We start from the raw sequence: 57,671 nt of genomic DNA on the forward strand, positions 1-57,671 counted from the left end.
ATGGCGCAGGCGCATGAACGTGACGGCGATCTGGATCTGGCCGGCGAACGGCTGGCGCTGGCGGTGCAGGTGTCGCACAGTGCGCCGGATGAAACCCTGCGCTATGTCGCCTTTCTGACGCAGCGCGCACAGACTGCTGCAGCAATCACCATGCTCGAAGATGCCCGCCGCCGCGCGCCTGCGCATATCGGTGTGCTGACCACGCTGGCGGATCTTTATCTGCAAGGCCGCGACTGGACGCTGGCGCAGCGCGTTGTGGATGATCTGCGCCGTATCAACGACCCCGCCGCCCGCTCTGCCGCGCCGGTGGTGCAGGCCGCGATCCTGCAAGGGCAGAACCGCACTGCCGACAGTCTAAGCCTGCTGGAATCGCAGATCGATCCCGCCGGCCCGATCACCGACCGCAACAATATCCGCGCCGTCGCGCAGATCCTGCAAACCCGCATCCGCACCGGAGAGCTGGAGGGCGCGCGCAGCTATCTGGCAGGGCTGCTGGAACAGGCACCCGATGATGCGGACCTGCTGATGCTGGATGCCAGTCTGTCGTCGCTGGCGGGGGATTTCGCCGGGGCGCAGGACGAATACAACGCGCTGGCGCTGCGCTTTCCAGACAGCACGCTGCCGGTGCGCTATCTGGTCGGCGTGCTGCTGGCGCAGGGCGATGCAGCGCAGGCCGCTGCCGTCATCGAGGCCGCCTTGCCGCAGGTTGACCAGCCCGCGCCGCTGTTGATGATCAAGGCCAGCCTGCTGGAACAGGACGGCCAGATCGACGCCGCCATCGCCGTGCACGAAAAGGTTTATGCCGCCGACAGCAGTGACATCATCGTCGCCAACAATCTGGCCAGTCTGCTGGCCAGCTACCGCGATGACGATGCCAGCCTGGCCCGGGCCGCCACCATTGCGCGGCGCCTGCGGGGCACGACCGTGCCCGCCTTTGCCGATACCTATGGCTGGATCGCCTACCGCCGCGGCGATGTGGCAGAGGCGCTGCCGTATCTGCAACGCGCCGCCAAGGGCCTGCCTGATGATGCCATGGTGCAGTTTCACCTTGGCATGGCGCTGGCCGCGCAAATGCAGATCAACCCCGCACTGGCGGATCAGGCCCGCGACGCCCTGACCCTGGCGGTTGACCTTGGTGCCGGCAGCCCGCTGCCTCAGTTCGCGCAGGCGGCGCAGATCCTGCAAGACCTGCCCCATCAGGCAGCCCCCGCGCTGTAACCCCGCAAAAGGGACCGGATTGTTGCACGCTCGGCACGCTGGCGGGCTTATCGCGGCTGCATGCGGGCAGCGCCGGCTTTTTCATTGGCATGGGGGCTAACCCCTCCTTAGAAAAGGATAACAGCCATAGAAGCTGTCCCCCGCAACCGGGAGGAGATTGAGGTGACCGAGATGAAATTGATGTTTACAACCATGGCGCGACGCGCTGCCGGTATGCTCGCTGCGACGTGCCTGCTGGTCCTGGCAACCCTGACCCCGGCGGCGGCCCAGCAGACCTATGGCCTGAAAGCCGGCGATACCCTGCGGGTCGAGGTGCTGGACGATCCCAGCATGAACCGCACCGTGCTGATTGCCCCCGACGGGCGCATCAGCTTTCCCCAGGCCGGCACCATGCGCGTGGCCGGCACCACGGTCGATGCGGTGCAGTCGGAACTGATCACGCGCCTGACCCCCAGCTTTGCCGCGCCGCCGACGGTCTTTGTCTCGCTTGAGCGGTTGGCAGACAAGGTTATCCGCCCCATCGTGCAGGCCCCGCCATCCGCCCCGATCCCCGATCCGGTGATTTCGGTCTTTGTCGTCGGAGAGGCGAACAAGCTGGGCCAGCTTGACGTGGCCCCCGGCACCACGGCGATGCAGATGTTTGCGGTCATGGGCGGGTTCACCAAATTCGCCGCCACCAAACGGGTGCAGCTGCGCCGCACCGATGCCAGCGGGGTCGAACAGGTCTATACCCTGAACTACCGTGATATTCAGCGCGGGTTGGTGAATACCGGCCAGACGCAACTGGCCGACGGCGATGTCATCGTGGTGCCCCAGCGCCGCCTGTTTGAATGACGCTCTTGTGCGACGCCCACGCGGCGCTGCGCGGGGCCGGGTTGGCAGCCTGGCTAACAGCCCTGCCGCTGGCCGGTCAGGCGCAGGCCTATAAAACCGGCGGCATCCAGCTAAGCTTTGGCAATGCCGTCAGCTTTTTCGCCACCGACAACGAAGGCCCGCGCACGACAGATGGCACGCCCAATCTGACCGCGCTTTATACGCCGACGTTCAACCTGCTGACCGAAACGCCCCACTCTTCCTTGGGGTTGGAGGCGGCGGGCAACCTGCGTTACGGCACGGCCAGCGGCAATGTCGGTGTCACCGCGCCGCGATTGAACGGGCAATACCGGACCTCCTCTGCCAATGCGGGGCTGGAACTTGCGGGCCAGTTTCGCCAAAGGGATTTGGGCGAGGAAAAATTCGCGATCCGCGATACCGCGGACCGGACGGATTTCGTAAATGGCACGGCCACGCGGCAAAACACGGCGCTGGAGGCGAATGTCGACTGGGGCCGCGCATCGCTGGCCGCTTTCGGCCTGTCGGCGCGTCTGAACCAGACCACCTATTACAGCGGCGATGCCAGCGGTCTGAATGGCAGCAGCCTGTCCGACAACAAACGCCTGACCCTTGGGGCCAGCACCCAGCTGGACCTGACCCAGACCCTGCAACTGCACGGCGCGCTTGGCTACAGCCAGTTCGAGGATGAGCTGTCGGACGATGACAGCGAAACCTATACCATCAGCACCGGCGTCACGCTGGACCGCCCGCTGGGCGCGCTCAGCACCGAAGTCATCGTCACCGATTCAGCCGGCGGGCAACGCTATGGCTGGACCGCGGGGCGCACGCTGGAACTGCCCTTGGGGCCGGTCAGCGCCCAACTGGGCGCCGTGGCGCTGCCGCAGGATGAAACTGTGGTGATCGGATCGCTCAGCACGCTGCGCACCTTTTCCGCCAGCGCGCTGAACTTCGAGCTGTCGCGCGATGTTTCTTCGCTGAACGAGGAAAACGCCGAACGGCTGACAACGCAAGTGCTGCTTGGCTATACCCGTGCACTGACACGCGATACCGATTTCCACATCAGCCTGGACGCGGTGCATGGCCGCGATATCGCAACGGATGCGGAATCCTTTGATGCGACCTTTGATGCGATCTACAGCCGGGCGCTGACCCCCGACTGGACCGGCGATATGGGCTACAGCTATCGCTACCTAGAGGACACGCCAGGGAAATCGGCGCAGGCCAATACGATCTATGTCAGCCTGCGCCGCAGGTTTGTCACCAGCTATTAGGCGGCCGCGGGCGCAGGCACCGGACGGCGCATCTTGGCATAGATGCGGTCGTAAGCGGCCAGCAATTGCGGTTCTGTATGGGCCCAAGACAGATCGTTCAGCACCCGGGCGCGGCCCAAAGCGCCCATGCGCGCGCGCCCGTCCGGATCGGCCATCAGATCCGCGATCCTGGCGGCGAAATCCGCCGGATCATTGGCGGCGGCATAAAGCCCGGCAGCCCCTGCGGACACGCGCCCTTCGGTCAGGTCGAACTGCACCAGCGGCTTTTCCAGCGTCATATATTCCATGACCTTGTTCATGGTGGATATGTCGTTCATCGCGTTCTTGGGGTCGGGGGCCACGCCGATATCGATCGCATTCAGCGCCGCCAGCAGGTCATCGCCATAAAGCGCGCCGGTAAAGGTGAAATAGTCCTGCAAACCATGCGCCGCGACATCGCGCTGCACCTCTGCCAGATGGGGGCCGAAGCCGACGATCAGGAAATGCACGTCGCTTTGGCCCAGTTTGTGGATCAGGTGGTCGGCGGCCAGCACCAGCAGGTCCATCCCCTCTTGCTGGCCGATTACGCCGACATAGCCCATCACCGTGCCCGCGCCCTTGCGCATGGCAATATCGCCGGGGCCGGGGATAAAGGTGTCGATGCGCGGGGCAGAGCGGACGACAAAGACGTCATCGGGGTCCATCTTGCCGCGCCGCACCGCGATATCGCGAAAACTGCCGTTGGTCGCCATCGACACCGACGCGGTGGCAAAGGTCATCCGTTCCCACAGCAGCATAAAGCGGTACAGCAGACCCTTCTTGCCGAACTTCGCCTCGAACAGTTCCGGGCAGACATCGTGGTGGTCGAACATATAGGCGACGCCCCACAGCCGGTACCACAGCGCCAGCAAAAAGATCAGATCGGGCGGATTGCAGCCTTGAATGACGTCAAAGCGCCGCCGCGCCCAGACAGTGCGGGCCAGACGGAACCAGTGCCGGATCGCGTGGCCGTATTCGCGGGCATAGGCAATGGCGCCGGAATGCGCCTCTGGCGGGGCGGGGTGGCGGTAGATGTGCACGCCTTCGATCACCTCGTAATCGGCGTCCCAGCCGCGGCCCATCGGGCTGATCACGGACACATCATAGCCTGCCTGTTTCAGCGTCGTGGCTTCCAGCCAGACGCGGCGGTCCAGCGGCACGGGCAGGTTTTCGACGACAATCAGAATGTGGCGATCATTCGGGGCGGCAGTATCGGTCATGGTCATCCACAAGGGTAAAGGGGCGTATTCCCATCAGCTTATGCGAAAGGGGCGGTGAAATTAGGGCCATGGCAGGGCAATTGCAGAACCGCCATCACAAGGCTGCCTTAGTGATCGCCCTGATCCGGCCCCTGCGCCTGCATCTTGAGGGCGATCAACAGGGTGATGGCAAAGCTGACCGTGCCGCCAAGCATATAAAGCCCGATCAGACCAAGCACGCCCACACCGCACCACATCCCCGTCAGAACGGATGCGATGGCACCGGCTATGCCGCCAAGGGTGGTTGTGATGATCATCAGGCCGGCTCACTCGCGCTAGAGGTGTTCGTGGATGTTAACACCTCTGCGTTGATTGATCGAAGGAATATGGCAGAAATAAGGCAAATGGATTTGCAGGGCGGGGCGAATAAATCACAGTTTACGGGGTCTGCCCGCCAGTCCCGGGCGTCAGCTGCCAGCGCAGTGGCGAGCGCACAGCGCTTGCGTTAAGAGCGCGGGAAGGCTGGACCAAGGGGGCACCGGGGCATGGCAAACGGATATCTTGCGCTGAAGTTTCGCCAGTGGAAGCACCGCAGGCGCAGTGCGCGGGCGATGCGCGAATATGCCCAAAGGGTCGCGCGCGGCGAACGGCCCGTGCGGCCTCACGGTCTGCCGCGCCCGCTGGTGGTGTCGCTGACCAGCTTTGCGCCGCGCTTTGGCGTGCTGGAAAAGACGCTGAACTGTTTGCTGCTGCAAAGCGTGCGGCCCGATCATGTGGTGCTGTGGCTGGGTCATGACGATGTCGCCAGGCTGCCCGAAGCGATCCTGGCCCTGCGCGATCAGGGGCTGGATATCCGCGCCACGGAAGACCTGCGATCCTTTACCAAGATCATTCCCGCGCTGCAGGCCTTTCCCGATGCCTTTGTCGTCACGGCTGATGACGATGTCTATTACTGGCCAACCTGGCTGGAGGAGCTGACGCAGGCCCAGATACGCACCGGCGATCCGGTGATCTGCCACCGCGCCCATAAAATCCGCATGAACGGCGATCTGCCCGCGCCTTACAACAGCTGGCACCGGGGCATCCGGCGCGATATGGCCGCGCCCCTGCTGTTTCCGACGGGGGTGATGGGCGTGCTTTATGATCCGCGCGTCTTTCACGCAGACGTCACGCGCCGCGATCTGTTTCAGCAGCTGTGCCCCCATGCCGATGATGTCTGGCTGTATTGGATGCACCGGATGGGCGGCAGCGTGCCGCGGATGCTGGCCTGCCCACACCGTGTGCTGGAATGGCCCGGCGGGCAGGACCAGAACCTGCGCAGCACCAACGTGGGCCTGTCGGGCAATGACACGGCGATTACGGCGATGATCGATCGCTATGGCTGGCCCGAATAGCGGCGCTTACTGCGGAATATAACGGGGCAGCCGGGGCAGCATCTGGCCCATGAAATCCTGCAGCCGCGCATCGGCGGCGGCGATATCCTCGCCTTCGCCAATGGCCGTGACCAGCCGGACCAGCGCGCCATCGGTGCGTCCGGTGGTCAGGCTGTCATAGACCACGTCGATCTTGGCCAGATAATCGTTGGTCATCCGGGTGCCGCGCTGTTCGAACCAGTAATAGACCAGCTGCCGCGACAACCCCTTTTCGATGATGGCCCGGTTCAGGGTGAATGTGCCGTGCACAGTGTCCGGGAATGACACCTCCTCGCCATCAATCGAGAAGATTTCCCAGCCGCCCACGGGCAGGCAGACTTCGGGGGAATGGATGCCTGCACCTTCGGTCTGGCGGTCGTAATAGGCGGAAAACAGGCTGACGCTTTGCCCCGGATGGGCCGGATGGGCATAGACCGCATTAAGCGTGTCAGACGCGTTGAGCACCGCCTCCACCTGCGGCTCCAGCGGGATGGTGTAGCCTTGCCAGCCGGCAAATTCGCGCGGGAATAGGGCAAAGCGGTCGCGATCCGGCGTGATGCGCGCGGGCGGCGGGGTCAGCACAAAGGCGGCGGCGATTAGTATGCTCAGGCCCGCCGCGATCATCACGCCGCGGGACGGTGCCACGGACAGGATGCGCCGGGCCTGCGCGCCCAGACCGTCGGTATCCATGTCAATCGTCTCGCGCAGGCTCAGCGGATTGGCGGTGGTGCGTTGCAGCAGGACGGCCATACCGAACAGTATCGCGATACAGGTGCCAAAGATCACCCAGCCTTCAAAGAAGTGCAAAAACCCTTCGGCCTGCCCGATACCATAGCGATCCACCAGCACGCCGATCATCCCGATGCGAAAGGCGTTCATGCAGACCGTCAGCGGCGCCGCCATCGCGAACATGACCGCCTTGTGCCAGAACGGGCCGCGATACAGGATCGCGAAAAGATAAGAAAACGACAGGATCGGGAACAGGTAGCGCAGGCCAGAACAGGCCTCTGCCACTTGCAGTTTATAGACGCCCAGATCGATGACATTGCCGTCTAGGAACACGGGAATGCCCGCCATCTGGATAAACCAGACGCCCATTTCGGACGACACCAGCTGCAGGAAAATCGTCAGCTTCCAATAGATGAACTGCGGCAGCGGCAGCATGAACACCAGATGCAGCACCGGCAGTTGATGGCGCCGTCCCTGCGCCCAGCCAAAGCCGGTCAGCACGACGCCCGCCACCCAGATGATAAAGGCGTAGGTGACGATATCGGGGATCTGCACCAGATTGCCAAAGATGCCGCCCACCAGCCCCAGCGCGATGATCGCAATACCGGGGGCGCGGCTGACGCGCGCACCAATGGGCGCGGGGGGCGCATAGCGCAATTCGCGCAGAAACAGATAAAGAGAGATCAGCGGGATCAGCGGGCCGTGGCTATATTCCGGCGTCATCCACGCTTGGCCAAGGGACACAAACCCCAGCCAGAACACCGGCACAGCCGCCAGTGCAAGCAGCACCAGCCACAGCATGCCAACAGGCAGACGCCCAAAGACGCCAAAGGTAGAAGGGTGGGCGCTGTCTGACATCACATCTTTCGTGGCTGCGGTGGGTCGTTACACTTTGCAATATAGCGCAACGCATGGCCGGAATTCATGCCAGATGGGGGCATCATCAGGGCCTTTGTGTGTTCACCCAAGTGCTCGGTGGCAGCGGCGCATAGCGCAGGGCCGCCTGCCAGCCTGCGATCAATGCCAGCGATCCGGCGATCCCGGCCAGCGCCACAGGGACGGTCCCCGGCTCTGCGATGCCCGCCCGGTCTGCCAAAGACAGCACCAGCGGATGCACCAGATAGACGCCCATCGCCGCCTCTGCCGCCCACCGGGATAGGGGCGTTGCAGGGCGGGGATAGGCAGTGCACAGGGCAAAGACTGTGCCCGCGACGGCGATCTGCAACACGCCGCCCGGCCCGCTGATCAGCATCGCAGCCCCGACCAGCCCTGCCACCACCAGCGCCACCGCAGGGGCCTGCTGCATGGTCCGCGTGCCCAGCAGGGCAAAGATGCTACCAAGGCAGACCGCAGGGCCAGCAAAGACCCATTGCGCCACCGGCACAGGCAATCCGCCGCGTTGATGCAAGCTGAGCAGCGCGAGCGCCGCCAGCAACAGCGCTGCGCAAAGCGTCTGCACCGGCACGGGCAGCACCTGGCGCAGGCGGGCAAGGCCGTATACCCAAAGCGAGGCGGCAAAGGCGAAGGGCAGGAACCACAAATGCAGCGCAGGTCCGGTCAGGATCATGGATGCGTCGAATTCCGCGCGCAGCGGCGCGCCGGTCACCGCAACCTCTGCCAGTTTCAGGGCGGCATAGATGGCCGACCAGATCAGCCAGGGCCGCAGCAGGCGCCGCGCGCGCAGGGCGGCGAAATCCGTAAATGACATGCACTGCGCCGCAGGCAGGGCCAGCAGCACCAGCAGGATCAGAAAGAACGGCAGCCCCGCATAACCGATGGCCGCGCCGGGGCTACCTGCATGGAACACCACGATGCCAAAGGCCGCCAGCAGCCGTGCATGATCAAATGTCCCGTTCCGTTCCATGCGCTGCTCCTGCCTCATGTTTCGGCCATCATGGGCAGGTTATGCTTAACGTGGCGTTAACGCATCAGCTGGGCAAAGCTGTAAAAGCAGGGCAGCGTTAGCAGGATATGTGGAATGTATTACAAAATTCGTTTTAGGATAATTCAGGCATCCGGAACCTGCCCGGGGCATTGATGCCGCAGGTCGCCTGAAACACGCAGCCCCGCCCGATTGCGCATGGCGCTGGCGCGAAACCGGCCCTAGGTTTTGACAGTGTTCTGATGCCCTTACGAAGTTGAAACGATCCCATGCCTGACATCGCTTCCCTGACCGGTTCCCGACATGGCGCGGATGCGATCGCCGTGGTGATCCCGCATCTGAACCAGCCGGATTTTCTGGCGCGGTGTCTGGAATCCCTGGCGCGGATGACGCGGCAGCCCGATGACATCGTGGTGGTCGATAACGGATCGCGGCAGATGCCCGATGCCGTCTGCGCCGCATATCCCAATGTGCGGCTGGTGCAGGAACGCACACCGGGGCCGGGGCCTGCGCGTAACCTTGGCGCGTCGCTGACCACCGCGCCGATCTTGGCCTTTATCGACGCCGATTGTCTGGCGGACGAAAGCTGGCTGGAACAGGCCGCCGCCGCCATGGCCGACCCCGTGGCCAACATTCTTGGCGGCGATGTGCGCATTGCCCGGGCCCACCCCGACCGCCTCACCATGCTGGAAGCGTACGAGAGTATCTATGCTTACCGCATGGATCGCTACATCGCCCGCGAAGGCTTTACCGGGACCGGCAATCTGGTGGTGCGCCGCGAGACTCTGGACCGCGTCGGCCCCTTTGGCGGCCTTGATGTGGCAGAGGATCGCGACTGGGGCCAGCGCGCCACCAAAATGGGCGAAGTCATCCGTTATGTTCCGGGCATGAAGGTCTATCACCCCGCGCGGCAGCAGTTTTCGCAGCTGGTGCAGAAATGGGACCGCCACATGAGCCACGACATCACCCGCGCCCGCACGCGGCCCCTGTGGCGCCTGCGCTGGGGGGCCAAGACGCTGGCGATGGGGGCCTCTCCCCTTGCGGAACTGCCGCGGATCATCGCCTCTGACCGCGTCACCGGGCTGCGCAGCCGCGCCTTGGCCTTTGCCGGGCTGGTGCGCATCAGGGCCTACCGCGCGCGGCGGATGACGGGGTTGCTGGTTGGCACCACCGATGCGCAGACGCTGGCAGGGCGCTGGAACCGGGGCTAGGCCTTGCGCTTGTCCCGCTGCGCGATCAGCACATTGCGCAGGGCATCCTCGTAGACCTGCAGCTTGCGCAGACCTTCGCTCAGGGCCGCCCGCGCCTCTGCCGCCAGTACATCGCGGGCGTCATATCCGGCAAAGATCGCCGCCTTGATGTCATCCGCCCCTTGCGTCGTGCAATCGACGGTGCGGTCGTAGCCGAGCGTGCCGAAAAGGCCGGCGAACTTGCGGCTATAGGCCATGGGCACCACCGGCACGCCGCTGGAAAAGGCCGCGATACAGGCATGCATCCGCGCGCCCATAAAGAAATCAAGGCCGGCGATGTAGCTCTTTGCCTCTGACGGGGTCTGAAACGCCGGGGCCAGCACGGTGCCGGGGAATTCTGCCGCAAGGGCCGCGCTGGCGCGGTGATCATCCTCTCCGCTCAGGCGCCCGCTGGGGACGATGACATGGGGAACCAGATGCACCTCGCAGCCGTCGGGGTGGCTTTGGAAATGGCGGATCAGATCGCGGATCAGGGCGGGGTAATCCATGGTCAGCCCGAATTCGTTCCGCCCCGTATACCCGCCGCCCATCAGCAGGCCAGAAACGTTGATGCCCACCTTGACCGGCCCGCCGCTGCGCGGGGCAGGGGGCGTATAGGGCAGGCGCAGGGCGACATCGGACGCCTCGATCACGCCCCGCACCCCCAGATCGCGGGCGGCCTGCGTCGACATGGCGTCGCGGCTGGCGACCACAGCGCAGCGTTTGAGCGAAGCGGCGGCAAGGCGGCGGGAACTGGTGCGACTGAACGGCCCCACGGTCTGCGGCGCCATGACCAGCGGCGTGCCTGCCAGATGGGTCAGGTATTTCAGCAAGAACATCCGGTTCAGCCGCCGGCTGCCATAGATATCGGCAAAGCTGTCGCCGCCGCCAATGTCGATCACCAGATCGGACTGGCGGGCGATGGCGAAATAGCCGCGGGGGTTCACCATCACCCGCCCGTCCAGATCGCGCACCGTCACGTCCGGCCCGGTCACATACGGCGCGCGGGGGTCTTTCCAGTCCATCACTGTGATCGCGATGGGGGTGTCGATCTGGCGGGATATATCGCGCAGGATTTCCACCTCTGACACGGTCAGGGCACCGACGCCCAGATTGTCGGAACGGGTCGAGTGCATGATCAGACAGATGCGAAGCGGCGCGTGGGTCATGGTAATCCTGATGCTGTGGTCAGGCACGCGGGCGCAGGGCGCGCCGCAGGGTGCCAAGGAAATTGCGGATGTTGCGCCGCAGCGGGTTCTGCCGCGCGGCGGCCAGGATCTGCAATCCGGTATAGCGCGGCACGGGCCGCCCCAGCAGGCGCAGGGCGGTCAGGCGGGCCAGCAAGGCGCGGCGGCGTTCGCGCTGCCCGGGCTGGATCGCGGCAAGGGTATTGATGTCAAAAGGCTGCGTTTCAATTCGCCCTGCGGCGCGCGCGGCGGCGATAACCTCTGCCCCCAGCGCGGTGCGGGCAACGATCAGGCTGATGCCGTCAGCCTCGGCAAAGACAGGATAACCTGCGGCGTCACTCTCCCAGGCGTCGGCGCAGACGATATCCGCGGCGGTGCCTGTGCCATCGGCGCAGATTTTGCAGCGGTGCTGGACGTGCTTGGACAGGATTTTGCCCCAACTGTCATGATAGCTCATCGCGCGGGTTTCCCCTGTGTGATCCGTGGCTGTGGCCTGCCCCGGCCAGCCGTTGCCGCGAAACCGAAAGCGGGCGGTCTGGTCCAGATCGGTGCCAAGCGCCGCCAGCACGGCCCGCCCGCCCGCATGGGATGGCACGCCCGCGCAAAAGAACGACAGCACCACCGGAAAGGCGGCCGCGATGGCCGGATCACGCGCCATCATCGCCCGCAGCGCCACCACATCGCAAGGCTTGCCGACAAAGGCGAAGCGTTTGCCCGACGCTGCCTGCGCCGCCAAATCCGCCAGCGGGGCGGATGGCGCATAGCGCGAGCCTGCGGCGGCGATGATGGCCGCGTCAGAGGCGGTGATCGTCGTCGCATTGCCGATCGCCAGATGGGGTGCCGCGCCCGTTTGCACCGCTGCATCCACCGTGCCGCTGGCGATCAGATGCATCAGGATCGCCGACAGCGCCCCGCCCGACGATCCGGCAAAGCGGACCTGCGGGTCCGCCGCCCAGCCGGTCATCACATCGGTATAAGGCCCCCAAAGCACCGGATCGGCGCGGCCCGCGGCCCTTACGTCCTGCCCAAGGCCTGGGCAGACGGCAGCAATCGCCGCATCCTGGCCTGCGTCCAGCGGCGCAAGCTGGCGCGGGCGCAGATAGCCGGGGGCGACGGTTTCCATCGCGATCCGCCCCGGTGCCAAGGCCGCGCAGGCACCGCAGCCGGCACACAGATCACCGCGTGCCACACGGGCAAGCGCCGGGCTGGCGGGGATGATCGGTGCGCTGGCCATGAAAAATCGCGGTCCCGTAGATAAAATGTCGCAAAGCTGGGCTGGTCTTGCCCCATTGCTGTGCGATTGCATAGCCTTGTCGCCGCGCTTGTTGACGCAAGCATGGCAAAAGCGGGACAAACCCCGGACTGTTTTCCCTGAAAGGGCCCGCCACTGATGTTCCGATCCGCCATGCTGATCCTGTCGGGCAATGCCGCCGCGGCCTTGCTGCTGCTGGCGCGCAACCTGATCGTAGCGCGGATGATCCCCGTGGCCGATTACGGCGTCGCTGCGACCTTTGCGATAGCGATGGCGGTGGTGGAAATGGCCTCTGCCCTTGGGTTGCAGCAACAGATTGTGCAGGCGCGCAGCGGCGATGACCCGCGGTTTCAGGCGGCGCTGCAGGGGTTCCAGGTGCTGCGCGGCGTGATCGCGGGCGCGGTGCTGTTCGTCTGCGCCGGGCTGATCGCGGATGCGCTGAATGTGCCGCAGGCGGCCTGGGCCTACCGCGTGATGGCGCTGGTGCCGGTGCTGAATGCGCTGGTCCATTTCGACATCCACCGACTGAACCGCGCATTGGTATTCTGGCCGGTGATCCTGACCGGCGCGGTCCCGGCCTTGTTGTCCGTGCTGGCGGTCTGGCCGCTGGCGACGCATTTCGGCGATTACCGCGTGATGCTTTATGCCATCGTGGTGCAGGCGGTGGCGGCCGTGCTCATCTCTCACCTCGTGGCGCAGCGCCCTTACCGTTTGGTGCTGGACCGGGCGGTCATGGCCCAATCCCTGCGTTTTGGCTGGCCGCTGCTGGTGAACGGCATTTTGCTGTTCGGCGTCTTTCACGGCGACAAGCTGATCGTGGGGCGGGAACTGGGGATGCAGGTGCTTGCCATCTTTGCCATGGGCGCGACCCTGACCCTGACGCCGACGCTGGTCATGGCGAAATCGGCGCAGAACTTCTTTTTGCCGCAGCTGTCGGCGCTGGACCGTGCCGCACCTGAAGGCGGCGCGCGGTTCATCCATCTGGCGATGTGCGTCCTGCAGGGCATTTTGCTGATGGGCATGGCACTGGTCATCGGCGTGGCCCTGTGCGGCGGCCCTGTCGTGACGGTGCTGCTGGGGGACAAATACGCGGCCCTGCTGCCCTATCTGACCCCGCTGGCGATGATGCAGGCGCTGCGTATGGCCAAGGCCGGACCGGCCATCGTCGCACTGGCGGGCGGGCAGACGGGCAATGCCATGGTGGCCAATCTGCTGCGCATCGCTACCTTGCCTTTGTGCTGGTACATCGCCGTCACCACCGGCAACCTTTACACCATCATCGCCACCGGCATCGCAGGAGAGGCACTTGGCCTGACCGCCGCCCTTGCGCTGGTCCACTGGCGATCCGCCCTGCCGCTGCGGGCCGCTGGCGCACCGCTGGCCGTGATGTTGCTGACCGGGCTTGCAGCGTTCTTTATTCCGCAGCAAACCGCAGCCCAGATCGCCGCCTTCGCTGTGCTGGGGGCCTTGATGCTCTGGTCCTGCAGTGACCTGCGCCGCTACGTCAAAGGAAAACACATGAGCCCTGCGCTATGAGCACGCCCCAAAATGGCCCCCTGACCCTACACATCGGCTATCACAAGACCGCCACAACCTGGATGCAGCGCAAGCTGTTTGTGGCAGAGCACGGCTATGCGCAGATCGCGGATCATGACGACGTCTTTGCCCATATCGTGCAGCCGCACGGGCTGGATTTCGATCCCGCACCGATGCGCGATCTGATCGCCGCCCGCCGCGCCACGATGCCGGCGGGGACCCCGGTCATTTCCTCTGAAATCCTGTCAGGCAATCCGCTCTTCGGTGGCAGGGAAAGCGAGGCCTATGCCGCCCGTCTGGCCCAGATCGCCCCGGGTGCGCGGATCGTGATCTCGATCCGCAACCAGCAGCGCATCCTGCCGTCGGTCTATATGCAATACCTGCTGCGCGGCGGCACGATGACCCCGGCGCAGTTCTTTGCGGGCACGGATGAGTTCGGCTATTTCGGATTTGCGCCGCAGCATTTCGCCTATGACCGGCTGGTGGCCCTGTATCAGAGCCTGTTTGGCATCCAAAACGTCTATGTCATGACGCAGGAAAGCCTGCAGCGCGATATGGACGGCGCGGCGCTGGCGCTGGCGGATTTTACGCAGAACGACGCTTTTGCGGGGCTGAACACTGCCGCGCGGCACACCTATGCCGCCAGTTATCCCGAATACGCCAGCCCCGTCCTGCGGCGGATCAACCATGTGCAGCGCAGCACGCTTAATCCTGCGCCCATCGTCAGCTTTGGCCGCACGCCGCTGGGGCTGTACCGTCTGGCCGGATATGCGTTGAAAAGCCCGCCTTTGGCGGGGCTGCTGTCCGGGCGCAAGCCGGTATCGGACCACGTCCGGACAGCGTTCAAAGGGGCGTTTGCGACCAGCAACCAAAGACTGGCACAGATCGCGGCTTACCCCCTTGATTTGCGCGGCTATGACGGGTTCGAAAGCCCCGCCGCCACGCCGTAAGCGGGCGTATCACCGCCTGTGACGCGCACCTGCGCCCCCAGCACGCCGGGGTGGGTGCTGTCGCCGGCGTAATAGGCCTGATCCGCCGCCGCATCGGAGGTCGCAAAACGCTGTGCGCCGTTATGTGCGATCAGATCGGTGGACACAGTGCTGACCCGTCCGGCAAAAGGCCCGCCTGCCTGCGCGCCCGTATCGCTGAGGAACTGGGCTGACCGCAGCGCGCTGCGCTGCGCCTCGATCTGGGGCATCAGGGCAGGGGATGATGCGATATTCGCCATGGCCCGCACGGACCAGCCACGCTGCAACACCCCGGTGCCGGCGGTGTTCAGATAACCCACGACGCTGCTGTAAAGCGCCGCCGCACTGACGCCCGCAGGCCAGTCGTTGCGCCCGATTTCAAAGGCCATGACGTTCTGCCCCGGCAAAAGCTGCGCCGCCCAGCCATTGGCCGCATCACGCTTGGCGACCAGATCGGCGACCTTGTTGCCGGATGTGCCAAGGTTGCACACCCGCCAGCCCGGCGGCACGTGGTTTGTCCCCGGCTCTGTCAGCACCGCTGCGCAGGACAGCGCCTCGGTCACATCGCCGGTGCCTTGGGTGATACTATCGCCTTCCAGCACCAACTGGCTGGTGACGGGCACGATGTCATGGGCCTGCATCAGGGCCTCTGACACGGCCTGGGCCTCTGCCTCGGTCAGGGTGCGGTCATAGACCACCATATCATACAGATCGAACACACCCCAACTGCCTGCAGCCCCCGGCGACCAGGCATAGCGGCCGATTTCAGCGCCCGCGACGCCGGTCACATTCAGCCCCGCCGCGACAGAGACGCGGCGCTCGTTCAAGGACAACCGCGTGCCTGTGCCGCCGCAGGTCGCAGCGATGACCTGCTTTTGTGCCCCCGTCACCAGCCATTCCGCCCCCGACGCCGCCGAGGATGCCATTTTGCCAAAGCTTTGCACGAAACTGGCGCTGCGGTTGGTGGTCCGGCTTTCCAGCGGGCCGCCATTGGTATTGGCCTGACTGCCTTGGCCCTGCGCGCCCAGCGAAAAGTAGCGGTTGTAAGACGCCGGATGCCGCGGCACCCGCACCACCATAAAGACCGAGATCGCCCGCGCGCTGCAGACCAGACCGGCTGCAACCTCTAGTGCCTGACCTCCGGCAAAACGCCAGAAGGCGCGGCCTTGCCCGTCACGCAGCGCCTGCGGCCCAAGGCCCGCGCTAACGGCGGTAACATCCGCCAGCCCCTGCAGATCGGTTGCGGCCGCGACACGCCCGTCCTGCAGCGTGACCTGCGAAAACCCCGGATGCCAGCGCGTGGCAGGGGGGGCCGGCAGGGCGGCCAGCACGGGGGCCGGATCAGGTGTCGGATCAGGTGTCGGATCGGGGTCCGGCGCAGGATCTGGCGCAGGATCGGGGTCCGGAACGGGATCGGGCACCGGATCAGGATCGGGCGGGGGCGGCGCAATCGCACCACCTGCACCGGCCTGTGCCGTGATCGCGCCCAAGCCAAGGCCAAGCCAGATCATCAGTGGCACCCAATGATCAGCGTCGCCGAGGTCCCCGTCGCCAGAACGCGGCGCACCCGCACCGGATGCCAGCCCGGCGCAAGGGCGGCAAATGTCACGGTGGCCCCGTCCGCCATGACGACCCGCAAATCGCCGCCGCCCCCGACATAAAGCGCGCGCGTCACATGGGTCAGATCGGCGCTGTCGTGCGGCGTTACGGCAAAGGCATGGGACACCGGGCTTTCGGGGCTGGCGGCGTAATATTTGAAACGGTCGAATGCGGACATAAAGATAACCTTTCTGCAAGAGAGGCCCCAGTGGCAGGGCAGCGCGGGACACTACCACGCCGGCGCACAGGGTTGCCGCGGGCGCGGTCCTGCCGTGCGCAGGGGTTAAGGACACCTTGGACACGCTGCCGGTCTGGCGGCCAATCCGGCAATCCGCGCCGCCCTTGCAAAATGTCACAATTGTTCTGCCCAAACGGCCATAATTGTGCTTGATTTGGAAACGATCTGTCAGGCCAGAGTTTGACCTTCCGCAGGAACGCACCGCCCGTGACCATCGCCCACCATATGCCGCGCCAACCTGCAAATCTGTCTGGGGGTCTGTCTGGGGGCCAATCCGCGGGCCGCGCCAAGGCCGCAGCCTTTGTGGCAAGCACCGGCAGGTTGCCGCCGTTGGTCTGGCTTTATCTGCTGGCCGTGATCCTTCCGGCGGGGTTCAACGTCGGCCCGCTGGCGATGACGGGCCTGCGCGTGATGCTACTGGTCATGACCGTGCCGCTGCTGGTGCGGCTGGTCATGGGCCACTACGGCAAGGTGATGATCATCGATATGCTGTTCATCGTCCATATCATCTGGGCGACGCTGGCCATGGCGGTGAACAACCCCGACCGCGTGATCGAAAACATCGGTGCCGCCGCGATCGAATTTCTGGGCGGCTATGTCGTTGGCCGCGCCTATATCCGCAACATGGAAGATTTCCGCGCCCTATGCCGCGCGCTGATGATCCTTGTGCTTTTCTCTGCCCCCTTTGCCTTGGTCGAAACGCTGACCGGGCGCCCCATCCTGCTGGAGGCGCTGCGCAAACTGCCCGGGATCAACACCGTGGCTTTCAATACCCAGGACAAGCGCTTTAACCTTGAACGGGTCCAGTTCGGCTTTGCCCACCCGATCCATTACGGGCTGTTCTGCTCTGTCGCGTTTTCCATGGTCTATGTCGGGCTAAAGGACTGGATCGGCAATGCATGGCGCATCATCGCCAGCATCGTCATCGCAGGCTGCGGCTTTCTGGCGCTGTCCAGCGGCGCATTGCTCGCGATTTTCCTGCAGATCGGCCTGATCGCCTGGGCCACGATCTTTACCCCCGGCAAGGCGCGCTGGTGGCTGTTGGTGGGCCTGTTCGCGCTGGCCTATGTCGTCATCGACATCCTGTCGAACCGCACGCCGCTACAAATCTTTATGAGCTATGCGACCTTTTCCGCCCATACGGCCTACTGGCGCAGCATCATCTTTGAATGGGGCGTGGCCAATGTCATCGGCAGCACGGAAAAAGGCATCATCGGCAGCCCGCTGTTCGGCATTGGCCTGAAGGAATGGATCCGGCCCTATTACATGTATTCGGGCAGTATGGATAACTTCTGGCTGGTCATGGCCGTGCGCTATGGCATCCCCGGTTTCGCTACCGTCACGCTGGGCTATATCCTTGGCGTGGCCCGGATCATGCGCCGCGATTTTGACGGCAACAGTGCCCTGACCCAGTTCCGGCTGGCTTGGGTGTTCACCTTCCTTGGCCTCAGCTTTACTCTGTGCACCGTGCATGTCTGGACCAGCATCTATTCGTTCGTGTTCTTCTTTTTCGGCGCGGGCATGTGGTTCATCACCGTCGATGCCAAAGCACCAAAGGATACCGACGAACCCGCCGCCTCTGATCCCGCTGCTTCTGGTCGTATCCGCTATACCCGCTTTGCGCAAAAGCCGGGTCCGACTGTGCCGCAAAGCCGGCGCAGCGTCAGGCGGACCCCTATCTAGGCGGCTGTCGTCACCGTCAGCGGCTTGCCGTTCTTGCCATGCCGCCCGACCAGCGTTCTGGCCCGTTTGCCCTTGGCAAAATGCCGCGCTGCGGGTGGGGTGCGCTGCATCAGATCCGCCGCCGCGGTGCCCATGATGACCTCGATCTCGCGCAGCCCCTCTGGCGGGATCGACCTGAGCGTTTGCGCCCCCAGATACAGGCTCTCGGTCGGCAGACCTTCGGCGTAAAGCACCTGATGCTGGTCCAGCATCACATGGTAATAGGTGATCGCCGTATCCGGGCAGATGATGTCGACGCCGGGCAGGGCGGTCAGATGTTTGGCCGCGATCAGCACGTCACCGCCATACATCCGCGCCGCAATCGGACCCTGCACCAAAATCCGGTGCTGCTGCGACACCAGCAGATCGCGCTGTGGCAACCCGTGGCCCAGGCTGCCCTGCCCAATCCGCACCGGCGCGATATTTGCATTCTGCGCCATGTCCTGCGCCGTCCATGTCTTGGCAAAGACCCAAGTGACCGCCTGCGCGCCGTGATCCAGCGTGACCAGCAGATCGCCGGCACGCAGCGCCTCGACCTGCACTGCGCCATCGGGGGCGGCCAATGCTGTGCCTGCCACAAAACAGACATTCGACACGCCCGGTGTCGGTGTGTCCGCCACGAAAACATCCGACCCGTCAGGCGCCCGCTGCACCGATACACCGGGGCTGCTGGTGCCAAAGTCCTCTCCTGCGCCGACGCGTGTCGCGGTGGCTGGAAAGCGGCTATAACCGCCGCCGCCTGCAACCGGATCATCCGGTGCCGCGCCGCCGAACCTAGCCGAGACGTATTCATTCGCAACCGGATCATAAAGCGTGACGTTGTCACCGCCGTTGTTGATGACGGCGGAACCGCGCCCGGCGCTAAAGAACAGATCATCCGCGCCGCCTGCGGGCAGAGTGCCGCCGGATGACACATTGGTCACGACCAGCGCATGGGCACCCGGCTGCAATACCGATCCCGCGGGAAAGGTAAAATAGTTGCCAACGCCTGCATCCCACAACTGCAAGCCAGAGATATCGATCGCCGTGCCAGAGGTGTTTACCAGCTCGATATATTCGTCCGTCGCGCTGACCGCGCCATTGCCGTCAGTATCATAACCAGACCCCGAGCCGGGGTTGGCAAGGATTTCATTGATCGCAATACCGCCGCGCAAAAGATCAGCCATAACGCTGCCCTATATGTCTTTTCTGGAACATACCTTAGCATGTACCGCCTTGGCGGGGTCCATGATTGACCCGGCCTTTGGCTATTTTGCACGGCACTGTGGCAAAATATGGGTGGTAAAAACGCTGTGCCGCCCGCCCGATAAAATCCCGCGACGGAGCCGCGCGCCCCCTGCGTTGAACCTGCATATCCCGGCCAGACGGCCCGGTCCCACGCTCTGGAGCCTTCAGATGATCCGCCATTCCCTGACCGCACTGGTTGCCGTCGCAGTCCTTTTGTCCCCTATCGCTGCCGCGGCAAAGCAGGCGCCGCAGCCATCGCAGCACCGACAACTTGCGCAGCAGCATCAGCCCGCCCGCGCCGCAGCCCCGCGCCATGTGCCTGCCCCTGCGCCTGTTCCCAAGGTGGCACCGCACCAGACCCCGAACCAGAACGCGAAAGCGGATGTTCTGGTGCCCGCCGCGCTGGCGGTTCTGCTGGCAGGCGCATTGGCGCAGAATTGACTTAGAAAGGGCAACAAAAGCCGCCTGCGCAAACCTGCAGGCGGCGGCGGGGTCAGCTTTCCAGCCCGCCCTGCCATTCGGCGCGGCGATCCCAGACGCTGCGCCATTCGCCGGCCTTTTCGCGCCAATCCGCCCGCCCGGTCAGCCGCCCTGCCACGCCCAAGGCAACCGCCCGCGATAACGGCCAGAGCCGGAACAGCTGCCGCCCCAGCCAGCGGCTGCGGGCGGGAAAGTGGCGCTTGATCAGCTCGACCTTGGCGCGCAGCAGGCGCACCATCTTGTCCGGGCGCACGGTATCGGATGCCGCGCCATAATGGACGATCACCGCATCCGGCGTCACCCGCGGCTGCAGACCCGCCGCCTTGGCGCGCATGCACAGGTCCACCTCTTCGCCGTACATGACAAAGGCCGGATCAAAGCCGCCCAGCCGGTCCCATGTCGCCCGCTGCAGCAGGAACAGACAGCCCGTGACAATATCCACGTCGCGTTCCGTATCACGCAGCCAGCGCCCCAAGGCTTCGGAGTTCATCACGCTCGAGGCCGGGAACAACCCCGACAGCCCGCTGGTCCGGCAAAAGGTCGACCACAGCGTCATGCGCCCCCAGCAGGACGAGGGATTGAGCGTGCCATCCGCGAACACCGTGCGCCCGCCCCAGATCCCCGCATCCGGCATGCGTTTGGCAAAATCCAGCAATTTGTCCAGCGCCCCGTCCAGCACCACCGTGTCCGGGTTCAGCAGCAACAGCCAGGGCGCGGATGTCAGTGGCACGGCGATGTCATGGGCGGGGGCGAAACCATGGTTTGTGCGCTCGGCCACTAGCCGCGCTTGCGGAAAATCCCGCGCAATCGCCTCAGCAGAGCCGTCGGTCGAGGCATTATCGACCACCACCACCTCTATGGCGGTTTGTGTCTGGGCATAGACAGAGGCAAGGCAGGCCAGCGTCATCTCGCGCGTGTTATAGCTGACGATGACAATCGCCAGTTCCGCCGCATCCTGATCGCCCATCTGCATATCCTTTGCCCCGCGCCCATCTGTATCACGCCCCGCATAGCCCGCCACAAGGGACGACAATGGGGCGCATCCATGGCCCAATTGGGTAAAGCGGAGCGATATCTGCGTGTCTTGGCAACAGCTTGCAGTCTTTTGGACCCACTTTGGCCGGTTCTTGTGGCCAAGCTGGTCCGCCGCATTTACCACAGGGGCAAAACCGCCCGCGACCAAGAGGCCCCCATGCTCGAGCCGACCCCACTTTCCGGTGTCCAGATTATCACTCCCCGCGTGTTTTCCGACAACCGGGGCAGCTTTTGCGAGACCTATAATCAGGACACGCTGGCATCCTTCGGCATCGACACCGCCTTTGTGCAGGACAACCAAAGCTGGAGCCGTGACGCCGGCACCATCCGCGGCCTGCATTTTCAGGCGCCGCCCGCAGCGCAGGCCAAGCTGGTGCGCGTGCTGGTGGGGGAAATCTGGGATGTTGCCGTGGATATCCGCGCAGGCTCGCCGACCTATGGCCAGTGGACCGGCGTGACCCTGTCGGCCGCGAATAGCCGCCAGTTGTTGATTCCGGCAGGGTTCCTGCACGGGTTTGTCACGCGGGTGCCGGACTGCCTTGTCGCCTACAAATGCTCGAACGTTTATGCGCCTGGCTGCGAAGGTGCCGTGCGGTTTGACGATCCTGATCTGGCTATCGACTGGGGCATCCCCGCTGCGGGTGCCGTGCTGTCGGACAAGGACGCCGCTGCCGGATCATTCGCCGAGCTGCAGACACCGTTTACCTATGAGGCCAGCGCATGAAGATCCTTGTCACCGGCGGCACCGGGTTCATCGGCTCTGCGGTCGTGCTGCAAGCGATCCGGGACGGGCACCAGATCATCAATGTCGACTGCCTGACCTATGCCGCCGCCACCGCCAGCCTTGATGCGGTGGCAGATCATCCGGCCTATGCGTTCGCGCAGGTCGATATCCGCGATCGCGCCGCATTAGACACTGTTTTTGTCGATCACCAGCCGGATGCCGTAATGCATCTGGCAGCGGAAAGCCACGTTGACCGGTCCATCGACGGGCCTGCTGCATTTGTGGAAACCAATGTGATCGGCACCTTTCACATGCTGGAAGCTGCCCGCGCCTATTGGCTGGCCCGCGGCAAGCCGGCGGCGTTTCGCTTTCACCACATCTCGACCGATGAAGTCTTCGGCTCGCTGGGCGAGACGGGGATGTTCAACGAGGATACGCGCTACGATCCCCGCTCGCCTTATTCCGCCAGCAAGGCAGGTTCCGATCATCTGGTCCGTGCCTGGGGCGAAACTTATGGCCTCCCGATCCTGCTGACGAATTGTTCGAACAACTACGGCCCGCGCCAGTTTCCGGAAAAGCTGATCCCGGTCACGATCCTGAACGCGCTGGCAGGCAAGCCTCTGCCGATCTACGGCGCGGGGCTGAACGTGCGCGACTGGCTTTATGTCGAGGATCACGCCGATGCCTTGTTGTGCGTGCTGACGCAGGCCGCCCCCGGCGCGACCTATGCCATCGGCGGCGAAAACGAGGCGCGCAACATCGATATCGTGCAGGCGATCTGCAAGATCCTTGACGCCCGCAGGCCGGACCATGCGCCCCATGCAGATCTGATCACCCATGTCACCGACCGCCCCGGTCATGATGCGCGCTATGCCATCGACCCCGCCCGCATCCGCGCCGATCTGAACTGGCAGCCGTCGCTAGAGCTGCAAGAAGGGCTGGAGCGCACCGTGGACTGGTATCTGGACAATGAGGATTGGTGGAAACCCCTGCAGACCCGCGCCGGTGTCGGCGTGCGCCTTGGCACGGATAAAAGCGCGTCATGAAGGTTCTTGTTTTTGGCGAAACAGGCCAGGTCGCCCGCGCCCTGATCCTTGCCGGCCCCGCACGCGGTATCACGGTTCAGACCCTGAACCGGGGCAAAGCCGACCTGTCCGACCCTCCCGCCTGCGCCGCTGCCATCATGGCGACTGACGCTGACGCCGTGATCAACGCCGCTGCCTGGACCGCCGTTGATGCGGCAGAGGATCAGGAAGACGCAGCCCATGTGATCAACGCCGCCGCCCCCGGCGCGATGGCGCAGGCCTGCGCCGCGCGGGGGCTGCCGTTTGTGCAGATCTCGACCGATTACGTCTTTGACGGCAGCGCGGGCGATCCCTGGACGCCGGACGGTGCCACCGCCCCGCTGGGCGCCTATGGCCGCACCAAGCTGGCGGGCGAACGCGCGGTGCTGGACAGCGGCGCGCTGGCCGTGGTGTTGCGCACGGCTTGGGTCTTTGACGGAGTGGGCCGCAACTTTGTCACCACCATGCTGCGCCTGTCGGAAACCCGCGATGCGCTGAGCGTTGTTGCCGACCAGATCGGCGGGCCGACCCCGGCGGATGCGATTGCGGACGCCTGCCTGACCGTTGCGCAAAAGCTGGTGGATGGGACCGCGCAAACCGGCATCCACCACTTCAGCGGTGCCCCCGATGTCAGCTGGGCCACCTTCGCCCGCGCGATTTTTGCGACCGCAGGCCGCGCCGTGACCGTTACCGACATCACGACCGCAGACTACCCCACGCCCGCCGCGCGCCCCGCCAATTCCCGGCTGGACTGCACCAGCCTGAAAGACGCCTTTGGCATCCCGCGCCCCGACTGGCAGGCGGCCCTGACCCGCATCATCAAGGAGGTAACGCCATGACCAACCGCAAGGGTCTGATCCTCGCCGGTGGCACCGGATCGCGGCTTTGGCCGATCACCCAAGGGATCAGCAAGCAGCTGATGCCGATCTATGACAAGCCGATGATCTATTATCCGCTGTCGGTGCTGATGCTGGCGGGTATCCGCGAGATTGGGATCATCACCACGCCTGCCGATCAGGTGCAGTTCCAGAACCTGCTGGGGGACGGATCGCAATGGGGCCTGTCGATCACATGGCTGGTGCAGCCAAAGCCAGAGGGCCTCGCGCAGGCTTACCTTGTGGGCGAGGCATTTCTTGACGGCGCCCCGTCCGCCATGGTGCTGGGCGATAATATCTTCTTTGGCCACGGCCTGCCGGAAATGCTTTCTGCTGCGGATGCCAAAACGCAGGGCGGCACGGTCTTTGGTTACCGCGTGTCCGATCCCGAACGCTACGGCGTTGTCGGCATGGATGCAGATGGCAAGGTCACCCAGATCATCGAAAAGCCCGCGGTGCCGCCGTCGCCCTATGCGGTCACCGGGCTTTATTTCCTTGATGGCAGCGCACCTGCGCGCGCGCGCAGCATTACGCCCTCCGCCCGCGGAGAGCTGGAGATTACTGCCCTGCTGGAAACCTATCTGGCCGATGGCAGCCTGACGGTGGAACGCATGGGGCGCGGTTATGCCTGGCTTGATACCGGCACCCACGGCAGCCTGCTGGACGCAGGCAACTTCGTGCGCACGCTGCAATCGCGCCAGGGCATGCAGACCGGCTGCCCCGAAGAGGTCGCCTATCTGCAAGGCTGGATCGACGATACCGCCCTGCTTGATCTGGCAGACCGCTACGCGAAAACCGAATACGGGGCTTACTTACGCGGACTGCAAGGCACGCGGGGGATGTAGGCGGGGCGCATTAGGGGTTCTTTAACCACTTTGCGCGACACAAAGGCAGGCGGCCTTTCGCTGCTGTCCTGAACGGTCGTGCCATGCTTCCTCGTGTCCTCAGCCTGCTGATCTCTGCCCTGCTTGGGGCCATCACCGGCATCTTGATTGCCGGGGCCTTTCCGGCCTTTGCGGCCACGACGACCCAGATCGATCTGCCCGTGGCCAAATCTTATGCGCAGGTATGCGGCGGGGCAGGCGGCAGCTTTGCCCCGGTCACATCGGCCCGGGTGCCGGGCCTGTGCTTGCCAAGCCCTTGCGCCGCGCAATTAAGCCGGGCGCAGTTCGGGGCGCTGATCCTTGGCCGGGCCGCGGATGGTGCCGCATGGGACAGCTACGCCAGCCGCTATGCCGAAACCTGCCGCGCCGAAGCGGTCGCACCCGGTTTGGTGCCGCGCGCAGCGACAACGGCAGAGTTTTGGGAACCTTTGATCGATCTTGGCACGGCCAGGCTTTGGCCTGTCCTGACGCCGCTTGTGGCCGGGGGCGATCGCAGCGTGACCGCATTTTATGCCGGCCCCTTGGGCAAAGGCACCTGGGACGGCCCGCAGGCGGCCAGCCCGCAACGCCTGCTGCAGGGCGCGGCCCCGGCATCCGGCGCGCGCACGGCCACTGCCAGCGCTGTCGCCACCGGCTTTACCCTGGCTGGTGCAGAGGAGCCTTTTGTCTTTGCCGGTGCCCGCGCCCTGCGCAGCACCGCAGCAGCCGCCGCAATGCCGCTAAAGGTACAACTGGTTTTGTCAGGACAGGCAGAGGCTGTTGGCCCCTGCCTGCCCCGGTCTGGCTTTTGCTGACGGGCGTGCTGGCTCTGCGCTATGCAGGAACAGCCGCAAATCCGCTGCTTTTGCGCCGGCGCAATGCGCCGACACCGACCAGTGCACCGATCAGCAACAGACCCGTCGCCGGCAACGGCACCGTTGGCACGACAGGGCCGGGGTTCACGATGTTATAGCCCATCGACAGGATGGTGAAATTGTCGTTACGCCCAAGCGCACCAATCCCGAAAAACGATCCCGTAATCGGTGTCGTAAAGGTAAAGGTCTGCTGCGACGCACCTGCCGAAATCGTATAGGCCGCCTGCGCCACCTGATCAGAAATGATGTCGAAGGTATCGCCGTCATTCACATAGTTGAACGTGATGCTGGTCAGGTCGATCGTATCCAGCCCGAAGTTGAGGTAGACCGCTTCCTTGGCACTGTTGTTGCCCGGCCCGCCGTCGATCAGAAAGCTGTCGCCGATGCCGAAAACCGTGCCGCAGCCACCTTCGCCCAGGACATTGAAGCCGCTGGTACAGACACCAAGGCCGCCGTTCGTCCCCGCATAGCTGGCGATCAGCGCAGTGCCGCCCGTCGGCACGCGGCTACCGATGACAGACACCGTCTCGCTGCCATTGGTGAAGCTAAGCGCGCCCGTCTGCGGCGCGTTGTTTTGCGCAAAACTGATTGTGGCGGCCCCCGCAGGGGCAGCAACAGCACAGACAAGCGCGAAAGCGCATATGCCGTGTTTGAGGATATTCATAACGTATCACATTCCTTTCGCGTCTGAATTCAACCTAAATTAATAATGTGTTAATAAGGCAGAACCGTGGTGCCTGTGTGGCGGTGCAACCTTCAATTGCGGCTCTGCGCCCGTCAGGGCACAGGCACCGGTGATCGCACGGCGCCCCGTTGATCGCCTCTGGCACCTTGGGGGCAGGGCGCATTAAGGTTGCGCCAAACGGACCAAAGGGCCTCCCTCACATGAAAATCACGGTTTACGGTATCGGCTATGTTGGCCTGTCGAATGCAATCCTGCTGTCGCAGCATCACAGCGTCACGGCGGTTGATCGCAATCCGGACCGCGTCGCGCAGCTGAACGCCCGGCAAAGCCCGATCGAGGATGCAGAGGTCGCGGACTACCTTGCGACTCGCACCCTTGACCTGACCGCCACAACCGACGGTGATACGGCCGCGCGGGATGCGGATTTTGTCATTGTCGCAACGCCCACCGATTACGACCCTGCCACCAATGCCTTCAACACCAGCACGGTTGAGGCGGTCATCGCTCAGGTCATCGCGGTCAACCCCGGCGCCACCATCGTCGTCAAATCGACGGTGCCTGTGGGCTTTGTCACCCGTATCCGGGCCGCGCTGAACACGGCCCAGGTCATTTTCAGCCCTGAATTCCTGCGCGAAGGCCGCGCGCTTTACGACAATCTGCACCCCAGCCGGATCATCGTCGGCGAACGCTCAACCCGCGCCCGCGTCTTTGCTGATCTGCTGCTGGAAGGGGCCATCGCCACGGACGTGCCCGTCCTGTTCACCGACCCGGACGAGGCCGAGGCGATCAAGCTTTTCGCCAATACCTACCTTGCCATGCGCGTCGCTTACTTCAACGAGCTCGACAGCTATGCCCTAGCCGGCGGCATGAACACGCGCCAGATCATCGAGGGCGTCTCTCTCGATCCGCGTATCGGCAGCCATTACAACAACCCGTCCTTTGGCTACGGCGGCTATTGCCTGCCCAAGGATACCAAGCAGTTGCTGGCGAACTACGCCGCCGTGCCGCAGAACATGATGCAGGCCATCGTCGACGCCAACCGCACCCGCAAGGATTTCCTGGCCGAAGAGATCCTGCGCCGCAAACCGCAGACCGTGGGCATCTACCGGCTGGTGATGAAGGCCGGGTCCGACAATTTCCGCCAATCCTCTGTTCAGGGCATCATGAAGCGGATCAAGGCCAAGGGCGTCAATGTCGTGGTCTTTGAGCCGGCCCTTGATACGCCCGACTTCTTTCATTCCGAAGTCATCAAGGACCTGAGCGCCTTCAAGTCCCGCTGCGATATCATCATCGCCAACCGCCGCACCGCCGATCTGGACGATGTGGCCGACAAGGTCTTTACCCGAGATCTGTTCGGCGGGGATTAAACCATGTCGTATCAGGCCAAAGGCTTGCGTCTGCGCCTCTGGTCCAAAGGTGACATCGCTTTGATCGTCATGCAAACCAACACTCTGGCGACACCTCATGCCCCTTCCTGATCTTGACCTTTGGCAATACCGGCTTGGCGATACGCCCGGTGCAGACAGCATTGCCATCGGCGATCTGTGGCTTGATGTGGGCGCGGACCTGCCGGTTTGGCCTGTCACGGATGCGGATGGCAAAGCTGCCGGCGTTCTGCTGGGCTTTGCCATCGACCTGCAGGCGCGAAGGATTATCGACGCAGGCTGGCAGGTGCCCGCCCGGCTGGGCGCTGATATCGATGCCTTTGCGCAGGCGGGGTTGATGGCCCTGGGCGGGCGGTTCTTGTGGATCCTTGATGTGCCGGGGGCCGCGCGGATCTATCCCGATTGTTCGGCGCAGGTGCCTTGCGTCTTTGATCCCGCAGCACATATCGCCGCATCCACGGCCCATGCCATGCTGGACGATACCGCCTATCAGGCCCGCTTTGATCCGGACCTGTTCAACGCCCTTGGCGTCGACGGCGAGGGTTGGTTTCCCGCCGGGCTGACCGCCCATCATGGCCTGCACCGCCTGCTGCCGAACCACTATCTGGACCTGCACAGCTGGTCGGTGCAGCGGTTCTGGTCTGGCCCTGCGGCGCAGGCCAGCGATCCTGACGCGGTGGTGGCGCAGATCGTGGATATCGTCCAGGCCCAGATCGAAGCTTTGATCGCCGGCCCCGACCGCGTCGCCATCGCCCTGACCGCAGGACGAGAGACGCGGATGCTGCTGGCCTGCGCGCAGCCCTATATCGACCGCGTGGATTTCGTCACCGTCACCGGCAGTGACCGGCACCAGCTGGATACAGTGATGGCCAGCCGGATTGCCGCCAAGGTTGGCCTGAACCACCGCACCCTGATGCGCACCGCCGCCACACAGGCGCAGCGCGATCTGTTCATCCGCCGGGGCGGGCATTGCAACGCGGATTCAAACGCGCAGTTTCATCCCAGCGTCTGGCCCATCGCCGGCAGCCACGTGATGGTCAGCGGCAATGGCGGGGAAATCGCGCGGGCATTTTTCTGGCGCGCGGCCGACACGCCGCAAACCGCCATCACCCCCGCCATGCTGACGGCGCGGTTCGGGCTGAAAAGCACCCCCGCGCTGCAGGATGCGCTGACGCTCTGGCTGGACGGCCTGCAAGGCGTGGACAGCCTGACCGTTCTGGATCTGGCCTACCAGGAACACCGGGACGGCGCCTGGTATGCGGCGCAGTTCTGCAGCGATCCGGGGCTGGTGCGGCAGGCCCCCTTGCTGACGATGCGCAGCGCCGATCTGATGATGCAGCTGCCCCCCGATTGGAAACGCAGCCACCGGCTGTCGCAGGCCGTGGTCGCCCGGCAATGGCCCGCGCTGGAACAGTTTCCCTATAATTCGCTGGGTTATCTGCGCGACCGGATCATGAAACTGCGCCGCGTTATGGCCGATCCGCAGATCGTCCTGAAGAAACTGCGCAAACTGCGAGGCTGACCCGGTGCAAGACGACAAGAGGATCACATGCTGACGCGCCGCCCTTTTCTGGCCGGTCTGGCAGGCCTGTGGGCCGGATCGGCTCTGGCCCGCCCCGCCCGGGCTGACACAGCCGCCGAAGGGCTGGATATTCACTATGGCTGGGACCCCGATATCGCAGGGCCGCGGACGGCCGATGTGCATGTCGCCCTGCACGGCCATGACGGGGCCAGCGGCAGCCTTGATGATCCGCTGCGCACGATCGGGCGCGGCGTGGCGGTCCTTGCGGCGCGGGGAAGCGGCAGCCTTGCGATCCATGCCGGCACCTACCGCGAGGAAATCTCGCTTGATGCGCTGCGCGGCACGGCGGCGCGGCCTTACCGCATCCACCGTTTCGGGCAGGACCGGGTGACGATCACCGCCGCAGAGCCGCTGACAGGCTGGGCCCCATGCCCCGCACCAGAGGCGCAGGCACTGAGGCTACCCGCCGGTGTCCTTGTCGCCCGCCTGCCTGCCAGCCAGATCCGCCACGGCGCCCCCCATGCGCTGAACCTGCACGAGGCGGGGCAGTGGCGCAGTATCGCTGTGGACCGCGCCGACCCTTCTGATCCCGAAGCCGCAGGCGATCCGGCGACCTATCATTCCGCCACATTCCACACCGACGCCCAAGACCGCATTCTGGCGGTGCAGGACCCGCGCCTGATCGGCCTGCCCGTGGCCGCGGTGCAGGGGGCAGAGCTGCTGGTCTATCACCACCCCAATATGGTCAGCGCCGTTCCTACGGGCGACTTTGACCCTGCCACTGGCCAGATCACCCTGGCAGAACCCGGCCCCGCCCTGCAGCGCACGAACAAACAGCCCGTCATGCGCTATGCCCTGCGCGGTTCCCCCTGGGCACTGCGCAAAGGCACATGGATTGCCCGCGAAACCGCCCCGGGCACGGTATCCGTCTATTTTTGGCCCACCGATCCCGCCACGCTTGTCAGCGGCATAGAGGTATCGCTGCGGGCCGGCTGCATCGATTTCGGCCAGGCCCGCCATGTCGAACTGTTCGGGCTGGAGGTCTTGCGCGCCGCGGGGGCCGATACCCGGTCCAGCAGCTGCATCCACGCCCGCGCCTTTGACACTGCCGCCGGCGCAGGGCAGGGGCTGCGACTGGTGCATTGCCGGGTGGGCGAAACCCTGTCGCTGGTGCGCGGTTACGGTGCGCTGTATCTGCGCGGGGCGGCGGATCTGACGATCCGGAACCTGAGCATTGCATCCGCCCGCGGCAATTTCGGCCTGTTTCTGGCCGCCTGCACCCGTGTCGATGCGCGGTTCATGCATATCACCAACACCTCTAATTCACCCGCCCGGTTTTTCACCCTGCGGCAATCCGTGCTGGCGTTTTCCCTGCTAGAGGACAGCGCCCGCGATGCCCATGCCAACAAGTTCAACTTCTACGAAGGCTCTGACGCTGTGCTGGTTTACGGGCTGCGCTGCCGCAATGTCGGCGGCTATGCCACCTATCAGGAAGCCAGCCGTATCCATTTTGCCTTCTGCGAAATCCCTTGCGATCCCGCCGCGCAAAACCGCGCGCTTGTCTCGCAGAACCGCGCGCCTGGCGCAGGGCAGGGCGGCCCGGACGGCAGCGGCGATCCTGTGCCGGGCACCACGTTCTATTACTGGAATAACACCCTTCTTGCAGACCCCGCCCATGCGCAAAAGCCGAACGCGCTGCAACTGGGCCCCGCCGGCAGCAGCCAGAGCCATGCGCTGTTCAACACCGTTTTGCACGGCGGCGGGCTGGCGCAGATCTATACCAAGGGGGCCGATCCCGCCCGCGAAGAGCGCAGCCATAACCGCTATACCGGGCTGGCCTATTGGCAATCGGGCAAATACGGCTGGCAGCTTGCCCCGTCAGAGGCCGTCATCCGCCCCGGCCAGCCCGCACGCGGCCCCGGCCGCGATATGCGCCCCGTCATCACCGCCCATATCGCCCCACTGTTTCCCGGCTTTACCCACTGGGCCGTCGATATCGACGGCCGCCCCGTCGACTGGGAAGCGGCACCGATTGGTTGTCAGACGAATGGATGAATGCGCTTTGAAACGGCCTTACCAAAGGCTGTCTCAACCGCTTTTGCGATGCTTGGGGTGTATCTAGTTTTCGTTCAAAATCTTGGCGTGAAACCGCTGCAACAACAAAAGGCCGGGCACCATCGTCAGCAATGCAAAGAATATCACATAGGTAGGTGATGCGTAATCGGCGTTATACATTGGATAGATCCCCCGGCGCATGATGCCAATGACATGGACCAAGGGATTGAACCACAAAATGGATTGTACGAAACGCGGCAAGTCTTCGAATACGAACAAGATGCCCGATGCCAGAAACAGCGGCCGTGAAATGATCGACCAGATCACATCCCACAAGGGAATAAGGCCGATCAGTGCACAGTTCAAAACACCGACACCAAGACCGACAAGGGCCGCCAGCGCCATTGCTTCGACAATAGGGCGAAGATCCAGCACGATTTGTGTGTCAGTAAACAGCAGCACACCTGTCAGCAGAATATAAGCCACCATCAAACTGGTTAAGGTATTGAGGATAAATCGGGCGATGATGGCATCTACCCATGTGACGGATGGATAGAACAAAAGCGGTTTCGAAAAACTCAATGCGCGGGCCACGAAAACAGAATCGGATTGATACAATATGAAAGGCAGATAGCCCGTCGTATAGAACAAGACGAAACTGGTCCCCAGTGCCGGTGCGCGCAACAACAAATTGAACGCAACAGCCAAGATCAAAATCAGCCCCAGCGGCTCCAGCACAGCCCAAATAAACCCGCCGGCGGTTTTGCCATAGCGGGTCGACATCTCTCTTAGCATCAACGCAGCGATCGTGCGGGCTGTTGCATAAGGCCGGTCAGGCTTATGCACCGATGCAAGCGCCCTGGGGGCGGATTTGGGATGTTGCGCAGGCAGCTGCGGGTCAGATGGCGAGGACCTTGATGGCATGAAAGGATAACGCCTGCTACGCTGGTAATCAGATCAAAAATTATATAGAAAAGCAGAGTATTTAAAAGCCCCCGAGATTGCACATGACTGACATGCAACCACCAGGCACAACGCCTGATCCTGCGGGCAAAAAAGCCACAAAGCCAAAAGGCGAAAAACGTCCGCCGCGCCCGACGGTCAAGATCATGCCGATCGCGCCGCGCGCCAAGCTGCACAACCGGCATTACCGCCTGATGTTCAGCTTTGGTGTTCTGGTTCTGCTGCCGCTTGCCGCCGTGATCTTTTATTTGTGGTTTTTCGCAAAAGACCAATACGCCTCGACCACAGGCTTTACGGTCCGCCGCGAAGAGGGAGGGACATCTGCGGATATTCTGGGAAACCTGTCCCAGATCACCGGAGGCAGCGGCGCCGCCTCTGACAGCGATATTCTCTATGAATTCATCCAAAGTCAGGAAATGGTTCTTGCGATAGATGCAGAGCATGATCTGCGCGCGATCTATTCCCAATACCGTGATGAAGACCCTTTGTTCTCGATTGCGCCGGATGCACCAATCGAAAAGCTGCTCGCCCATTGGCAGCGCATGGTCCAGATCTCATACGATCAAAGCGCCGGACTTATCGAGTTGCGCGTGCTGGCTTTTGATCCCGAAACAGCACAGGATATCGGCCTGAGTATCGTGAGCGAAAGCCAGCGCATGATCAACGATCTTAATGCGACCAGCAGGGCCGACACGATGCGCTATGCCAACAGCGATCTGGCCGACGCGACCGCACGGCTTCGCCTGGCGCGCGAACAGATGACCCAGTTTCGCACCCGCACACAGATCGTCGATCCCAATGCAGATCTGCAAAGTCAGATGGGCGTTATCAACAATCTGCAACAGCAATTGGCCGAAGCCCTGATCGATTATGATGAAACCGTAGAGTCCGTGACCGCCGATCCGCGCCTGCCAAGCCTGCGGCGGCGCATCGACATCATTCGGTCGCGGATCGGGCAGGAACGTCAGGGGTTTGCCAATGATGATGTGCCGGGCGTGAACGCGGATTATCCGACCTTGATGTCAGAATACGAAGGCCTGCTGGCTGACCGCGAATACGCAGAAGAAGCATATCGCGCAGCGCGGGCCGCGGTGGATACGGCACGCTCGCAAAGCCTGCGCCAAACCCGGTATCTGGCAACCTATATTCCTGTCAGCCTCCCTCAAAGCCCTGAATATCCGCAGCGCTTTTTGCTCAGCGGCCTTGCGGGCCTGTTTTTACTACTGGCTTGGTCAGTCATGGCGCTTGTTTACTATAGCCTGCGCGACAGGCGGTAACCGGCCGTGATCGTTTTCCGGGATCTGACCAAAAGTTTCGTTGTGCGCGGTGTACGTAAGGTAGTGGTCAACAATTTGAACATGACGCTTTCATCAGGTCAGTCACTTGCACTTCTGGGGCGCAATGGCGCAGGCAAATCCACGCTGCTGCAAATGATTGCGGGCACGTTGCGCCCCGATAGCGGTGATATCCTGTCTGATGGCACAATTTCCTGGCCGGTCGGCTTTCGCGGTGCATTCCACCGGGATCTGACGGGTGCGCAGAACACCCGTTTTATTGCGCGGATCTATGGCGTCGATTCAGATCGCCTGCGCATTTTCGTCGAGGATTTCGCCGAAATCGGGGCCTATTTTCACATGCCCGTTCGCAGTTATTCATCTGGTATGCGCTCTCGGCTGGCTTTCGGCATCTCCATGGGGATCAAATTCGATACCTACCTCGTTGATGAGGTGACAGCCGTTGGCGATGCCTCTTTCAAGCGTAAAAGCCGTGCCGTCTTCCGAGAGCGCGTCAAGGACTCCAGCGCGATTTTGGTCAGCCACGATATGAAACAAGTACGAGAGTTCTGTGAGGCGGGCATTTTGCTACATGATGGACACCTGAAATATTACGAAGACCTGGACGAAGCGATTGCGCACCACCAAGCCTTATTGGCGGATTGAGCGATCATGGCCAGTATTATCACACGACTTCGGTTCAGCCTCCTACGTTGGTTACGTCAGCCGCATACAGCGCCCGTGCGCCTTGCGCTTGCAGGGGGGGCGTGGCTGGTCGTGCTTGTTCTAAGCGGCCGCCTGGTCCTGGCACAGGATGCAGCCCGTCTGTTCAAAATGGATGAATTCAAGACAGGCGCGCACCGGATCGTCTGGTATCTACACTATGGCTGGACCGGCAGGTTTCTGACATCGCCGCGTCCGATGTTTGATCCGACGACATCCATGTCCCCCGGTGCGATGACCGTGCTGGATCAGTGGCTTGGCAGTCGGAATACCCCCCAACACAAGCTGGCGCTTTTGAATATTCGCGCCAAAGACATCATGACCGCTGACACCGCAGCGCAGCGGACTCGCGCACTGCGCGCGTTTACTTTGATTGCAAACGATCTGGTTTCGGCGCTGCAGCCCCCGCGCGCCGATGCCCAAAGGCTGGCAGAGCGCGTGCCGGAGTTCAGCATCACACAGGCCCAAGCCGCGCTGCAGGCTTTGAACGCGATCAAGATGCCATGGTTCATCGTATCAGGCACCTTTCTGGGGGCCGTCCGAGAAGGCAACTTTCTGCCCCATGACTATGATATCGATATCGGTATTGATGCGCGGCAGTTTGATGAAGCCGCCTTTTGGGCGCAGATACAAGGATCGCCGGATCTGGTTGTTGTATCCAGCAGCGCCTATTTCGATCTGGATATGCAAGGTGCCGGGCCATCCACAGACCCATGCCCGGCCCTATATCGATTGATGCATGCCAGCGGCATAGGGATCGACGTCTTTGTGCATTATACACAAGGCGAGCAGTCCTGGCATGGATCCGCTAAACACCGTTGGACGAACAGTACGTTCGATCTTGACAATTATGAGATCGCGGGCATGACTGTGCGCGGCCCGGCGGATGCGGACCGCTACCTGTCAGAAAACTATGGTGACTGGCGCACGCCGCAAGTGCAGTTCAACTGTTCGACCGATACGCCAAACGTCAGCTTTCCACACAACCCGGCAGCTGTAGTCCAACACCTGAACATTGCACTGATGAAAAAGGGCGAAGAAGCCCGCGTTGCACAAGTTATCTTGTGGCAAGAGGGCTATCTGAAGCGCGACACCGAAACCGGGCCCACGATTTTTACAATCCCGTGGACACGGCCCTAAGTCAGTTCCGCATCGGGGCGGACACTTACTCGGCTGCGATGTTCATGGTCATGGCATTACGGATCTGCGTGCTTGAAATCGACGGTGTGCGCTTGAAGTAAGTCACTTCGCACTGGTCTTTGAGGAAATCAAACTTGCCAGTCCAGTCATCACCCATGGTGAAAACATCAGCATGGTACAGGCGCACGTCGGTTACTTTCTGATCCCATGTCCGCTCCGGGATCACCAGATCGACCATACGCAATGCTTCCAAGTCCGCTTTGCGCTCTTCGTAGCTGAACAGTGCGGATTTGCCTTTGCTTGCGTTAAACTCGTCGGTGGACAAAGCGACGATCAGATAGTCACCAAGTTCACGGGCACGGCGCAAGAGGCGGATGTGACCATGGTGAAGAGTGTCGAATGTTCCGTAGGTAATAACGCGACGCATAAAATTTCATCCTGCAAGTTACTCGGTACGGTCATGCAGAACAAAATTTACATAATGTCACATGAACGTCATAAAAGCGTCATACAGAGATTGCTTTAGAAATCAAACTTGAATTTGCCAGCGCGGCAGATCGCGGCCCGTCATGACATTCAGGCACAGCATGTATGGGCGGCGATACATCGCTACCTATACAAGTGAATTTCTTATTTTTACTTTATTTTCAGTTAATTAGGTGAATATCAAATGCGATATATCCTGATGGCCCTTTACAGCCCCGGCAGTCTGCGATGCTATTTTAGGCAAGGACTTCAGGGATGCGCCTAGGTTTTTGGCGTCTTTTGCATCATCGTCGACCGCAAGAATCAAGACCGGTTTTCCGCGTCTGGCGGCCTCGGCTTCAAATTGATCCAGATACTCTACTGCTGTGCCAATCACGATACAGTCCGCTGCATCAAACAGGTCCAGTGGATCAGACTGACTGATTAATGTGACGTTTACCCATTCGGGGTGATGCTCAAAGCGCTGGATCACCTGGGCATATAGCCCCGGCAACACAACAAGCCCAAGACGAAGCGAAGCCCTTTTCTTTTGGGCAGAGCCCAGCAACGTCAACATCCTGTCGATCATAGCCATATCAGCGCCAGGCAGGCCGACAAGGCAGGCTTCGGCTTTCGACAAAAACTGTAGTGCCGGAACATCTGCCAGCTTTTGCTTTTTTTCAGGCCGTCCGACCGGTGCAGCTATGACCGGCATAACGTCAAAACGGGTGCCGGAAGTCAGCGTTTTAGCTAAAGTGGATTGGTTCGCAGCATGTGCAAGATCGCTGTCACTGAAGATGATGTCGAATTTGCCCAGCGTTGCGGTGACACGCCGCAACTCGGGGGACGTTTGATCAGAAGTGCGCGCAAAATCACCCGGAAGGCACAATCCGTGTTTTTCGGCTGGCGTCGTTGCCATCAGATTGACCCAGAACGGCCGTCTGCCGTCAAAGTCGAGCACGGCATCGAAACGGGCGTCCCCGAACAAGCGTTTCACCTCATGACGCATCGCGGATTCAAACACGGCATCCATCGCAGACGTGCTGGTATAATGCGGAGATTTGACCTTGTCGTTGATCCAGGTCTCCTCCAGCGAAAAACAGGTGCGGCCAAACCGTATGATAACATCCGACATATCCAGGATGCTTTGTGCGTTTGCTGTGCGTGATGCATCATCGATAATGGCCCTGCGGTCCACAACCACGGTACTGATGTGACCTTGGTCACGCATCTGGCTCAACATGCCCTGAAGGGCTGAAAACTGTATGCCGTCCTGGCAGTCACCACCGAACGTCAGGATATGCTTGGCACCATCCGCATGTTTTGGCTGCTGCGGCGGCGTGCGGTTAAAGAACAGGGCATCGACCACCCGCTCGGATGCTTTACCGTCCTCTACAGCGCAATAACGCTGCAAGTCTGCCAGATACTGCGGGGATATCTGACTTGCAGGATCGCGCATGCAATCACCAAGCAAGGATATCAGGTGTTCTTCGGTTTCGCATACAGCGCCTGGCAGCTGATCTTTGCCAAAGTACACACCTCTTGTTGCAACATATTCATCCCAATCGGGGACAAAATGTATGACGGGCCGCTGCGTAATTAGGAAGTCATAGAAGATAGACGAATAATCCGTGACCAACACATCGACGACGGACAACAGGCTACATGTGTCGATCGCATGAGGCGCAATAGTCACATCCAGATCCATCGACATGATGAAACGTTCTGCAAAGTAATGACCGCGGAACACCAGATTGTAATCAGAACTTTTCATCCGCTCGATCGTATCGGCCAAAGACTGGGCTTCAAGCTCGGGCGTTGCCCAGTGGCCGCGATAGGTGGGCGCGAACAGAACGACAGGCTTTGATGGATCAAGGCCCAGGGCCTTGTGAATACCCGATTTGACGCCATCATCAGCATTCACCAGCATGTCGATCCGCGGATATCCCGTCAAAAGCGATCGTCCGGTGAAAAGATTGCGGACACCATACCGGTCCAGCATCACGCTTTCGGTATGGGTATTGGGGGCGATAAACATTGAAGACTGAATAAGGTTACGGGCCGTATTTGCACGCTGCAACGGAGTAGCTTCAATATCATAGCCCAGCGTTTTCAGCGGCGTACCGTGCCAGGTGTTCAGATATTCCTGGCCTTCTTTGCGGACATAATAAAACGGAAATGTCGCGTTGTTGATCAGGAACTCAACAGTACACAGCAACCTTTGATAAAGGGTGGACCCCTTTAGCACAAAGACGACATCTGTCCGGCTGCACAAACCCGAAGGTGCCTTGGACATATCGTCGACAACCCAGAAATGGGTCCACCCTTTGAAGCGCGCGTCATTCTGGACGTAATTGAAGATGGCGAGAGGATTGTCAGAACAGCCCTCTCCGCCAAAGGATTCATACAAAATTGTCTGTGGCATGATCGGCAGTACATCGAAAAATTCGCGGTAGGTCGCCGTCTCGCGCAGGTCATCGAGTTTGCCGAACCGATCCTCGTATGCACCATGTGGACGCTGCAGAATCTGCTGGTCGCGAAAAGCCGCGCAGGCAGATTCAAGATCACCTTGACGGACCAAAAGCCGGCCAAGGCGATTATGCCAGACCGGCATATGATCGCCAGAACGCAAAAGAGCCTGCCTCATGGCGGAAATCGCCCCGGCCAGATCGCCTGAAGCCTCCAGCGCGGTGCTATAGCGAAACCACTCCGCCGCGCGGGTGCAGTTGTGCAAAAGCCGCGCCTCAAGCATGCGACATTCGAGGCGCACGGAATCCAGTGCAGCGTAGCGTTTTGCGTATGCGGCGTTCGGCCTGTCTGCGCAGATCATGGCCTTGTGCAGGGCTTGGGCAGCACCTGCTGTATCGCCCAGCTGTTCCAGTGCCTGACTATAACCAGCCCATACCAAAGCGTTTTTCTGATCTTCCTCAAGATGCGGCTTGATCAGGGAAACGCGCTGCCGCGCCAGATTGGCAGTGTAATCATCCAGTGCTGCAGGGGGTGCTTTTGGATCGGGGTAGGCTTGCACAAATGCATCGCAAGCCTCGGCCAAACGCCCTGCCTTTTCCAAAACATAGCCGGCACGGTAGAAATATTCGGGCTTATGGGCCTTGGAAAGCCGCGCTGCATGCGCATAGGCCATCGCTGCGGCACTGAATTTTTCTTGCCGCTCCAGCACAAAGCCAAGGCGGTGGTGCCATGCGGATTTACTTGTATCCAAGGCAAGTGCATTTAAATAAGACGCCTCCGCCGCGTCCCATGCATAGCAGCGATCATATGCCATACCTAACCGGTAATGCAGTTCGGCATTCAGCGGATCGGCGGCCAGACGGGTAAGATAGGCATTTTGCGCTTCACGCCAGCGCCCTGCGCTCGCATGCAATGCGCCATGACCAAAGGTCGCGGCCGGATGCGCAGGATCAAGGCTTGTCACCTTCTTGTATGCTGCCGCACTTTTGCGCAAATCAGGCGGTCCGTCCGTCCCTTCCGTCTCGAAGGCGTAGGCCAGGCGGTAGTACTGATCGACGGTTGCCTTTTCCGGGGCAAGATTGATTGCCTGTTCAAAAGCATTTGCAGCTGCCTGCATGCGCCCCATGCGCTGGCGCGCAATACCCAAACGGTTCAACTGGGCAGCGCTTGGCCTGACCAGATCGACCAGGGTTTCAAGCGCCGTCAGTTCTTGCCACCATTTGCCCTGATTTTTGAAAACCTGAGCCAGCTTATCATAAAGTGCGGCGTTGTTCGGGTCCTGGCCGGCCAGATGAACCAAATGCTCTTCTGCAACGGGCCAGTCCTTTGCTTTCATCGCAGCATCCAGGACGATCAAGGTCTCTTTTTGCTGCCGGGCAATCCGTGGGTCGGCCAGCTGCTCAAGAATTCGGGCGGTGGCGGGGCCAGATGGACGATCACGCCAGTTCGCCAGATAATCCGACATGAAATCGTCGACACCCGGCCCAAGATCCAGATCCCTACCTTTGGCAAGCAGATTAAGCAGCGCGTCAAAGGTTTCCGGGTGGTGGCCGATCAGGTTTTGATGGATTTGCCCCTCGGCGCTGCCCGGCGCTTTGGCTGTAATTCGGTCCGTACCAAGCCAGCGGGGGAAAATTACAGGCTTACCAAGGGCCCAAGCCTCGAAAATCAACGAGGTATGGTCCGTGATAACGATATCAGCATCCAAAAGATCGGACGTGATGGGACGCTTATCTTGTTTGTTGCGACCATCCACATGCACGCGCAGATCAACAGTTTCGCGCAGCGTGTCGAGGTAGCCTTCTAGCGGAACTCGAATGCTCAGCGGCCGGTCATCCCGATCGGTCCAGTTGTCATGCAAAGGCGCACAAAGCACCGTTAGCCGTCCATCGCCGGATTTTACCGGCCAGGCAGCGGCCAGGCTACGCAGGTAATCAACGCGCGGTGCCCCCACAATGGCGATATCGGCATTGGTCAGCTTCAGCGTGCTATCTCCGACAAGCTTGCGGCGCATCCAGTCGCCCGGCACCAGAATTTTGCGAAACCCATGCACAAAAGGGCTACCATCAGGTCCGGACTGACGGAAATGATTGCGATCGGCCAGATCAAACATCATCAGCACATCGCCGGGGACGTTGGGGAACAACGACACTTTCAGCACGCCTGCCGGGGCAACATCATCCCGTGTCAAATCGAAAACGGATGTCGCGGGCGACAAGGCCGCCTTGATGGGCGACAAGATATGATGCCGCAGCAGATCATCGCTGTCGCATGCGCCATCAATAAAGCCGATCGCCACGTCATCAGGGCGCAAGGCCCGCAGCTTTGGCGATTTTTTTGCGGCAACACCCGCATGGTGTTTTGGCTTAGTTACGCTATGTGCCGTTTTCGAATTTAATTGAGCTCGAACACGCTTCTTAAAAGAACTGATGTATTTCAAAATCTGGCACAATCCATTGCAAGCGTTGCGGTAGGGCAAAAGGCAGCCTTGCGGCTTCCGACGAGACCCTTCCAGTCGAGTGCCATTGTAACGCTTTTGCGATGAGCCGGCAATAAAGCTAGGCAACCTTGACCAGACGGGCTCAAACGAGGCTCTGTTGACACTTTGCTATGTTTTCAGGACACCGGATCTACCCTGTGACCGTTGGAGCGATCCGTTGAAACTGAAAAACGATTTCTATGCCTTTCGAAAATCAACAGGACTTCATCTGCGCGATCTGGCCATTGCGCTGGCAGGGCGTCCGATCGAAACCATCAGGCACTTGCGGCGTATCGCAGCCCCGCGTGCGCGCCGGATCGAAAGTGTTGCCCGCGCGGCTGAGGCGGCATCCGGCCTTGATAAAAGCGGGCTAACGATCGGGCTACTGCGTGAAACCGTCGCCGCGTTAGGCCAAAGGTTCGGGATTCTGGTTCTGCATGAAAGCCGCAACAAGGCGCACTTGGGTGTGGCGGACTTGGACTATCTTGCAGCAGCCCAGCATGTCTTACGCTTGGCCCCTCATGCCAAAATCTTTGCCGACGGCAAACAAATTAAGACGAATGCCCCGGACCAAAGCGGGCAAATCATGCAATCTAAGTCTATCAAGATCTATTTCACCGATGCGGCAAATCTGCGGAGCGAGATATACTTGGAACCCTATAGCCCCTCGCCAAACGGGGCCTGGGTATCTGCAAGCGAAAAAAACGCGGTTATGCGCCGTTGCAATGCGCCTGTTTTTGACAAGGCCGGCCTAACTCTTGCCCAAGCACTGCTTGGCGGGCAAAGCAGTGACGACAGGGCGGCGGAGCGCCCCATTGATGCCGTTCTGACCTGGGTCGATCATACGGACGACGCATGGCAGCGCAGCTATGCTGCGGCCCGGCAGCACATGGGCGATATCAAGACCGACGCGACTGCGACCACCCGGTTTCACAACAACGAAGAACTGCGCTTTGCGCTGCGCAGCCTACATGATTACGCGCCCTGGATCCGGCGGATCTATATCTTTACGAACTGCCGCCCGCCCACTTGGCTGGACACCGCAAACGACAAGATCGTTTTTGTCTCTCATGCGGATGTCATGCCGCCTGAAATCCTGCCAACGTTCAACTCTCATGTCATCGAATCCTATCTTCACAAGATACCTGACCTGTCCGAACATTTTCTTTATCTCAACGACGACTTCTTTGTGATGAACCCGGCGCTGCCGTCGGATTTTTTCAATCAGGCCGGTCAATCCTATGCCCGCCTAGAGGAATACGGCGTTGTTTCGGGCCCATACGGTGTGGCTGATCCCGATTACATGAATGCCGCGCGCAGCGGGGCTGCCCTGATTTTGAAAGAACTGGGTTTTGTACCGACACAGCTGCACCGGCATGTGCCTTATGCCCTGCAAAAGTCGGTTCTGTCTGATATGGAAAGCCTTTGGCATTCCGACTATGCGGATTTCAGAACCAACGCATTTCGCGGTGCGAATGATCTGAATATTCCCAGTTTCTTGTATCACCACTTCGCAATCGGTACCGGGCGCGCCATGTGGAAACAGGACCAATCCGTTCTGATCAAATCCAACGATGTCGCCACACAAGCGGCGCGTTTTGATCGCGCCCTGCATCCGGATACAGCCTTTGTTTGCATCAACGAAGGCGGCACTGAAGATCCCGCACCGCAATGGCACAGCCAGGTCAGGCGTTTCCTGATCGACAATTTTCCCAATACTGCCCCATGGGAAACATAAGCGTTGCGCGCGCTATCATTGATCAAGCTGATGTTCCGCATTGGCAAAAGCCGTATCACACGTCAGGACGACCTGATTATTCAGCCGCGGCTGATACACACAAGGGTTGCAGGACAATCCATCACGCTAAAAGGCGTTATTAGAACAAACAGGGCGATGAAGCAGATGTCTGTCGTCTTGCGTCGTTTTCGCGGTGCAAAACAAAACTGGAAACAAGATGTCGCGCTGTCACCCGACACTACAAAACCCTTTGTGCAAAAGCTGCTGTGTTTGATCGGGCTGAAGTATTATCGCTTCGAACTTCATCTGGACATGGATTGGGCCGTCATTGCGCCAGGTATCTTCAGTCTTGAAATTCATGATGAGCAGTCCGGCCGTACGTTCCATTTCCGCGCCGCGCCAGACGCGTTGGGGCTTTTTGGTGGCCCGATTGCGCGCACGTTTTTTGTATTTACCGAACCCTCTGTTCAAGTCGTCAGAATAGAGCTTCACGCGCTGGACCGTCACGCTATCCAGCGGCTTACGGCCAAAGGCCAGTCCGCGCTTTGCCCGGACCCTGTCTGCATCTTGGGTGAATATCCGGATACAGCACGAGACAATGGCTTTGCTCTTTTCAGCGCATTACAAAACATCCCGCAGACCATGAAATCGTTTTACATCATAGACGAAAGAAACGCCGACAATCTGGATACGGGCATTAACAACGTACTAGCTTGGGGCTCTGAAGCCCATATTGCAGCCTGCCTTGATGCTTCTGTCTGCGCCTTTACCCACCACCGCCATTATGTTTATCCCGCTATTTTATCGCATATCGCCAAGGACCGCTACGACCGGACCCAGACTGTTTTCCTGCAACATGGTGTCATGGCGATGAAAGGTGGTACCGTATTGAACCACTATCATAGAAAAAGGGTCGATTATGACGCCGTTATTGTATCGTCACCGCGTGAAAAGACTGTATTTGTAAAGCACTTCGGATATGCCGCGCCGTCCGTTCACGTCACGGGGTTATCACGGCTCGACAGGCTCTATAATCAAGCGTCAGACAGGCAGATCGTCAAGAACCAGATCCTCGTTGCACCGACGTGGCGACCTGGCCTTGATCGCATGTCCCCCGACCAAATCGAAACGGACCCCTATACTTTGCAATGGTCCCTTGCCATTCAGGATATGAAGAACAATGGACTTCATCCTATTCTGATTGGCCATCAAATTCTGCGGGACCATGTCACATCACTGGAAAACAGCGCCGCCGAAAGCCGGACAAGCAAAAGATTTCAGGAAACGCTTTTGCAATCCTGTGCGCTGGTCACTGACTATTCTTCGGTCGCTTGGGATGCATTATATATCGGTCGCCCGGCATTCCTGTTCCAGTTTGATCGCGAAAGGGTCAAGTTTTCCCAAAACGCCTTTATCACGGAACAAAACCTACCCGGACCTGTCGATGACAACGCCAAGTCACTGGTTGCACGCTTGATATCGGCAGCCGCAAACGACTGGACCTTTGACGCTTGGCCACAGCGCGAGGCTGCATTTCAATTTATTGATGCCGGAAATACCGAACGCACCATCAAACTGATTACGCGGATGGCCCATTCCGGTGCAGGCGACACCAGACCGCTTTAAGCATCAGCAGAGCCGACAAGTTCACGGTATTCAGATTGATATTTTGCAATCAGATTATCCCGCAGCTCGTCATCCATAAGCACGGGCCGGGGCTCTGTTTGGTTCGAAAAATTTGCTTGCAAAAACTTTCGCATCAAACCCTTTTCGCCTTTTTCAAGCAATGGGTTAACGCGCAGGGCAATTTCTAGTCCACGAGCAGAAATACTAGGATTTTTGACGGAGTCGTAATCCGTATCCACCGTAATATCTGGCGATATCGTACGGCTGACGAATTCTTGAATAAACCTCATCTGGCCTTGGCGTATCAATTCAAAATCTATAACCGTCACGCGATCCGCACCAAACTCTCGTTTCAGAGCGTCAACAATTGGGGTCCAGTGCAATCTATCAAGATCGATTCCCTTAATAAAGTCACCAAAGCTCAATGAATCGCCTTGGTGGATACGCTGTAGATAGTAGGATTCGAGGAAAGAATACTGCGGGCGAATTGTATAAACAATATTTGCATCAAAGCTGTCGAATGCTTTTGCAAATGCCGCTATGATTTTATCATGTTCAGGATAAAGGCCGGGCGCTTTCCTAAACGGTTTGCCAAGGGCATTTTCGTTCGAGAACAAAACGCTTGTAACACCCCGCACCTTCATTGCAGTCGAAACACAGTCCTGTATTCCTTGGGGGCATTCTATAACTCTGTCACCCCACGAAATATGAGGGCTGATATCGCTGCGGCTGATGAAGTTCAGCCCCTGTGTCAGGTAATAGTCTTGCTTTGTCAGAAAGTAGCTTTGCACCAAGGAGGTGGCCGTCTTATGCGCCCCTAAATGGGCGATAAGTTTTACTTTTCGCGAGAAGATGGACATATGTAAAAAGTATCCCCTTTTGGCAGCTTCAACAACCTGCCAGGTGGCAATCAATATTGTCGGTTTAGCGCACTAAAGCACCGCAGTTCAGATTTTGGATTTTAGACTGTCACAGCTTGCTACGCATAACATCAAGCACCTGCTGCCTCATGCTTTTGGAAAGAGGGGCATTGTTGTCTTCGCGGGTGTTTGCGATATCGATCAAATAAGTTAGTTTGTTATTAAGTATCACGATATCTGCGGGACTGGTCATGTCGTATTTGCCGTAAATTTTTGCGGCAATTTCTGATATGACGTCGATAAGAGCCTCTGGCGCATTTGCATCAACCAGCTTTTCGGTGATGAAATCCGAAAACGCGCGCTCTTCATCATTGGCTGCCCGCTGCGGGTCTGTAGGGACTGCATTGATCAAAGACTGCAACGCTTTGATCCCGGCTGCCTTGTCGTTTGCGTCGCTCGTCATGACTGTACTCACCTGCTTCGGACCTTCACTGGCATAGCGTGCAATGCCGCGAATGGCCAGCGATGTCCGGCGTTGCGCTGACAAACCCCTTCGCCCAATGGCCCGGCCTTTCCACCCTTGTCACCTTGGTCGAAGGATAAACGCAAAACGGTTGAGGCCCCCATAACAAAGGCAGCAAGATAGACATACACGGTTGCATGGGCTGTGACGTATGAAGGACACTTTGAAATGACCACTTGGACAACAACTTTGGCCATACTGCTTCTGGCTGGTCCCGCATTGCCGGTATTTGCACAAAGCGACAGCATGGAAACGCCGGTCACTTACGGGCCGCGTCCGTTCTACCTGATTGACACGATGGAAGACGGCGAGCTGAAGGACAAGTTGGCATCCTGCACCGGGCAAACACCGACCAGAAGCAACTGGTCGATTGGCCATCGCGGCGCTGCAATGATGTTTCCCGAACATACCGCCGAAGGATATACTGCCGCAGCACAGATGGGCGCGGGGATCGTCGAGTGCGATGTGACCTTTACCAAAGACAAGGAACTGGTCTGCCGGCACGCGCAGGATGATTTGCATACGACAACGAATATACTTGCGTCCGACCTGGCCAGCACCTGTGCTCTTCCATTCACCCCCGCCAGCGGTGCAAGCAAAGCGGCCGCTGCGTGCCGGACCTCTGATGTGACACTCGCCGAATTCAGAACGCTGACGCCAAAGATGGACGCCGCGAACACAAACGCAACCTCGGTCAAAGACTACATGGACGCAACAGCGGATTGGCGCACGGATCTATACGCAGTCCAAGGCGCAACCCTGATGACCCATGTGGAATCGATCGTATTGATGAAGGACCTGAGCGTAAAATTCGCACCAGAGCTAAAAGCCGCTGTGGTCGAGATGCCCTATGACGGGTTCACGCAACAGATGTATGCGCAAAAGATGATCGACGACTACAAGGCCGCAGGTGTGCCACCGTCGGACGTTTGGGCGCAGTCCTTTGACTTATCAGATATCAAATACTGGATCGAAAGCGAGCCGGCGTTCGGCGCACAGGCTGTTTATCTCGATGACCGCTACGAGGCGGAAGACGATGATGAAGGCCTTCTCGATCACATGGACCCCGCGACTTTCAAACCCAGCATGCAAGAGCTTGCCGATATGGGCGTAAACTATATTGCGCCGCCGATGTGGGTTCTTCTGACACTGGACGACACCGGCAAGATGGTCGCATCCCCCTATGCCAAAGCCGCACAAGAGGCAGGATTGCACATTATCACATGGTCACTTGAACGCTCTGGATCGCTGGCAGGGGGCGGAGGCTGGTATTTCCAGTCGGTGACGGATGCGACACATACCGACGGTGATTATTTTACCATTCTGGACGCATTGCACACCGAGGTCGGCGTTGCAGGCGTGTTCAGTGATTGGCCCGCGACGGTAACTTACTACGCTAACTGCATGGGGCTTTGAATTCTGCGCTCCGGTTGCAGTGATGCCCGGGGCACCCCCGCCATGTTTTACCTACATACGCGATGGCCTGCCTGCAGGACGACCCCGTTCACGCATGATCCTGCGCAGGGCATGACCTTGCCTTGACCTGAAATTCGTCAAAGCACCAGACTCTGCCGGCATCTGCTTTGTGCCACTTTCTGACCCTGAAGTTTGCACTTTCGAAACATCCTTCTCGTTTATTGCGAACGGCAAGTCATTGGCCGGCGCATAACAACCTGAAAGAGAAAAATGAGCACACTTCAGTCTTGGGAAGCAACCGTTACGCATATCGTCGATGGTGATACTTTTGACGTGGTATGGTCAGATGGCTATTCCCCGCCCCCCGGCTTGCTCGATCGTATCCGCATTGCAGGTATCGATACGAACGAAACATCCACCAACGAACCCTTGGCCCAAGAAGCAAAGGCGCGTCTTTCCGAACTTATTCCCGTTGGAACGGTTGTCACGCTTCAGGCCATCGACGAACAGTCCAGCACGCTGGACAGACCTGTGCGACATGTTCTGGTAAACGGCGAAAACGTAGCCACCATCTTGATCGAAGAGGGGCTGGGCCTTGCCGCCAGCTACCAATTCGAGCCGAGCTATCGTGACGCATACTTTGCGGCGAGCGGAACGGCACAACTGGCCGGGGCAGGCCTTTGGTCGTTGTTCACACTTGGTACAGGAACAACGGCCGATGTCAGAATCTTTGTGAACTTTGATGCGGCCGGCAATGATGCTGATAACATCAACGACGAATATATCGTGATCCAGAATACCAGCGGGGCCACTTTAGACATATCGAACTGGACGATCCGCAGCAGTGCGCGCCTGGAAGAGGGAACTCTTGAAATTCCAGGCGGGGTGACAATCGCCGCAGGCGGCAGCATTCGGGTTCATGTGGGATCAGGGACGAATACGGCAGAATCCATCTACCTTCATCAGCCCGAACCTATTTTCAACAATACAGGTGATGTCGTCTATCTTCGCGACACCGGCTTGAACATTCGCGGCACACAGCTTTGGCCGGACAGTATTTTTCACCAGCCGACAGATTCCATTGTCATCGAAGACGTGCAATTCGATGCGCCGGGCGATGATGCGCTTAATTCAAACGGTGAATGGATCGTCATTCGCAACGCAGGCGATACGGCGGTCGATCTGTCCGACTGGCGGATCAAGGATGATGGATTTGATTATGTTTTCGCCCCTGGAGAAACGCTTGCCGCAGGCGACCGGCTGACCATTCATATCGGCTCTGGCACAGATACCGGTGACGAACGCTATTGGTCCAACACCGAAGGCATTTTGAACAATGCTGGGGGCAGCCTTGAAATCTGGACTCCCTATTCGAACAATGTCGATACCTTTGCCTGGGGCGATGTTGCGCCTGCCGCTGAAAATATACGCGGTGCCTTACAGATGTCCGTGAACTACGACGCAGCCGGCAGTGATACATCAAACCCGAATGGCGAATGGGTGGCCCTGTACAACAGTGGCAGCACTGATATCGACCTGAGCGGGTTTCACCTGAACTCCGGCAGCCAGACCCACAGCTTTGGCGCGGGGACAATCGTTGCCCCGGGCGAAAACCTACGTATCCTTATTGGCCAGGGGACAGACAGCGAGTTGGTGCAGTACTGGGGCAATTCCGGTGCCATCCTCAGCAATTCCGGCGACAGCGTGACCCTAGTCGATGACAACGGTGCCATGATCCTGCACGAGGTATGGTCCGGCACAGCTGTTGCTGAATACGATTTCGGCCTTGTAATCAGCACCGTGAATTATGACGCTGCGGGGAATGACAGTTCAAACCCGAACGGGGAATGGCTGGTCATTCGCAACGCCAGTGCGGCAGAGCAGAATTTGGTCAATTGGCAGATCAGGGTTGGACCAGAGCAGTTCACGATCCTGGAAGACACGCCCATTGCTGCAGGTGCGACAATTACGGTCTACGTTGGCAGCGGCACCGACACGCCCGGTTCCCTCTATATGGGGTTCAGCAGCGGGATCATGTACAACTCCGGCTCTCGCGCGATTGAACTTCTGACGCCCGACCGAGAAATTGCAGAAACGACAAGCTGGGGGCAGGCAGTATCACTTGACCAAAGTGTTGCGGCAGCCGTTGATCTGTCGGTCAATTATGATGCGGTTGGGGCCGACGACAACAATCCGAACGGAGAATGGGTCAACATTCGCAACCTGTCCAGCAGCACAATATCTTTGGACGGCTACCATCTTTATACAGATGGCACGTCATATCATTTCGACAGCGATGATACTGTTCAGGCCGGCGCACGCATCCGCGTTTATCTTGGGAACGGCACAGATACACACACCTCGCTTTTTGCAAGCGGGGCACTGGATTCATTTAACAATGATGGTGACGAGGTTGAGCTGCGCAGCAATGTAACCGGCTATGCCGTGGATCAATTCGCTTATCCGGTATCCACGAGCCGTATTCCAGAAGCACAGTTTGAAATCACAGGCGTTAATCAGGATGCCCCGGGCAGCGACGCCGAAAATCCAAACGGCGAATGGATCGACATTACCAATACCGGCACATCCGCTGCCAGCCTGCAAGATTGGCGCATCCAATATCAAACAGCGACATTCTTTGATTTTGACGCTGACATCATAGTCGGTGCCGGCGACACCATTCGCATTTATATGGGACAGGGCAACAACACCCAAAGCGAGCTTTTCTGGGGCAATACCGGCGGTATCCTTAGCAATACCGCTGGCACGCTTGTCCTTCAGTCCCCTTACCGCACGGTTGCCGATACCCTGGCATGGCCTGACATCTACGCAGGAGACGACGAGATATTCGGCACGGACGATGCAGATACGATCAGGGCTTCGACTGGAAACGACCGCGTCTATGCCGGGAAAGGCGATGATTATGTCGATCTGGGGGCCGGTGATGATTACGTGCGAGTCGGCGGCGGCAGGGAAGAGTTCCACGGCGGTTCCGGTTCTGACTATATTAGCTATTACAGCAGCACCGGCGGCCTGAACATTAACCTCGCCACGAACGAAGTCTCTGGCTCTTGGGCCGTGAATGACACAATAAGCGGGTTTGAAAGCGTGTCCGGCTCGCGGTTAGGCGGCGATACGATTTACGGCACATCAGGCGCAAATACGATCAAGACTTATGGCGGTGATGATACAGTCTATGCAGGTGCGGGTAATGACAGGGTCGAACTGGGATCAGGTGACGACTATGTGCGAGTAGGCGGCGGAGCAGAAAGCTTCGACGGGGGTTCTGGCACTGATTACATCAGCTACTACGATAGCACGAACGGCATCCGGATCGATCTGGAAGCTGACAGCGTGTCAGGATCCTGGGCTGTCAACGATACTATCAAGAACTTCGAAAGTGCCGCAGGATCTAACACGGGGCACGACACGATGCTGGGAACCAGCGGCGCAAATACGCTGCGCGGTTATGACGGCAATGACCGGCTCTACGGACGGGGCGGCAGTGACAAACTGTACGGCGGTGGCGGCGACGATTTTTTCGACGGTGGCGGCGGTTCAGGTACGGATCTGCTTTATGGCGGTACGGGCGCGGATACTTTCCACTTTGACAGCGGCGAAGGCGTGGATGTCGTCAAAGATTTTGAAAACAACGTAGACACAATCGAATTGGACAACTTCAACTATCTGAACGTAAGCGATGCGCTGAATGACGCAGAACAGGTTGGCACGGATGTTGTCTTTGATTTTGGTGCCGACGGGATACTGACGATCGCGAATACGACCAAGGCCGCACTTTTGAACGATCTGGAACTTGTCTGAACAGGACGTGATCCACGCAACATGTAAATTTGGATCGCATCGCCTGTCAAAAACGCGGTGCGCGATACCTCAACCGCGCCTCTTGCTGATGTCAGGGTAGGGTTATCATCACAATACCTTCATCTTGTTTTCGAAAAATACCTCTGCTGACATCTACTTACCAAGGCATTTGCGCGGCGTCTCTCGCGGCACCGTAAAGCCGTGGCGTTCAGCCAGCATCTTCGCCGCCAAAGCTGGGCCAAATCTGTATAGCTCTCTTTGGTCAGGCTTAACGCATATTCCCGTCTGGTATGATGGATTTGGTTTTTCCGCACCTTGCCGCGCGCCCTATGCCGGATCCCGCCGCCTTTGGTGCGGTAAGTCTTGTGCAACCAAAACATCTGTCGCCTGATCACGCCCAACAGGTTCGCGCCGCTGGGACATACATACTGGTCCTTCATCAACCTGTGCGACGACCCATATTTGGCGGAAGTCGCGCTCGCTTATCATTACCCATCCTACGGCTGCTTCCTCCAATTGCTGCCCCCAACAGGGGGAGTAATAGTCCTGAGCTGCACATGGGTGACATTTTAGCTTTGCGGTGTGAATCCACCGGCCACAAAACCACAACCGCATAACGAAGATTATGTTATATAAATCTGCGGCTATTCACAACTTCTCTTGTTCCAACCGCGCAGGGTTCGTATGCACAATGAGGCCAATCGACTGCGGGCAAGAGGATTTATATGACGCCAAAAGCTCTTTTGACCGCCTTCATGCCTACCACCATGATGCGGATCAGATCTGCTGTGGCGGCAAAGCGGGCGTCAGCCCCCATGCGTGCGTTGCCACCAAAGACAGCAGACCAAACGTTGGTCACGCGGCCCGGACTGATAGCCCATGACGCTGATTGGCAGCATCCGGCAGTGACGGAACACCACGCCTTTACGCAGATGCGGCGTTTGCTCCCGCCGCAACGCAAAGGCGGCGATACAGTCTATCTGGGGTTTCCCTGGGCGACGCTGATCGACCTGAAACAATTTGCGGACCACAGGGCAGACAAGATCGCTGCCTTGGAATCTGCGCTGGCCGGGCTGGCAGAAGCTGCAGCCCCCTACCCCCGGGTCATTACCGTGTGCCAGCATATCAACATGCGCCATTTTGCACCGCTTTTGCAGGCCGCCGGGGTCACGGATGTCTATTGGTCCCATGCCGTCAAAGGCCAGCCCCGCCTGCCAGAGGCACCGCAGATTGCGGTCCATCCCTTTCCCTTGTTTCCGGTGCAGCAGTCTACCCCCTTGGGCCCGGGCCAGCGATCGATCCTGTATTCCTTCGTTGGTGCGCGCGCGACACCCTATTACATGACGCAAGTTCGGCGTTGGATTGTCACGCAGCTGGCGGACAATCCAAACGGCCATGTGAGCGAACGGCAAACTTGGCACTATGCCAAAGCCGTTTATGACGACCAGATCCGCGACCAAGCGGGCGCAGGCGCGCCGCTAGTTGATCAAACTGCATCAGAGGATTTCCGTGATATCATGGCACGGTCTGTTTTTGCGCTGTGCCCCTCTGGCACCGGCCCCAATTCCATTCGCCTATGGGAAGCGGTGCAGGCCGGCACCATTCCGGTTGTGCTGGCGGATACATATGCGCCCCCTGGGCCGGGTTGGCTGTGGCAGGCTGCCACGGTCCGCTGCCGGGAAACCCCCGGCGCTGTTGCGCGCCTGCCCGCCCGTCTGGCGCGCTTGGCTGCGGACCCGCAGCGGATCACCTTGTACCAGCGGGCACTGGCAGTGCTGGCGCAGACCTATGGACCTGACAGATTTGTCCATGATATTTTGACGCGCTTTGACGTGGCCGGCGACACGCAGGCAAAAGCCATTGCGGATGCGACTGCAATCTTACGGCGCGATCTGCTGGCAGACCAAAGCCTGGCCCGGATCTGGGCCAGGCTCTGGCCAAAACCTTAACTCACGTCAGCTGGCGCGCTCAACAAGCCGCGGCTGGCAAGAAAATTCAGCGCGGTTTGCGCCGTACGGGCCCAAGTGCGTTCGTTTTCTACCCAGATCCGGCCCGCCTGCCCCAAACGGCTACGCAGGTCCGCATCGTCAAGCAATTGGGTCAGAACACGCGTCATGTCGGCGGTATCACCTTTTGCAAAGACACGGCCCGTCTCGCCGTCGGTAATCATCTCGGCCAAAGCGCGCACGGATGATACGATCACAGCTTTTTCCATCGCCAGCGCTTCCAGCGGTTTCAGCGGCGAAACCAACTCTGTCACAGGCTGGGCCTTGCGCGGGAAAGGCGCGATGTCGATCAGGGAATAATGCGCCTCGACTGCTTCGTGTGGGACGCGGCCGGGCATAATCAGCTTGTCCGTGATGCCGCCTGCCTTAGCAATGCGATGGATCTCGGCTGTGATCGGGCCGGTCGTCTGATCAGCAGCATTTTCGCTGCCTACGATCAGCAGGCGGAAATCGCGCCCCTGTGCTGAAAGGCCAGCGCAGGCCTGCGTCAGGTCCTCCAGCCCTTCGTATTGCACAAAGCTGCCGATATAACCAATGACAGGCACCCCCTCCTCAATGCCGTAATGCGCGGCCAGATCGGCATCACGTGCCCGCGGCAGGAAGCGATCCGGATCGCATGAATTGGGGGCCAACGCGATGCGGTCTGCATCCGTACCGCGCGCAATCAGCAGATCGCGCATCGGCGTGGTCAGTGTCAGGACCGCATCGGCAGCGTTCGCAGCCGCAGCTTCCAGAAAAACCTGATCACGGTAGGCTTGGGTTGTTTCGAACTCAGGCTCGCGTGACTGGCGCGTGACCTCCCAGAAACCGCGGACCTCATAGACGAAAGGCACGCCCAAGGCATGAGCCGCAAGGCAGGCTGGCAATGCATTGGTGTGGTTCGATGCGGCCATCACTACAGCGGGGCGCTGCTGCCGGATATGGGCGATCATCGCCTCTGTGGCGTGGAACAGATAATCGGCAGGGTTGCGAAACTGCTTGCGGGTCGGGGTTGCGATATGGTCATAGCGCACACCTTCGACAGTGCTAAAATCCGGCACCGCATAGGGCGGGTTGTCATCCTTAAACAAATCGAACGGAAACCCGGGCCGGGTGACGCAGACCAGATCCACATCACAGGACAACAGGCCAAGCGCCACCCCCTGCCCCCGTGTTGCATAGCCGTTGGACGACAACGGCAGTGCATTGTTCAGCACATATAGAATACGGTTTGCCACCGGCTCATAAGCCAACGGCCCGCGCGGTGTCTGTAGCGGGGCGACGACATCGGCCAGTGTCATAAGGGCCGTATCTGGGGCATCCGTTTCAAGCAGGTCCGCGCTTGGCAGACTGGCCAGACGCGCTTTTGCGCTGTGCAAAGCTGTTGTATCATTATCGCGCTTCGCTGCCGCAATCAGCGCTTTCAAATTGCTCGCCGTTGGCTGTGCCTCGCAAGCTGCCTTTAGCAGATCTCGTTGAGAGTTTGTCCGGCCCATTTCAGCAAGTGCGCGCTGCGCAATCATCAAACCACGGCTCAGTTGCTTGGCATCCATCGTCTTTCTCCTGTCCGTGTTCCGTGCCCGCAGGGGCAAAAAGGCTTAACGCCCGCGCCGCAAACGCCGCACGACGGCACGCAGCGGACGTGTCACTTTCCACGACGTACTCGTTTCAAAAGCGCGCGCTTCTTGTTCGGCAGATCCTAAGCGCAGACCCAACACGGCAATATCGCGCAGACGCGCGGTCTGATCCTTTGTCAGGGACGCGATCTTGCGAGCTTGTTCGGCCTTATCTTTTTGCAGCGCTGCAATGGTGTCAGCATGGTTTTTGGCAATATTTTCAGAAGCTTCCAATTTCAAACCAAGAACTGCAATGTCTTGCAAACGTGCCGCTTGGTCCTTTGCAAGGGCAGCGACCTTCTTTTCCTCTGCAGCCCTTTTGGCTTCCAGATCAGCGATTGCGCGATCTGTCTGCGCCGCTGCCGCTCTAGCTTTCGCTTGCATTTTCGTGCGGTTATCCGCCAGTGCAGCCTTCAGATCAACGACGCGGTCAACCAGTTCGCGCTCGATCTTATAGAATGCGCCCTCAAGCTGCGCAGTTGCCTCGATGGTCAAATCGGACGGCGCATCATTGACCGGCGTGTTGCGGCGCGTGCCGACAAAACCGATCCAGCGGCCAAAGTAGCGCGGTTGCGACAGGTCAAAGGCCGGATGCAGCAGCCTGGTCATTTCAGCTAGATAAAAGGTACGCTTGTGATCAGGGAAATCGTTGATCCCAAAGGGCACGGTCACGACGATACGGCCACCTTCTTCAAGCAGATCATACGCACGGGCAACAAAAACTTGCGGGCGCACCAGGTGTTCCAGCACTTCGCCCATGACGATGGTGGAAAACCGGCGGTCGTCAAAATCTGCCCCCATGAAATCCGCATTACGAAAAGTGACGTTCCTGCGCACGGACTCTGGTTCCTGCGCAAGGTATTCTCCTGCCCGCGCAATGGCGTTCGCATCGATATCGACACCTTCAACCACATGGCCTTCGCGGCCCAACAAAATGCAACCGATGCCTTGGCTACATCCGATATCCAGAACAGCATGGCCTTGCACCTGCTCTGCAATCCAATGAACCCGCTGGCGCACCTTTCGGGCAAAAGCATCGCCCATTGATCCGTAATAGGCGTCGGAAATTCGGTCACCAATTTCGAAGGTTGGCACATCAAGCGTGCTATCGTTGCTATCTGCCGTCATGATGCGCCTTTTGATTGTGCCTGTGTTTCGCTTGATTGGCTCGGCTTAGTTTGTCAGGCCAACCGCATCGATCACAGTATGCTGCGCACCCAACCGCCCAGCCAGATCTTGAAAGGCAGCGTGACGCACGAGGCACACCACGATATCGGCCTGCGCCAGCGCACCGTCCAGATCGATCAGGATCACACCGCGTCCGGCCAGACCTTCGGGCAATTCGGTAATATGCGGCTCGACCACCATGACGTCGGCGTGCAGCCCTGCCAGTGCCGTGGCAATTTCCAGCGCCGGACTTTCGCGCAGATCGTCGATATCGGGCTTGAAGGCCACACCAAGGCAGGCAATGCGCGGAGCCGGATTAGCATGGCCCTCAGCGGCCGCGCCAACCTTGCTTATGACCCAATGGGGCTTACCATCGTTACGCTCGCGGGCCAGTTTGATCAGCTGTGCCTCTTCTGGCGCGCTGGACACGATGAACCATGGGTCAACTGCGATGCAGTGCCCGCCAACGCCAGCGCCAGGCTGCAAAATATTGACGCGCGGATGGCGGTTTGCCAGCGCGATCAGATCCCAGACGTTGATGTTCAGCTTGTCGCACAGGATCGACAATTCGTTGGCAAAGGCAATCGCCACATCGCGGCTGCTGTTTTCCACCAGCTTGCACATCTCGGCGGTCTGAGCGTTGGTGGCGATGCAGGCCCCTTTGACGACATGACCGTAAACAGCCTGCGCCAGCTCTGTCGCGCGGGTGGTCATGCCGCCGATGATCCGGTCATTGTCGACCAGTTCGATCAGCGCCTTGCCGGGCAGGATACGCTCTGGGCAATAGGCCAGATGCACGTCAGCCTCTTCGCCTGCATCCGCCGGAAAGGTCAGATCAGGGCGCGCAGCGGCCAGCCAAGCAGCCAGCTTTTCGGTCGTGCCGACAGGTGACGTGCTTTCTAGCACGACCAGGTTGCCCGGACGCAGGACCGGCGCAATCGCGCGGGCGGCGGCCTGAATGTAGGACAGATCAGGCTGCTTGTCGTCGCTAATTGGGGTCGGCACAGCGATCAAAAAGGTATCAGCCGGCACGGGCTTGAGCGTGGCAGACAGCTGCCCGCTGGCCACGGTGCGGGCGACAATCTGATCGAGGCCAGGCTCTACAATATCAACGCGACCAGCATTCACGCCATCGACCACACGACTGGACACATCCAGACCGATGACTTTGACACCGTTGTCGGCAAACAGGGCGGCCGTCGGCAAGCCAATATAGCCAAGGCCAACCATGCAAAGATCGTAGTGTGTGTCGGTCATGTTCAAGCCGTTCCTACGGTTGTGATGATGTCAGTGATGCGGGCGGCAGCTTTCCCGTCGCCGTAAGGGTTGATGGCGCGGGCCATGGCGTCATAGGCCGCCGCATCGTCCAGCAGGCGGTTAGCCTCAACAACGATGGCTTCGTCATTGGTGCCAACCAGCAGCACGGTGCCGGCATCGACAGCTTCAGGACGCTCGGTCGTGTCACGGGTCACAAGCACGGGCTTACCTAGCGATGGTGCCTCTTCTTGAACACCGCCGGAGTCGGTGATGATCAGGTTTGACATCTTCATCAGCCACACGAAAGGGAGATAGTCCTGCGGTGCGATCAGATGCACATCCTTGCTGGCACCCAGCACCCGGTTCACAGGTTCCTGCACGTTGGGGTTCAAATGCACGGGATAGACAACCTGCACATCGCCTCTGTCAGCGATCCGCGCCAGTGCGCGGCACAAACGCTCGAAGCCGTCGCCAAAGTTTTCGCGGCGATGTCCGGTCACCAGTACCATGCGGCGGGACGGATCAAGAAAGGGGAACAACGCTGCCATTTCAGCATTCAGCGCCGTGTCGTCATCCAGCCGTGCAACCACATTCTGCAACGCATCAATCACGGTATTTCCCGTGATATGGATACGGTCCGCCGGCACGCCTTCGGCGGCCAGATTGGCGGCGCTGGCGGGGGTCGGGGCAAAGTGGTGGCTGGCGATGCGGCCCACGATGCTGCGGTTCATCTCTTCGGGCCAAGGGCTTTGCATGTTGCCGGTGCGCAGCCCGGCCTCGACATGGCCCACAGGCACGCGGGCATAAAACGCCGCCAACGCCGCAGCACTGGTTGTCGTCGTATCGCCATGTACCAGCAGCAAATCATAGCTATTCTTTGCCAGCAAATCCCGCAGGCCCTTCAGCACGCCAACCGTGATATCGGTCAGATCCTGGCCAGGCTTCATCAAGTTCAAATCGTGATCGGGCGTAATATCGAAAAGCCGCAGCGCCTGATCCAGCATCTCGCGATGCTGGGCCGTAATGCAGATTTCTACATCATGATCCGGCGATGCCTGAAGCGC

General features: G+C 60.1%; 45 protein-coding genes (2 of these 45 cut by a window edge). 25 read left to right on the plus strand and 20 right to left on the minus strand.

What is annotated here, in order from left to right:
- From SJY10_RS16705 to SJY10_RS16715, 3 genes are all read left to right on the plus strand, one after another.
- On the plus strand, positions 1–1,218 hold the 3' portion of the coding sequence (locus SJY10_RS16705; protein WP_386685035.1) for a tetratricopeptide repeat protein. 1,332 nt of this gene lie to the left of the window's left edge; 1,218 of the gene's 2,550 nt are visible here — the last part of the coding sequence; its start codon lies off the left edge, out of view; the stop codon is at positions 1,216–1,218.
- 171 nt (positions 1,219–1,389) lie between these two features.
- Positions 1,390–2,052 carry a polysaccharide biosynthesis/export family protein gene (locus SJY10_RS16710; protein ID WP_386685141.1) on the plus strand — a complete coding sequence of 221 codons (663 nt, stop codon included), beginning with the start codon at positions 1,390–1,392 and terminating at the stop codon, positions 2,050–2,052.
- Between the two features lie 5 nt (positions 2,053–2,057).
- Entirely contained in the window at positions 2,058–3,323 is a 1,266-nt protein-coding gene (locus tag SJY10_RS16715) for a hypothetical protein (protein WP_386685037.1), read from the plus strand.
- On the opposite strand, the gene SJY10_RS16720 is transcribed toward SJY10_RS16715, so the two are convergent.
- Together SJY10_RS16720 and SJY10_RS16725 are read right to left on the minus strand one after the other, a co-directional pair.
- On the minus strand, positions 3,320–4,561 hold the full coding sequence (locus tag SJY10_RS16720) for a glycosyltransferase family 4 protein (protein ID WP_386685039.1): 1,242 nt from the start codon (positions 4,559–4,561) through the stop codon (positions 3,320–3,322). The two genes, SJY10_RS16715 and SJY10_RS16720, sit on opposite strands and share 4 nt — an antisense overlap.
- Positions 4,562–4,668: 107 nt before the next feature.
- On the minus strand, positions 4,669–4,857 hold the full coding sequence (locus SJY10_RS16725) for a hypothetical protein (RefSeq protein ID WP_386685041.1): 189 nt from the start codon (positions 4,855–4,857) through the stop codon (positions 4,669–4,671).
- A gap of 228 nt (positions 4,858–5,085) precedes the next feature.
- Between SJY10_RS16725 and SJY10_RS16730 the strand changes: the two genes are divergently transcribed.
- Positions 5,086–5,934, plus strand: a complete 849-nt coding sequence (locus SJY10_RS16730) for a glycosyltransferase family 2 protein (RefSeq protein ID WP_386685043.1) — start codon at positions 5,086–5,088, stop codon at positions 5,932–5,934.
- Between the two features lie 6 nt (positions 5,935–5,940).
- Here SJY10_RS16730 and xrtD read toward each other — a convergent pair whose 3' ends face one another.
- The gene (xrtD, locus tag SJY10_RS16735; RefSeq protein WP_386685045.1) at positions 5,941–7,539 is read right to left on the minus strand and encodes a VPLPA-CTERM-specific exosortase XrtD; all 1,599 of its coding nucleotides are present in this window, start codon (positions 7,537–7,539) and stop codon (positions 5,941–5,943) included.
- Positions 7,540–7,624: 85 nt separating this feature from the next.
- Positions 7,625–8,545 carry an acyltransferase family protein gene (locus tag SJY10_RS16740; protein ID WP_386685047.1) on the minus strand — a complete coding sequence of 307 codons (921 nt, stop codon included), beginning with the start codon at positions 8,543–8,545 and terminating at the stop codon, positions 7,625–7,627.
- A 287-nt stretch (positions 8,546–8,832) separates the two neighbouring features.
- On the opposite strand from SJY10_RS16740, the gene SJY10_RS16745 reads away from it, so the two are divergent.
- Positions 8,833–9,774 carry a glycosyltransferase family 2 protein gene (locus SJY10_RS16745; RefSeq protein WP_386685049.1) on the plus strand — a complete coding sequence of 314 codons (942 nt, stop codon included), beginning with the start codon at positions 8,833–8,835 and terminating at the stop codon, positions 9,772–9,774.
- Here SJY10_RS16745 and SJY10_RS16750 read toward each other — a convergent pair.
- Together SJY10_RS16750 and SJY10_RS16755 are read right to left on the minus strand one after the other, a co-directional pair.
- Positions 9,771–10,961 carry a polysaccharide pyruvyl transferase family protein gene (locus SJY10_RS16750; RefSeq protein ID WP_386685051.1) on the minus strand — a complete coding sequence of 397 codons (1,191 nt, stop codon included), beginning with the start codon at positions 10,959–10,961 and terminating at the stop codon, positions 9,771–9,773. The genes SJY10_RS16745 and SJY10_RS16750 overlap by 4 nt on opposite strands.
- A gap of 19 nt (positions 10,962–10,980) precedes the next feature.
- Entirely contained in the window at positions 10,981–12,213 is a 1,233-nt protein-coding gene (locus SJY10_RS16755; RefSeq protein ID WP_386685053.1) for a Coenzyme F420 hydrogenase/dehydrogenase, beta subunit C-terminal domain, read from the minus strand.
- A gap of 156 nt (positions 12,214–12,369) precedes the next feature.
- On the opposite strand from SJY10_RS16755, the gene SJY10_RS16760 reads away from it, so the two are divergent.
- Both SJY10_RS16760 and SJY10_RS16765 read left to right on the plus strand, forming a co-directional pair.
- Positions 12,370–13,767 (plus strand): oligosaccharide flippase family protein, encoded by a 1,398-nt coding sequence (locus SJY10_RS16760; protein WP_386685055.1) that lies wholly within the window; start codon positions 12,370–12,372, stop codon positions 13,765–13,767.
- Positions 13,764–14,717: a hypothetical protein gene (locus SJY10_RS16765; RefSeq protein WP_386685057.1), complete on the plus strand. Its 954-nt coding sequence runs from the start codon at positions 13,764–13,766 to the stop codon at positions 14,715–14,717. Before SJY10_RS16760 ends, SJY10_RS16765 begins: the two co-directional genes overlap by 4 nt.
- On the opposite strand, the gene SJY10_RS16770 is transcribed toward SJY10_RS16765, so the two are convergent.
- Both SJY10_RS16770 and SJY10_RS16775 read right to left on the minus strand, forming a co-directional pair.
- Positions 14,681–16,246, minus strand: a complete 1,566-nt coding sequence (locus SJY10_RS16770) for a hypothetical protein (RefSeq protein WP_386685059.1) — start codon at positions 16,244–16,246, stop codon at positions 14,681–14,683. The genes SJY10_RS16765 and SJY10_RS16770 overlap by 37 nt on opposite strands.
- Positions 16,246–16,512: a hypothetical protein gene (locus SJY10_RS16775; protein ID WP_386685061.1), complete on the minus strand. Its 267-nt coding sequence runs from the start codon at positions 16,510–16,512 to the stop codon at positions 16,246–16,248. Before SJY10_RS16775 ends, SJY10_RS16770 begins: the two co-directional genes overlap by 1 nt.
- A 267-nt stretch (positions 16,513–16,779) precedes the next feature.
- Between SJY10_RS16775 and SJY10_RS16780 the strand changes: the two genes are divergently transcribed.
- Positions 16,780–18,255 carry an O-antigen ligase family protein gene (locus tag SJY10_RS16780; RefSeq protein ID WP_386685063.1) on the plus strand — a complete coding sequence of 492 codons (1,476 nt, stop codon included), beginning with the start codon at positions 16,780–16,782 and terminating at the stop codon, positions 18,253–18,255.
- Here the strand turns inward: SJY10_RS16780 and SJY10_RS16785 are convergent.
- Positions 18,252–19,460 carry a Hint domain-containing protein gene (locus SJY10_RS16785; RefSeq protein ID WP_386685065.1) on the minus strand — a complete coding sequence of 403 codons (1,209 nt, stop codon included), beginning with the start codon at positions 19,458–19,460 and terminating at the stop codon, positions 18,252–18,254. The genes SJY10_RS16780 and SJY10_RS16785 overlap by 4 nt on opposite strands.
- Before the next feature lie 229 nt (positions 19,461–19,689).
- Here SJY10_RS16785 and SJY10_RS16790 point away from each other — a divergent pair, with 229 nt between their 5' ends.
- Entirely contained in the window at positions 19,690–19,962 is a 273-nt protein-coding gene (locus SJY10_RS16790) for a hypothetical protein (RefSeq protein ID WP_386685067.1), read from the plus strand.
- 52 nt (positions 19,963–20,014) lie between these two features.
- Here SJY10_RS16790 and SJY10_RS16795 read toward each other — a convergent pair whose 3' ends face one another.
- Positions 20,015–20,968, minus strand: coding sequence for a glycosyltransferase family 2 protein (locus SJY10_RS16795; RefSeq protein ID WP_386685069.1), 954 nt, complete (start codon positions 20,966–20,968; stop codon positions 20,015–20,017).
- A 225-nt stretch (positions 20,969–21,193) separates the two neighbouring features.
- On the opposite strand from SJY10_RS16795, the gene rfbC reads away from it, so the two are divergent.
- The 5 genes from rfbC (at position 21,194) to SJY10_RS16820 (ending at position 25,377) form a co-directional block, all read left to right on the plus strand.
- Positions 21,194–21,760, plus strand: coding sequence for a dTDP-4-dehydrorhamnose 3,5-epimerase (gene rfbC, locus SJY10_RS16800; RefSeq protein ID WP_386685071.1), 567 nt, complete (start codon positions 21,194–21,196; stop codon positions 21,758–21,760).
- Positions 21,757–22,806: a dTDP-glucose 4,6-dehydratase gene (rfbB, locus tag SJY10_RS16805; RefSeq protein WP_386685073.1), complete on the plus strand. Its 1,050-nt coding sequence runs from the start codon at positions 21,757–21,759 to the stop codon at positions 22,804–22,806. Before rfbC ends, rfbB begins: the two co-directional genes overlap by 4 nt.
- On the plus strand, positions 22,803–23,663 hold the full coding sequence (rfbD, locus tag SJY10_RS16810) for a dTDP-4-dehydrorhamnose reductase (RefSeq protein ID WP_386685075.1): 861 nt from the start codon (positions 22,803–22,805) through the stop codon (positions 23,661–23,663). The genes rfbB and rfbD overlap by 4 nt, the downstream gene beginning before the upstream one ends.
- Positions 23,660–24,544 (plus strand): glucose-1-phosphate thymidylyltransferase RfbA, encoded by an 885-nt coding sequence (gene rfbA, locus SJY10_RS16815; protein ID WP_386685077.1) that lies wholly within the window; start codon positions 23,660–23,662, stop codon positions 24,542–24,544. Before rfbD ends, rfbA begins: the two co-directional genes overlap by 4 nt.
- An 83-nt stretch (positions 24,545–24,627) precedes the next feature.
- Positions 24,628–25,377, plus strand: coding sequence for a hypothetical protein (locus SJY10_RS16820; RefSeq protein WP_386685079.1), 750 nt, complete (start codon positions 24,628–24,630; stop codon positions 25,375–25,377).
- A gap of 19 nt (positions 25,378–25,396) precedes the next feature.
- On the opposite strand, the gene SJY10_RS16825 is transcribed toward SJY10_RS16820, so the two are convergent.
- Positions 25,397–26,101: a VPLPA-CTERM sorting domain-containing protein gene (locus SJY10_RS16825; RefSeq protein ID WP_386685081.1), complete on the minus strand. Its 705-nt coding sequence runs from the start codon at positions 26,099–26,101 to the stop codon at positions 25,397–25,399.
- A gap of 221 nt (positions 26,102–26,322) precedes the next feature.
- Between SJY10_RS16825 and SJY10_RS16830 the strand changes: the two genes are divergently transcribed.
- From SJY10_RS16830 to SJY10_RS16840, 3 genes are all read left to right on the plus strand, one after another.
- Positions 26,323–27,489 carry a nucleotide sugar dehydrogenase gene (locus SJY10_RS16830; protein ID WP_386685083.1) on the plus strand — a complete coding sequence of 389 codons (1,167 nt, stop codon included), beginning with the start codon at positions 26,323–26,325 and terminating at the stop codon, positions 27,487–27,489.
- Positions 27,490–27,586: 97 nt separating this feature from the next.
- A complete protein-coding gene (locus SJY10_RS16835; RefSeq protein WP_386685085.1) occupies positions 27,587–29,029 on the plus strand; it encodes a hypothetical protein in 1,443 nt (480 codons plus the stop codon).
- Between the two features lie 27 nt (positions 29,030–29,056).
- Entirely contained in the window at positions 29,057–31,084 is a 2,028-nt protein-coding gene (locus SJY10_RS16840) for a hypothetical protein (RefSeq protein ID WP_386685087.1), read from the plus strand.
- 63 nt (positions 31,085–31,147) lie between these two features.
- Here SJY10_RS16840 and SJY10_RS16845 read toward each other — a convergent pair whose 3' ends face one another.
- On the minus strand, positions 31,148–31,930 hold the full coding sequence (locus SJY10_RS16845; RefSeq protein ID WP_386685089.1) for an ABC transporter permease: 783 nt from the start codon (positions 31,928–31,930) through the stop codon (positions 31,148–31,150).
- A gap of 161 nt (positions 31,931–32,091) precedes the next feature.
- Here SJY10_RS16845 and SJY10_RS16850 point away from each other — a divergent pair, with 161 nt between their 5' ends.
- Genes SJY10_RS16850 through SJY10_RS16860 form a run of 3 tightly spaced genes read left to right on the plus strand, consistent with a single transcriptional unit; the run spans position 32,092 to position 35,184 of the window.
- Positions 32,092–33,324, plus strand: a complete 1,233-nt coding sequence (locus SJY10_RS16850; protein ID WP_386685091.1) for a sugar transporter — start codon at positions 32,092–32,094, stop codon at positions 33,322–33,324.
- A 6-nt stretch (positions 33,325–33,330) separates the two neighbouring features.
- Positions 33,331–33,987 carry an ABC transporter ATP-binding protein gene (locus SJY10_RS16855; protein WP_386685093.1) on the plus strand — a complete coding sequence of 219 codons (657 nt, stop codon included), beginning with the start codon at positions 33,331–33,333 and terminating at the stop codon, positions 33,985–33,987.
- A 6-nt stretch (positions 33,988–33,993) separates the two neighbouring features.
- Positions 33,994–35,184 (plus strand): LicD family protein, encoded by a 1,191-nt coding sequence (locus SJY10_RS16860; RefSeq protein WP_386685095.1) that lies wholly within the window; start codon positions 33,994–33,996, stop codon positions 35,182–35,184.
- Between the two features lie 25 nt (positions 35,185–35,209).
- Here SJY10_RS16860 and tagD read toward each other — a convergent pair whose 3' ends face one another.
- Both tagD and SJY10_RS16870 read right to left on the minus strand, forming a co-directional pair.
- Entirely contained in the window at positions 35,210–35,611 is a 402-nt protein-coding gene (tagD, locus tag SJY10_RS16865; RefSeq protein ID WP_386685097.1) for a glycerol-3-phosphate cytidylyltransferase, read from the minus strand.
- A 228-nt stretch (positions 35,612–35,839) separates the two neighbouring features.
- Positions 35,840–40,432, minus strand: coding sequence for a CDP-glycerol glycerophosphotransferase family protein (locus SJY10_RS16870; RefSeq protein WP_386685099.1), 4,593 nt, complete (start codon positions 40,430–40,432; stop codon positions 35,840–35,842).
- A gap of 343 nt (positions 40,433–40,775) precedes the next feature.
- Between SJY10_RS16870 and SJY10_RS16875 the strand changes: the two genes are divergently transcribed.
- Positions 40,776–42,335 carry a stealth conserved region 3 domain-containing protein gene (locus SJY10_RS16875; protein ID WP_386685100.1) on the plus strand — a complete coding sequence of 520 codons (1,560 nt, stop codon included), beginning with the start codon at positions 40,776–40,778 and terminating at the stop codon, positions 42,333–42,335.
- Between the two features lie 165 nt (positions 42,336–42,500).
- Complete coding sequence (locus SJY10_RS16880; RefSeq protein WP_386685102.1) at positions 42,501–43,961, plus strand: CDP-glycerol glycerophosphotransferase family protein; 1,461 nt, start codon at positions 42,501–42,503, stop codon at positions 43,959–43,961.
- On the opposite strand, the gene SJY10_RS16885 is transcribed toward SJY10_RS16880, so the two are convergent.
- Together SJY10_RS16885 and SJY10_RS16890 are read right to left on the minus strand one after the other, a co-directional pair.
- The gene (locus tag SJY10_RS16885) at positions 43,958–44,821 is read right to left on the minus strand and encodes a hypothetical protein (protein WP_386685104.1); all 864 of its coding nucleotides are present in this window, start codon (positions 44,819–44,821) and stop codon (positions 43,958–43,960) included. The two genes, SJY10_RS16880 and SJY10_RS16885, sit on opposite strands and share 4 nt — an antisense overlap.
- Positions 44,822–44,930: 109 nt before the next feature.
- Complete coding sequence (locus SJY10_RS16890; protein WP_386685105.1) at positions 44,931–45,368, minus strand: hypothetical protein; 438 nt, start codon at positions 45,366–45,368, stop codon at positions 44,931–44,933.
- Between the two features lie 144 nt (positions 45,369–45,512).
- Here SJY10_RS16890 and SJY10_RS16895 point away from each other — a divergent pair, with 144 nt between their 5' ends.
- The 3 genes from SJY10_RS16895 (at position 45,513) to SJY10_RS16905 (ending at position 52,531) form a co-directional block, all read left to right on the plus strand.
- On the plus strand, positions 45,513–46,760 hold the full coding sequence (locus tag SJY10_RS16895; protein WP_386685107.1) for a glycerophosphodiester phosphodiesterase family protein: 1,248 nt from the start codon (positions 45,513–45,515) through the stop codon (positions 46,758–46,760).
- A gap of 270 nt (positions 46,761–47,030) precedes the next feature.
- Positions 47,031–50,582, plus strand: coding sequence for a lamin tail domain-containing protein (locus SJY10_RS16900; protein WP_386685109.1), 3,552 nt, complete (start codon positions 47,031–47,033; stop codon positions 50,580–50,582).
- Between the two features lie 725 nt (positions 50,583–51,307).
- On the plus strand, positions 51,308–52,531 hold the full coding sequence (locus SJY10_RS16905; protein WP_386685111.1) for an exostosin family protein: 1,224 nt from the start codon (positions 51,308–51,310) through the stop codon (positions 52,529–52,531).
- On the opposite strand, the gene SJY10_RS16910 is transcribed toward SJY10_RS16905, so the two are convergent.
- The 4 genes in view from SJY10_RS16910 to wecB are tightly spaced (at most 45 nt apart) and all read right to left on the minus strand, a layout consistent with a single transcriptional unit that may run on beyond the window.
- Complete coding sequence (locus tag SJY10_RS16910; RefSeq protein ID WP_386685113.1) at positions 52,528–54,120, minus strand: glycosyltransferase family 4 protein; 1,593 nt, start codon at positions 54,118–54,120, stop codon at positions 52,528–52,530. The genes SJY10_RS16905 and SJY10_RS16910 overlap by 4 nt on opposite strands.
- 45 nt (positions 54,121–54,165) lie before the next feature.
- Positions 54,166–55,311 (minus strand): class I SAM-dependent methyltransferase, encoded by a 1,146-nt coding sequence (locus SJY10_RS16915; RefSeq protein WP_386685115.1) that lies wholly within the window; start codon positions 55,309–55,311, stop codon positions 54,166–54,168.
- Between the two features lie 45 nt (positions 55,312–55,356).
- On the minus strand, positions 55,357–56,607 hold the full coding sequence (gene wecC / locus SJY10_RS16920) for a UDP-N-acetyl-D-mannosamine dehydrogenase (RefSeq protein WP_386685117.1): 1,251 nt from the start codon (positions 56,605–56,607) through the stop codon (positions 55,357–55,359).
- A 2-nt stretch (positions 56,608–56,609) separates the two neighbouring features.
- Positions 56,610–57,671, minus strand: partial view of a non-hydrolyzing UDP-N-acetylglucosamine 2-epimerase gene (wecB, locus tag SJY10_RS16925; RefSeq protein WP_386685119.1) — the 3' portion only. The gene runs 63 nt beyond the window's last position; only the last 1,062 of its 1,125 coding nucleotides appear in the window; the start codon falls outside the window, past its right edge; it ends in the stop codon at positions 56,610–56,612.

Source organism: Loktanella sp. R86503, assembly GCF_042466455.1.
GTDB lineage: Bacteria > Pseudomonadota > Alphaproteobacteria > Rhodobacterales > Rhodobacteraceae > Loktanella.

What these genes read in the sequence shown, in the direction of transcription:
- SJY10_RS16755 (WP_386685053.1), bottom strand. Translation starts at nt 12,213, where the DNA reads ATGGCCAGCGCACCGATCATCCCCGCCAGCCCGGCGCTTGCCCGTGTG.
- SJY10_RS16740 (WP_386685047.1), bottom strand. Translation starts at nt 8,545, where the DNA reads ATGGAACGGAACGGGACATTTGATCATGCACGGCTGCTGGCGGCCTTT.
- tagD (WP_386685097.1), bottom strand. Translation starts at nt 35,611, where the DNA reads ATGCGTCGCGTTATTACCTACGGAACATTCGACACTCTTCACCATGGT.
- SJY10_RS16790 (WP_386685067.1), top strand. Translation starts at nt 19,690, where the DNA reads ATGATCCGCCATTCCCTGACCGCACTGGTTGCCGTCGCAGTCCTTTTG.
- SJY10_RS16820 (WP_386685079.1), top strand. Translation starts at nt 24,628, where the DNA reads ATGCTTCCTCGTGTCCTCAGCCTGCTGATCTCTGCCCTGCTTGGGGCC.
- wecC (WP_386685117.1), bottom strand. Translation starts at nt 56,607, where the DNA reads ATGACCGACACACACTACGATCTTTGCATGGTTGGCCTTGGCTATATT.
- SJY10_RS16915 (WP_386685115.1), bottom strand. Translation starts at nt 55,311, where the DNA reads ATGACGGCAGATAGCAACGATAGCACGCTTGATGTGCCAACCTTCGAA.
- SJY10_RS16730 (WP_386685043.1), top strand. Translation starts at nt 5,086, where the DNA reads ATGGCAAACGGATATCTTGCGCTGAAGTTTCGCCAGTGGAAGCACCGC.
- SJY10_RS16880 (WP_386685102.1), top strand. Translation starts at nt 42,501, where the DNA reads ATGTCTGTCGTCTTGCGTCGTTTTCGCGGTGCAAAACAAAACTGGAAA.
- rfbA (WP_386685077.1), top strand. Translation starts at nt 23,660, where the DNA reads ATGACCAACCGCAAGGGTCTGATCCTCGCCGGTGGCACCGGATCGCGG.
- SJY10_RS16860 (WP_386685095.1), top strand. Translation starts at nt 33,994, where the DNA reads ATGGCCAGTATTATCACACGACTTCGGTTCAGCCTCCTACGTTGGTTA.
- SJY10_RS16720 (WP_386685039.1), bottom strand. Translation starts at nt 4,561, where the DNA reads ATGACCGATACTGCCGCCCCGAATGATCGCCACATTCTGATTGTCGTC.
- SJY10_RS16850 (WP_386685091.1), top strand. Translation starts at nt 32,092, where the DNA reads ATGACTGACATGCAACCACCAGGCACAACGCCTGATCCTGCGGGCAAA.
- SJY10_RS16830 (WP_386685083.1), top strand. Translation starts at nt 26,323, where the DNA reads ATGAAAATCACGGTTTACGGTATCGGCTATGTTGGCCTGTCGAATGCA.
- rfbC (WP_386685071.1), top strand. Translation starts at nt 21,194, where the DNA reads ATGCTCGAGCCGACCCCACTTTCCGGTGTCCAGATTATCACTCCCCGC.
- SJY10_RS16840 (WP_386685087.1), top strand. Translation starts at nt 29,057, where the DNA reads ATGCTGACGCGCCGCCCTTTTCTGGCCGGTCTGGCAGGCCTGTGGGCC.
- SJY10_RS16750 (WP_386685051.1), bottom strand. Translation starts at nt 10,961, where the DNA reads ATGACCCACGCGCCGCTTCGCATCTGTCTGATCATGCACTCGACCCGT.
- SJY10_RS16910 (WP_386685113.1), bottom strand. Translation starts at nt 54,120, where the DNA reads ATGGATGCCAAGCAACTGAGCCGTGGTTTGATGATTGCGCAGCGCGCA.
- SJY10_RS16795 (WP_386685069.1), bottom strand. Translation starts at nt 20,968, where the DNA reads ATGGGCGATCAGGATGCGGCGGAACTGGCGATTGTCATCGTCAGCTAT.
- SJY10_RS16745 (WP_386685049.1), top strand. Translation starts at nt 8,833, where the DNA reads ATGCCTGACATCGCTTCCCTGACCGGTTCCCGACATGGCGCGGATGCG.
- SJY10_RS16710 (WP_386685141.1), top strand. Translation starts at nt 1,390, where the DNA reads ATGAAATTGATGTTTACAACCATGGCGCGACGCGCTGCCGGTATGCTC.
- SJY10_RS16825 (WP_386685081.1), bottom strand. Translation starts at nt 26,101, where the DNA reads ATGAATATCCTCAAACACGGCATATGCGCTTTCGCGCTTGTCTGTGCT.
- SJY10_RS16760 (WP_386685055.1), top strand. Translation starts at nt 12,370, where the DNA reads ATGTTCCGATCCGCCATGCTGATCCTGTCGGGCAATGCCGCCGCGGCC.
- SJY10_RS16905 (WP_386685111.1), top strand. Translation starts at nt 51,308, where the DNA reads ATGACGCCAAAAGCTCTTTTGACCGCCTTCATGCCTACCACCATGATG.
- SJY10_RS16770 (WP_386685059.1), bottom strand. Translation starts at nt 16,246, where the DNA reads ATGATCTGGCTTGGCCTTGGCTTGGGCGCGATCACGGCACAGGCCGGT.
- rfbB (WP_386685073.1), top strand. Translation starts at nt 21,757, where the DNA reads ATGAAGATCCTTGTCACCGGCGGCACCGGGTTCATCGGCTCTGCGGTC.
- xrtD (WP_386685045.1), bottom strand. Translation starts at nt 7,539, where the DNA reads ATGTCAGACAGCGCCCACCCTTCTACCTTTGGCGTCTTTGGGCGTCTG.
- SJY10_RS16900 (WP_386685109.1), top strand. Translation starts at nt 47,031, where the DNA reads ATGAGCACACTTCAGTCTTGGGAAGCAACCGTTACGCATATCGTCGAT.
- SJY10_RS16885 (WP_386685104.1), bottom strand. Translation starts at nt 44,821, where the DNA reads ATGTCCATCTTCTCGCGAAAAGTAAAACTTATCGCCCATTTAGGGGCG.
- rfbD (WP_386685075.1), top strand. Translation starts at nt 22,803, where the DNA reads ATGAAGGTTCTTGTTTTTGGCGAAACAGGCCAGGTCGCCCGCGCCCTG.
- SJY10_RS16765 (WP_386685057.1), top strand. Translation starts at nt 13,764, where the DNA reads ATGAGCACGCCCCAAAATGGCCCCCTGACCCTACACATCGGCTATCAC.
- SJY10_RS16725 (WP_386685041.1), bottom strand. Translation starts at nt 4,857, where the DNA reads ATGATCATCACAACCACCCTTGGCGGCATAGCCGGTGCCATCGCATCC.
- SJY10_RS16895 (WP_386685107.1), top strand. Translation starts at nt 45,513, where the DNA reads ATGACCACTTGGACAACAACTTTGGCCATACTGCTTCTGGCTGGTCCC.
- SJY10_RS16785 (WP_386685065.1), bottom strand. Translation starts at nt 19,460, where the DNA reads ATGGCTGATCTTTTGCGCGGCGGTATTGCGATCAATGAAATCCTTGCC.
- SJY10_RS16775 (WP_386685061.1), bottom strand. Translation starts at nt 16,512, where the DNA reads ATGTCCGCATTCGACCGTTTCAAATATTACGCCGCCAGCCCCGAAAGC.
- SJY10_RS16835 (WP_386685085.1), top strand. Translation starts at nt 27,587, where the DNA reads ATGCCCCTTCCTGATCTTGACCTTTGGCAATACCGGCTTGGCGATACG.